Below are 54,251 nucleotides of genomic sequence, written 5' to 3'. Positions count from 1 at the left end.
TCAAAATAGGCGGGGCTGGCGATCATGCGCTTGGTCGTTTCGGTCAGCTTGCGTGCCCGCAGGGTGCTGTCTTCAAGTTCCCCGATCCGCACGGCCATGTCAAAGCCTTCGGAGATCAGTTCGACGTAACGGTTGTTCAGCACCATGTTGACCGTGATGTCCGGAAAATCCTCAAGAAATTCGGACAGGCGCGGCGACAGATGATTGACCCCGAAATCCGTCGCGACTGAGATGCGCAGCAACCCAGAAGGCGCCGATTGCATCGAAGTGACCAACGAATCCGCTTCGCCCGCGTCATTCAGGACACGGCGGGCACGGTCGTAATAGGCAAGGCCGATTTCAGTGGGGGATACGCGGCGCGTTGTGCGGTTCAAAAGGCGCGCGCCAAGGCGGGCCTCCAGCGAAGAAACGTGTTTAGAGACGGCAGATTTCGAAATCCCCATCTTCTTTGCGGCATCGGTAAATCCGCCTTGGTCTACGACCATCGCGAAGGCTTCCATCTCAGTGAGGCGGTCCATGCCCGTCCCTTTCTTGCTTTGTTTGTCGAGGACCAGATATGCGGGCCAATCGGGGCAAGATCAGGGCAGGGATGGGATAATATAAGGGTGATTGCGGGGATCGTTGATGGCATGGAAACGACAGGCGCGCCGATTAGGCGGGGATGTCGACGCTCCAATCGCGGAAGATTTCGGCCTCGCGGGCCAGCGGGGCAGCGTCCTCACCGCCGATCAGCAAAAAGCCGTAGCCGTGGATATTCCAGCGCGCTAAGCCTAATCCCTCTGCCGCGCCCATACTTAGCCCCGCGTCCTCTGGGCCCGCGGGGATGATACACAGGGCGACGGGCGTGCCATCGTCGCGCAGGTACGAAATCTGCACCAATGGTTTGCCGGCAAAGCCCAGAAGCTGCGCGCGTTTGAACGTCAGGCCCGCCGCCTGTGGCAAGTTAATCAGGTCGATGCCGATCCCTTCGGAAACCTCGGCAAGTTGCTGTTCAACCTGCTGCGGCGTGGCGCTGACAGCGGCAAAGGTCGTCGCGGTATAAAGCTTTTGATAGCTGGCCACGTGGCTGACCCAGCCGCGCGTCTCGGGCTGTGGTGTGCCGACGCCCCACAGAACCGCCAGCGCCAGACCGGCGGCCAGACCCGTGCCGAAGGTTGCCGCGCCCCTTGCCCACCGCCGATGCGTGTCACGGAACATCGGGCGCACTGTCGCCGCACCGGGCATCGCGGGGGCCTGTGCCAGAACGCTGTCATAGGCCTGCGCGATGGTGGCAAGCGGCACGTCCAAGCTGGCAAGGCGGGCCTGCAATGCCTCGTCTGTTTCCAAAGCGGTGGAAATTGCGGCCTCCAGCGAGCTGTCGGCCTCGCCATCCAGATAGGCAGTCAGGTCTTCGTCGCTAAAGCTGTGTGCTTGCGTCATCCGTCGCCCTCCGCCGTAGTTTGCATCAGGGCGTTCAGCTTTTTGCGCGCGCCTGCGAGGCGGCTCATCACGGTGCCCACAGGGATCTCCATAATCTCGGCCGCGTCCTTGTAGCGGAACCCCTCGACGTACACGAGGATCACCGCCTGCCGTTGCGCTTCGGGAAGGGCGTTCACTTGGGTTAACACCTGACGGGCCAGAATATTCACCTCGGTAGCGGGGGCGGTGTCGGGCAGGTCCACCTCTTCGACAGGTACCAGCCCGCCGCCTGTACGCACCCGCCGTGCGCGCAATTCGTTCAGCCAGATGCGGTGGCACATGCGGAACATCCAGCGGTCCAGATGCGTCCCGACCTCGAACTTGTCGGCATTGCGCAGAGCCCGGAGGCAGGTCGTCTGGGCCAGATCATCGCCCCAGTCGCGCCGCCCCGTTAGCGCCACGGCATAGCGCCACAGGCGGGGATAGATCGCCGTCATGCCATCGCGCACGCTGTCCTGAGGATTGTTCTGGATCGGTCCGGTCCCGCCGCAGTGGTGATTGCGAAAAAGGTGGCCCAGCGGGCGTGAACAAGCAAACCTTTTGTGAAGGTCGGGGTCAGGCGGTACGGCGTGCGGTTACAGCCACTTCAGCCACCGCATGATCCAGACGGCCAGCGCAACCATAAGAACCATCGAGGAGCACAGGATCGCAAACGCCCATGCAGACTGCGTTCCGGGCATGCCGCCAACGTTGACGCCGAACAGGCCGGTGATGAACCCCAAGGGCAGGAACACTGCCGCCACCAGCGACAGGATATAGCCGTTGCGCGCATGCAGTTTCGCGGTCTCGGCGTTGTGGTGTTCCTGAACGGCCGTCAGACGCCCGATCAAGCTGTCCAGTTCCTCGACCGCGAGCTTGGCAAGGTTGGCCTGCTCACGCAGGCGCGCGCGCTGGCCTTTGGACATCATGTCGGTCTTGGCCTCGACCAGCCCCAGCAGTGCATCGCGTTGCGGCCCAAGATAGCGGCGAAAGCGGATGGCCATACGCCGTTCGCTGGCAAGGTCGGCAGGCAGGATGCCGGTGTCTTCGATCATGTCATCTTCCATGTCGTCGACGCGCAGGCCCATGGCAAAGACAGTGTCGCGCACCCGCCCCATCAGCGCGGCGGTCAGCACGCCGACAAAGGCCATGGGTGTTCGGGGTGCCTGTCCGGCCTCTGCCTCTTCGCGCATAGCATGAAGGGCGAAAATCTTGCGCAGGCGCACGGTCACGATCAGCTTGGGCGTCACCCACATACGCACGGCAACCATCTGGTCCGCTGGGCCGTCCGCGTTCAGGTTTACGCCCCGCAGGTTCAGCATCAGACCATCGTCAAACGCATCACAGCGCGGGCGCGTCTGGGTCGCGGTCAGGGCGGCGGCGGGAATCTCGGGCACATGAGCGGCCAGAAACGCGGGCAGTGTTTCATCCGTCAGATCGAAATGCGCCCAGCGGTAATGCCCTTCGGCCACTGTGGACGAAAGGTCCACAGCAACCGCCGTGCCATCGTGACTGATATCAAAGACGCATAGTGCCATGACAAAACGCTAGCCCCGCGTCCGCGCCGTCGCAAGCCGATTACAGCGTTGCGGCAAGCCGTGTGCCCTGATCAATCGCGCGCTTGGCATCAAGCTCCGCCGCCACATCCGCTCCGCCGATGACGTGATGGGCAATGCCCTCTGCCTCCAGCGCTTCTGCAAGCCCGCGATCCGGCACCTGACCCGCGCACAGGACAATATCGTCCGCCGCGATCAGGGTCGGGTTTTCCCGCGCCTCGCCAAAGGACACATGCAGACCGTCCGCGTCGATCCGCTCGTAATTCACGCCGCCGACGAACTGCACGTCCTTCATGTTCAGCGCGGCGCGGTGAATCCAGCCCGTTGTCTTGCCAAGCCGCCGCCCGTGCTTTTCCGCCTTGCGTTGCAGCAACGTGACCTCGCGGGCAGGGGCGTGGGGTTGCGGTCCTTCGGGGGCCAGACCGCCGCGATGCGCCTCGGGGTCGGTGACGCCCCATTCGGTCATCCATTCGGGCAGGTTCTCGGTCGGGCTTTCGCCTTCTTGGACAAGGTATTCGGACACGTCAAAGCCGATGCCGCCCGCGCCCACCACGGCCACGCGCTTGCCTGCCGTGGCCTTCTTTTTCAGCACGTCGATATAGGAATGCACGTTCGCCCCGTCCTGACCGGGGATTTGCGGATCACGCGGCAGCACGCCCGTGGCGATGATCACATCGTCAAAGTCGCGCAACATCTCGACCGTCGCTTCGGTGTTCAGCCGTACGTCGATGCCCATTTCCGCAACCATGGTGCGGTACCAGTCAACCAGTCCCCAGAACTCTTCCTTGCCTGGTACCTGTTTGGCCATGTTCAACTGCCCGCCGATCTCGTCCGCGCGGTCGATCAGGGTCACGGCATGGCCGCGTTCGCGTGCAGTCATCGCAGCGGCAAGGCCCGCAGGCCCCGCGCCGACCACAGCGATGGATTTGACCTGCGTGGCAGGTTCGACCACCAGTTCGGTTTCATAACACGCCCGCGGGTTCACAAGGCAGGAACTGATTTTGCCGCCGAATGTGTGATCCAGACAGGCCTGATTGCAGGCGATACAGGGCGCGATCTGGTCGGCCTTGCCTGCCTTTGCCTTGGCGACAAAAGCTGCGTCCGCCAGCATGGGGCGCGCCATCGACACCATGTCGGCACAGCCTTGCGCCAGCACGTCTTCGGCCACTTGCGGCGTGTTGATCCGGTTCGAGGTAATGACCGGAATGTTCACATGCCCCATCAGCTTTTGCGTGACCCATGCAAAGGCCGCGCGCGGTACCGAGGTTGCGATGGTGGGAATGCGCGCTTCGTGCCAGCCGATGCCCGTGTTGATAATCGTGGCACCTGCCGCCTCGACCGCCTTGGCCAGTTGCTTGACCTCGTCAAAGGTCGACCCGTTCGGCACAAGGTCGATCATCGACAAACGGTAAATCAGGATAAAGTCGGTGCCGACCGCCTCGCGCACGCGGCGCACCACCTCGACCGGCAGACGCATCCGGTTCTCGTAAGATCCGCCCCAGCGGTCGGTGCGCTTGTTTGTGTGGGTGACAAGGAACTGGTTCAGGAAATACCCTTCGGAGCCCATGATCTCGACCCCGTCATAGCCCGCCTCCTGCGCGCGCTTGGCGCAGGCCACTATGTCGCTGATCTGTTTCTCGATCCCGTCCTCGTCCAGTTCCGCAGGCGGGAACGGAGAGATAGGCGATTTGATGGCCGAGGGCGCAACGCACATCGGCCCGTAAGCATAGCGCCCCGCATGCAGGATCTGCATCGCGATTTTGCCGCCCGCTGCGTGCACGCGTTCGGTCACGACGCGGTGGTTTTCGACATCCTTGTCCGTGGTCATCATTGCCGCACCGGGCAGGACGGACCCTTCGAGGTTTGGCCCGATACCGCCCGTCACCATCAGACCCACCTCGCCCCGTGCCCGTTCGGCGTAGAACTCGGCAACACGGTTCCAGTCCTTGGTCTCTTCAAGGCCGGTATGCATCGACCCCATCAGCACGCGGTTTTTCAGCGTGGTAAACCCGAGGTCCAGCGGTGCAAGAAGATGTGGGTATGCCGTCATTTTGTCCTCCCGAACGGATATCCTATTGGTGTTAAGTATGTCAGGCGCGATGTCACGCGCAACGCGGCGTCATGGGGGCTGGGCATTGGCAACGATCACACGGATGCAAACGGGCGCGGCGGACGCCTTGGGTCAGGTGATGTGGGACGCGATCCATCGCGGGCCCACGGCTTACACACCCGCACAGCGCATCGCTTGGCTGGCACACCCTCCGCAAGGCGGGGCATGGGCCGCGAAACTGGCCGCGCAGCAGGTTTGGGTTGCCCAAGGGGCGAAGGGCCCCGTGGGGTTTATAACGCTGGCGGATAGGGGCTATGTCGATCTGGCGTATGTCGCACCGCAGGCGCAGGGCACCGGCATGTTTTCGGCGCTGCTGACGGCATGGGAACACACGGCGCGCAAAGAGGGCACGCCGCGCCTTTGGACCCATGCCAGTCTGATGGCGCAGCCCGCTTTCGCCGCGCGCGGCTTTCATGTTATCGCCCATGAAACAGTGACACGTTCCGGCCAGCAACTGGCCCGCGCGCAGATGGAGAAGATGCTGACATGACCCCCGAACAGATCGAAAAACTGCCCTATCGGCGCAATGTCGGGGTGATGGTTATAAACGCGGACGGGTATGTCTGGGTGGGCCAGCGCAAGGATCGTTTCAAGGACGCATGGCAGATGCCCCAAGGCGGTATCGACAAGGGCGAAGACCCCCGCGCCGCCGCCCTGCGCGAGTTGGAAGAAGAAACCGGTATTACGGCGGATTTGGTCGAAGTAGTGGCCGAAACCGATGGGTTCATCCCGTACGAGTTGCCCCATGATTTGATCCCGAAACTCTGGAAAGGCAAATATCGCGGGCAAGAGCAGAAGTGGTATCTGCTGCGCTTTCTCGGCGCAGACGCGCAGGTGAATATCGACACTGATGAACCCGAATTTTCCGCATGGCGCTGGATGCCGCCCGCCGATTTGCCGGACGCCATCGTGCCGTTCAAACGCGCCGTCTATCTGGCCGTGCTGGACGCTTTTGCAGTGCACCTGTGACAACGAAGGGGAGCGGTTATTGCATAACAGCGCCGTCCGAACCACGATTGAACAAGGCCCCGACGCCCAGTTCGAACACCGGAGAATGCCATGCGCCTGCTCGCCCTTGCCCTGACCGTCCTGCCCGTGCCCGCCTTGGCGCTGTCCTGCCTGCCGCATGGCGTAACAGAGGCCTATTTCCAAGCGGACGAGGCGACCGAGGCCTATATCCCTGTGCACGGTGACCTTACCTTTGACGAAGCGCAACTGCCGAAGGTCGACTGGGACAAGCAGCAGGACACGCCAGCCGAAACCCTCGTTCCCGCAACCTTCAAAGGTCAGGCGCTCAGCGCGCGCGGCGTCGGTATCCCGTTCGAGGCGGACGTGGTGCTGGAACTGCGCTGCTTTGGCCCGTGGTGCCCGTCGCCCACATCCGGCAATACGCTGGTCTTCCTGCGCCGCACCGCACATAGCTATGTGGCCAGCACAAATGCCTGCGGCGGCTTTGTCTTCTCCAAACCGACCGAGGCGCAACTTGATGCGGTGCAGGACTGTCTGTCGGGACGGGCTTGCGCGCCGCTGTCCCCGCGCTAGGGCAGGATCATCGGCACATGCGGGGCCAGCGCCGGATCATAGCCGTGGGCAATACGCGGATCATCCGCGATCTCCACCTTCTGATGCGTCACGGCAAAGCCTGAGCGGCGGTAAAAACCCATCGCCTGCGGACTGTCGAGCGTGCAGGTGTGCAAATGAAACCGTGTAATGGGCCGCGCAAAAGCGGCCTCAATGGCGCGGTCCATCAAATAGGCCCCCGCACCCGCCCCGATCAACGCCGGTGCCACCCCGAAATAAGCCAGCTCGCATGCATCCTTTTCCCAGAACCCGAGCTCCAGTAAGGCTTCGGGCTGCCCGTCCTTCATCAGCGTGTAGAACTCGAAATCCGGATCGGACAGCACCTGAGCCAGATCCGCGTCAGACATGACCGACCGCCCGAACCACAACCAATCCGCGCCTACACGGTGGAACAGGGCACGATAGTTTGCCACATCCGGCGTAAATCGCACAAATTCCAACCCGTCCGGCAATGGCACGCCGCGAAGACGGGGCGCGGTCATCTCCAGATAGGTTACAACCGTCGCGATCTTGCCCGCGGGCACATCATGCTTCCCGTCGCCCAGCATCATTGTTCCTTAAATATGCACGGCCCCGACCGACCCCACAGGGTCAGGCGTCTGTCATTCCAAACCGGCAGCCGCAAATTGCTGTTTCATGTCGATCAGGGGGCGTGGACCGATATGGCTGATGACCTCGGCGGCGCACAGGTTACCCATGCGTCCACAGGTTGCCAGATCGCGCCCCGTCGCCAGCCCGTAGATGAAACCGGCGGCAAACTGGTCGCCCGCGCCTGTGGCATCAACTGGTGTTACGCGCTCCACCGGAATGTCATGGCGTTCACCACGCCCCATGATGGTCACACCGTCACCGGAACGGGTACAGACCATCAGGTCGATCATACCGGCGGTTTTTGCCATCGCGGCTTCCAGATCGTCAGTCTCGAACAGGGATTTGATCTCGTGTTCGTTGCCGATCACATAGTCCAACTCGTTTTGGATCATATCAAGGAAATCGGCGCGGTGACGGTCCACGCAGAACGGGTCGGAAATCGCGATGCCTGCTTTGCCCCCCGACGCGCGCGTCAGGCGCGAGGCTTGGCGGAACGCCGCTTTGCCCTTGTCCTTGTCAAAAAGATACCCCTCAAGAAAGATCATCTCGGCCGCCGAGGCCACATCGTCCGGTACATCTTCGGGGCCCAGTTCGGTCGAGATACCCAGATAGGTGTTCAACGACCGCTCGCCATCCGGCGTGACAAAGATCATGCAGCGGGACGTGGGCAATTCGCCCCCCGCCACCGGTGCATTCACGAAATCTGTGCCGCTGTCCTGCATCGCCTTGGCATAGAACTGCCCCAATGCGTCGTCATGCACGCGCCCGATAAAGGCGGTAGGCAGGCCCAAGGCACCGACGCCCGCAATCGTGTTCGCCACTGCACCACCCGGTGTTTGCAGGCGGTCATCCATTGCCCCATACAGAACCTCGCCGCGGTCCCGTTCGATCAGTTGCATGATCCCTTTTTCGATCCCCATCAGGTCCAGAAAGGAATCGTCGGCATGGGCGATCACATCGACAACAGCATTGCCGATACCGGCGAGTGAGTATTTGGTCATTCGGTTTTATCCTCGAAAGGGCACAGATCACGGATCAGGCAGGCCCCGCATTTGGGTTTTCGCGCGACACAAGTATAGCGTCCGTGCAGGATCATCCAGTGGTGCGCATGCAATTGGAAATCGGCGGGGATGTGGTCTTCGATGGCGCGCTCGACGGCCTCGACCGTCTTGCCGGGTGCGATGCCCGTGCGGTTACCCAGCCGGAAGATATGCGTGTCGACCGCTTGGGCGGGCTGTTGCCACCACATGTTCAACACAACATTCGCCGTCTTGCGCCCCACCCCGGGCAGGGATTGCAGCGCGGCACGGGAATTGGGGACGACCCCGCCATATTCATCCACCAGAATCTGGCTCATCTTCATGACGTTCTTGGCCTTCTGACGGTACAGGCCGATTGTCTTGATATGCTCGGTCAGGCCCTCAAGGCCCAGATCCAGCATTTTTTGCGGCGTATCGGCCACTTGGAACAGCGCACGCGTCGCCTTGTTCACACCCGCATCCGTGGCCTGCGCCGACAGGGCGACCGCCACCACAAGGGTGTAGACATTGACATGTTCCAACTCGCCCTCGGGCTCGGGTTCAGCGGTCTGGAAACGGGTAAAGATCGCGCGGATCGTGTGGTAATCAAGCTGTTTTGCCATTCCGGTGGTATGGGCAAAATCCAGCGGGCGGGCAAGGACAGACAGGCGCGCGGTCCGATTTTGCCGCACTCGGGTGGCGCGGTTGACGGTCCTTTAATCCTTGCGCCGCTAAGACAAAGCGGACGAGCGGGTTCTAAAGGGCGATCACCGATGCAGGGCCAACTGGAAGGACATGATGAATTTGCGGTGCTGTCTGGCGTGGCCTCTACCGCGATCATCGACACAGAGGACGGGCGCATTCCGCTTGACTGGATTGCCTGTGGCGACCGCGTGCTGACCCGTGATGCGGGATACCAGACGGTGCGATGGGTGGCCCGCACGGTTCTTGATGTGGCGACCTTGCAAAAATACCCCGAGGTCGCGCCGGTGATCGTACACGCCGATACGTTCGGGGACCACGGCCCCGAGGTCGATCTTGTCACCTCGCCATCGCAACTGTTTCCCTGCGCCCGCGCGGACGGGACCGAGGTGTTGATCAGCGCCGATGTGGTGGGTGAGCCGGTTTATCCCTCTCTGCGGCGCCGGGACGAGCGATTTGTGTATATGAATGTCCTGCTGGATACCCACGCCCTTATCCGTGTGGACGGGGTTTGGGTTGGGTCTGTCTATACCGGTGATCTGGAAAGTGATGGCGATGCGGATGGTCCGATGACACCGATCGCCCCGATCCTTGAACGGACTGCCGCCCTTGGCCTGTGGCGGGTGCAATGTCTGCGCCGCCCCGTGCGCCGCGCCTGAACAGCGCCAGGGAGGGATTGCCCGCGGTGGTACGAAACCGCAGCTTTCGGATCGTCTTGGCCCATCTGCGCGGCTAGTGTGGGACCAGTACGCAAGGGACCAACGGCATGAGCGAACCGACAGACGAACAGGGTTATCACTTTAACATCATGCGCCGCGCCATCGACCTGATCGACGGGGCCGAAGACACGCTGAGCCTTGAGGCACTGGCGAGCGAGATGGGGATGAGCCCTGCCCACTTTCAACGCATCTTTTCGCGGTGGGTCGGGGTGTCGCCAAAACGGTTCCAGCAATACCTGACCCTTGGGCATGCCCGAACGTTGCTGGCCGACCGCTTCACCACATTGGAGGCTGCGCATGCCAGTGGCCTCAGCGGGGCAGGGCGGCTGCACGATCTGTTCCTGCGATGGGAGGCGATGAGCCCCGGTGAATACGCCAAGGGCGGAGCGGGCCTGACCATCTATTGGGGCTGGTTTGACAGCCCGTTCGGCCCCGCGCTGGTGATGGGCACGGACAAGGGCATTTGCGGCTTGGGCTTTTCCGCCGAAACAGGCGATGCGTGGGCGATGCAGGATCTGGTGCGCCGCTGGCCCAATGCCGCATTTGCCGAAGATCCCGCCCGCCTGACCCCATGGGTGCGCACAGCCTTTGGCACGCAAGGCGGCGCGGATGATCCCGCCCCGCTGTACCTGATCGGTGCGCCGTTCCAGATCAAGGTGTGGGAGGCGTTGCTGCACGTCCCAAGCGGCTATGTCACCACCTATTCGGAGATCGCGGACAGTATCGGCAACCCGCGTGCGGTGCGCGCTGTGGGCACCGCCGTGGGGCGCAATCCGGTCAGTTGGCTGATCCCGTGCCACCGCGCCGTGCGCAAATCCGGCGGCTTAGGCGGCTATCACTGGGGCTTGCCGGTCAAGCGCGCCTTGCTGGCCTACGAATCCGCACGGATTGAGGCAGAGCCGCCCGCCAGATCGGTCAAAACAGGCTGACCGCACGGGTGCGCGGGTTGTCGCCCAAATTGTTTTTCCTCTTATTTCGGGGAACCCGAGGGCTTATATCTTAGTTCACCTCATATGCACCCTGCCCGAACGGGGTCAATTTTCGAAGGCAGTAGGAATAGAACCATGATGAAACTCCCTCTTTCCATCGCATTGGGCGCGGCCGTCGCGCTGAGCGCTTGTACAGATCCCAACCAGCCCGGTGCGAACCCGAACAACCCCAACCAGAAACGTAACCAAGGTGCGCTGATCGGTGCCGCTTCGGGGGCGGTACTGGGCGCTTTGGTCAAAGATGACCGTGAAGGTATCATCACAGGTGCCGTCGTGGGTGCCGGTATTGGCGCTGGCATCGGCTACAACCTTGATCAGCAAGAGGCCGAACTGCGCCGCGACCTGAACAATGGCGTGACCATCACCAACACTGGTGACCGTCTGATCGTGTCCTTCCCGCAGGCGATCTTGTTTGCGACCGACAGCTTCACCGTCCGTCCCGGTCTGAATGACGACATGGCCGCGCTGACACAAAGCTTGCAGCGTTACCCGCAGTCGACTGTGCAGATCATCGGTCACACCGACTCTGACGGCGACGCGGCTTATAACCAGCAGCTGAGCGAGCGTCGCGCGAGCGCCGTTGCGAACGTGCTGCGGAACCAAGGTGTGCCGTCGAGCCGTGTGCAGGCCTTTGGCCGCGGCGAAAGCCAGCCCATCGCGTCGAACTTCACAGCCGAGGGCAAAGCGCAGAACCGTCGCGTGGATATCGTGATCCTGCCCAACGCCTAAGCGCGCACGCATAAATTAACAGTGAGAGGCCCGCGAGATAATCGCGGGCCTCTTGCTTTGTGGCGGTGGCGGAACATGTTGCGAATGGAAGATGAGGGGAATTGATATGAGTACGCCAACCCTGTTGGGAATATCCGGATCGCTGCGCAAAGAGTCCACGAATACCAAGCTATTGCGCCAAGCCGCGCATCTGTTCGGGGATTGCACCTATGTCGAGGCGGACATTTGCATGCCGCTCTACGACGAGGACATGGAAAAGTCGGACGGCATACCCGCCAGCGTTACAACCCTTGCCCGCCAGATCGACGCGGCCGATGCGGTCATCATTTCGACCCCTGAATATAACAAGGCCCCGTCCGGTGTGCTGAAAAACGCGCTCGACTGGGTCAGTCGCGCCGAAGGCACCCCGTGGGCGGACAAGCCTGTGGCGGTCATGTCCTCGGCTGCGGGGCGGGCAGGGGGCGAGCGGGCGCAAATGATCCTGCGCGCCTGCATGGTGCCGTTCCGCCCGCGTATCCTGCAGGGCCCTGAAATCCACCTTGCGGCCGCGCATAAGGAGTTCGACGAGCACGACCAGTTGACGGGCGAGATTTATATCAAGGAACTGCGCGAGTTGATGAAGCGCCTGCGCGCCGAGATCGGGCGCTAGGCACAGCACTCCTAAAGGGACGCGCCCACCTCGAACCCGTCGGGGATGGTGTCGTGGCCGTCCAGCACAAGGTCGGCCATCACATGCGCCACTTTCGGGGCCATGCCGAACCCGATCTTGAACCCACCATTTGCGATGAAATGCCCCGGCCTGTCAGGCCACGGCCCCAGCATGGGCGCGCGGCTGCGGCTGCGCGGGCGCAACCCTGCCCACCGCGCCAGTACAGGTGCGTCCTGCAAGGCAGGCACGGCGGCGCGGGCGCGGGACAGGATGTCGTCAAGCTGACCATCGGTGTCGGTGGGGGATGCAAACTCACGCTCGGTGGTGGAGCCGATGGCCGTCGTGCCGTCTGCGTGCGGGATAATGTGCAGCGTGTCGACAAACAGTTGCGCGGCGTCGGGTGCGGTATAATCGAGCAACACGGCCTGACCCTTGATGCCCGCCCCGACGAGGCGGGGGTGATGTGCGTTCAACACCTCCAGCCCCGCAACGCCCGTGGCGTGGATAGTGATCGCGGTATCCGGCGCATCCGCCACCACATGCACCCCGCGCGCGGCGAGTGCTGCGACCAGCGCAAGACAGGCCTGACGCGGATGGATGCGACCGCTGAGTGTGTCAAAGATTTCCATACCCGTACCGCTTGGCCCGCACCATTGCGCATCGATGACGGGGCGCACGATCCAGTCTGCCGCGTCGCCCCAAAGCTGTTTGGCGCCGTTTGCGCGGGCATGGGCCAGTGCAAGGGCGGCATCATCTGCAATCGGCTGGATGCGCCCCGTCCGCGCATAGCCAGACCGGCGCCCGCCCACGGCTTCGACCTCGGCCCAGAAACCGCCCGCCATCAGCAGGCTTTCCAGCTGGAACTGTTTTTTCGGGTTCCAGTTTTCGGGCACATGCGGGGCCAGCGCGCCGACGATGCCGCCACTTGCGCCGGATGCGGCGCCATTTGGATCTAGCACTTGCACATCCGCCCCGCGACAGGTCAAAACCCACGCAATCGACAGGCCGAAGATGCCCGCACCGCGCACTGTAATCTTGTCCGTTGCCAAGCCTTCACCCTTCCGCCACTGTCGCGCCGTTGCGGCTATGTCATACAAGGACAGATCATGCAGGACCAGCAGGCAGAACTCGAATGGCGCGATGGGGCTGTGCCCGTGTCGGTGCAATTCGATGACCCGTATTTCAGCCTTGATAACGGGCTGGACGAGACGCGGCATGTGTTTCTAGCTGGCAATGACCTGCCTGCACGGTTTATTGACGGATTCGCGATCGCTGAACTGGGTTTCGGCACGGGGCTGAACTTTCTGACAACATGGGCGGCGTGGCGCAACGCGGGTGTCGCGGGGCGCTTTCATTTTACAAGTTTCGAGGCGTTCCCGATGTCCCGCCCCGATATGGAGGCGGCATTAGCCGCCTTTCCCGAGCTTGCGCCGCTGGCCCAACAGTTGATTGCCGGACTAAGCGCGGACGGACGTGCCACCTTTGACGATGCGACGCTGCACGTCATCGCGGGCGATGCGCGCCAGACCTTGCCGGACTGGAAAGGGCAGGCGGATGCGTGGTTTCTTGACGGGTTCTCTCCGGCCAAGAACCCCGAGTTGTGGGGCGAAGACCTGATGGCCGATGTTGCGCGGCACACCACCGCGACCGGTACCGCCGCGACCTATACCGCCGCTGGCTTCGTGCGCCGCGGTCTGGAGGCGGCGGGTTTCAGCGTCGAGCGCGCGCCGGGGTTTGGGCGCAAACGCCACATGACGCGGGCGCGGATGGTATGAGCGCGGGCGACAACACACGGCTTGGCATTATGCTGATGCTTGCCACATCGGTTGTCTTCGCCGGACAGGACGGGATTTCGCGCCATCTGGCGGGGGAATATAACGTCTACATGGTGGTGATGATCCGGTACTGGTTCTTTGCCGCCTTTGTCATATCGATTGCCAGCCGCAAGGCGGGCGGGATCGTGGCCGCGGCGCGCACCACACGACCCGTAATCCAGATCACACGCGGTGCGCTTCTTGCTGCCGAGATTTGCGTGATGGTCACCGGTTTCACCATTCTGGGGCTGGTGGAAAGCCATGCGGTCTTTGCCGCCTATCCGCTGTTGGTGGCGGCCTTGTCGGGGCCGATCCTTGGTGAACATGTCGGCTGGCGGCGGTGGACGGCGATTGGTGTCGGGTTCATCGGTGTACTGTTTATCCTGAAGCCAAGCGCGGGGGTGTTCAATCCAGCGGCAGTCATTCCGCTGATCGCGGCGATCATGTTCGCAACTTACGGATTGCTAACCCGCTACGTCGCGCGCGATGACACGACCGCGACCAGCTTTTTCTGGACGGGCGTAACGGGCGCCGTGGTCCTGACCAGCGTTGGCCTGTGGTTCTGGGAGCCGATGACCGGCACGGACTGGCTGTGGATGGGCGCGCTTTGCATGAGCGGTTCCTTGGGCCACTGGCTGTTGATCCGGTGCTATGAGGTGGCCGAGGCCAGCGCGGTCCAGCCCTTTGCCTATTTCCAGATGGTCTGTGCCGCCGGTGTCGGCATCCTCGTCTTTGGTGAGGCGTTGCAGATCAACGTCGTCATCGGCGCGGGCATTGTTGTGGCGGCGGGCCTATTCACCCTTTGGCGCGAACGTCAGCAGAGTTGATCCGACTAGTTCCGCGCTGAACGGAACGGGCAGGGGATCCTTGCCCAGACGGGCGCGGTAGATCGGCAGGCTTTCGGTCACGCGCATCACATAGTTCTGCGTTTCGCGGAACGGGATGTGTTCGATCCAGTCGACTATCTCGGTCTCGGTCCCGCCTGTGCGCGGATCGCCATAGAGGTCCATCCAGCGGATTGGTCGGCTGGGACCGGCATTATAAGCGGCGGACATCATCACCACATTGCCATCGAACCGCCCCGCAAGCTGGCTGAGGAAGGTAGCGCCAAGTTCGGCATTATAGACCGGATCGGTGGTCAGCCGCGCCGTTGAGTGATCGGCGCTGCGGTTCAGGCTGGCGGCAACTTCGGCGGCGGTGGCGGGCATGATCTGCATCAGGCCGCGTGCGCCCACGCCGGATTGAACGACCGGATCAAACTCGCTTTCACGACGTGCGATGGCAAGGGACATCTCGGGTGCCATCGGCAGGTCCGCCTGCGCGAGCGGGTGCAATGGGTAATAGGCCGCTGGCAGGGTAATGCCGCGCTGCGCCACGCGCTTGCCGATCATCACCGCAAGATGGGGTTGGCCAAGGTCAATGGCCGCTTGGCCGAGTTGGCCCGCTTGGGTGCGGTCCAGATCCTCAGCCAGATGGGTCCAAAACCGTTCGGCCACCGTCACTTCGCCCGAAGCTTGCAGCAGCAGCCCTGCCTCGAACAGATCGCGTTCGGCAAGGTTTGAGCCACGCCAGTCGGGGAAGACCTCGGCCCCGTCAAGGTCGGGATCGACAGGAAAGCCACCGCGTTCGGCAGCGAGCAATCCGTAAAAAGCGGTCTGGTATTGCGCGCCTTCCTGATAGGCGGCGATGGCGGCGCTTTGATCGCCCAGTGCCTCATTGGCGCGTCCGATCCAGTATCCGGCGCGCGCGCGTGAAATCGGGGATTGGGTTGCATCGCGATGGGCGGTGAAATGGGTCAGTGCGCGTCGTGCGTCGTCCAGTTTACGGAACGCGATATAGCCTGCGAGCCATTCCAGATCGGCGAAATCCGACCCTTCGGTCAGATGGTGTTGCGCGGCCATGGCATAGGCTTCCTTGGCATCGCCATCGCGCATTTCGTCCCGCGCCATGGCACGGCGGCGGTTGCCCCACGCGGCGGGTTGGCCAAGTGCTTTGGCTGATACAGATCGTTCCAGTAACAGCGCCTTTGCATCGCTCCAGCGGCCTTTGCGGACGCGCCATTCGAAACGGTCATGGGCCAGCCCCGCGTCGTCCTGAAGACCCTCGGGCACCGCAGCAAGGCGCGTGTCCACATCGCCCGCGCGCACTTGCAGCGCAATGCGGGCACGGGCGAGGGCAACGTGATCGTCGTCAATCAGGTCGAACATATCGGCCGCATCACCGCGCTGTCCTTGCCACAACATCGCGGAGGTACGTGCGACGTGGTGCGGTTTCAGAAGGTCGCCATAGGACGCCAGAAAGCGTGTCTGCACCTCGTCGGCCATCGGCATGCTGCGCCATGCCAGAACGATGCTTGCCTCGGCCTCGCCCTTGTTTCCGGCGGCAGCGTGCGCGGCGGCATAGTCCAGAACGCCTTGGGCCGTTTGCGGTGGGGATTCGGAATAAAAGGCGCGGATCGTGGCGTGATCCTGTCCCGCCACGGCGCTTTCTGCGCGCTGCCTCAGATAATCCTCGCCCGGCCAGTCGGGGCGGCGGTCTAGGAAATCAACGACATCGTCAAAACTGCCACGGCCCGCGCGCAAACGGTGCCATTCGATGATGTCGGCGGCCACAGGCCCGTCCCGTGCGGCGAGTGTGGCGGCGACATTCCAGTTGCCATTGCGCATCGCATCCATCGCCCAGCCCAACGGGCGGGGGCGCTCTGCCATTGCGGCCACAACGGACAAGAAAAGCACCATGATAGCGCAGGCAAAACGGCTCATCTCTTGCAATTCCTATCGCCTCGGGGCTAGAGCCTTCGAGCATATCTTTGACACGGGGGCATTCAACTCACGTTTCAGGGATCGGCATAATTCATCTCAGGCCACCCGCCTGCCACTCGTGTTAAAGGAGCTTCGACATGTTGAAAGGGTCTATACCTGCCCTCGTCACGCCGTTTCGTAACGGCGCTTTGGATCTGGAGACGCTCAAGAAGCTGGTCGAGTGGCACATAGGCGAAGGGACGCACGGGCTGGCCCCAGTTGGTACTACCGGCGAAAGCCCCACGCTTAGCCATGACGAGCACGAGCAGGTCATCGAGACGGTTGTGAAATCCGTTGCGGGCCGCGTTCCGGTGATCGCGGGCGCAGGGTCCAACAACACGGTCGAGGCGATCCGCCTTGTGCAGTTCGCGGACAAGGTCGGTGCCGATGCGGCGCTGGTGGTGACGCCCTATTACAACAAGCCGACGCAACGCGGACTGATTGCGCACTACACCGCCCTGCATGATTGCGCGGATATTCCGATCATTATCTACAACATCCCCGGACGGTCGGTCATCGACATGACGCCCGAGACGATGGGCGAGCTGTCCAAACTGCCCCGTATTGTGGGCGTCAAGGATGCGACAGGTGATCTTGCGCGGGTCTGTGATACGCGGATCACCTGCGGGCCGGACTTTATCCAGCTGTCGGGCGAGGATGCGACCGCGCACGGGTTCAACGCCCAAGGTGGCAAGGGCGCGATTTCGGTCACCGCCAACGTCGCCCCCAAACTGCTGAGCGATATGCAATCCGCCTGCCTTGCCGGTGACTATGCCAAGGCGCTGGAAATTCAGGACAAGGTGATGCCGCTGCACAAGGCGATCTTTACCGAACCAGGTCTGGTCGGGGTCAAATACGCGATGTCGCGTCTGGGCCTGTGTTCGGACGAGGTGCGCCTGCCGCTGACGGGCCTTGCGGACGACACCAAGGCGCTGGTGGATGCCGCCCTTGAACACGCCGGATTGCTGTAAAAGGTGCTGGCGGGCCTGCGGGTCCGCCTCTTAGCTAGCGTTTGCCGTAGTACAGGCCGACCACATGTTCGGCCTGTGCAAAGAACAGCCAGCGCGCCACCAAGGCGCCCACGATATGGCTGAGGACCGCGACACCTGCCAAAGCGTGCGAGAACGGCACCAGCAGCAGGATGACCGGCAGCACAGCCATCAGAACGATAGCGATCGCACGCAGTTTCATCGCGTGCTTGCGCCCGACCACATAGACAAATTCGCGCAACAGGTAGTTGGTGCCGGTATGGGGCGGCTCGAACGCGCGCACCGCACCGCGTGGTCCCAGCCCTGTTGCCGAGGCGAGTGTGGTGCCCGAATCTGCGAACGCGCCATCACCCTGCATCCACAGTACCACCTGCACCACGCCTGCAACGGCGATCAACGGCATGGCCCATGTGACCTGTCCGGCCAGAAGGGCCCCGCCCGCAATTGCATAGATCAGGAAGGACACCGGCGTGAGCGGCGAGTGCCAGCGCGGGACGGTTTTTAGCTGCGTGTAGATCATAGACGTGGTGAACACGGTTAGCAGCGACAGCGCCGCCCCGATGATCCCCAGAAGGCCCCAGCGGACATTCAGAAAGACCAGCCCAGCCCCATAGATCGCCATGACCGTAAGCGCCGCCACGGCACACCATGCCTCGCGGCTGAGCCATGAGCTGCGCCATTGGGAGAATGCCTTGAGCGCGCGTTCGGGATGCCCGAGGTGGAAGGTCGACGAGATCAACCCGCCGACCGCGCACAGATAGGCGATGGTGAAAAAGGCAAAAGCGGACAGGCCGGTTACAGCTGGAAATCCCAGCCCGAGAAAGGCAAGCAATCCGAAGCCGAGGCCGCTGAACACGGTAAAGAAGATGACGGACGGTGCGGGGTGCATCAGAGCTTCTCCAGCGCTTTGTCGAGCCAGCCGATGAAGCCCTTCGCTTCTTGCGCGACGGGTTCGAGGTAGGGGGCGAGGACGTCAATATCACCGGCGGGCGCGGACAGTGTGTCCTTGGGGCGCGGGGGCAGGTATTTGTTCACGGGTTTGGTGCCCTGTTCCGGCATCAGGTTCATGCCGCCGCGCTCTGCTGTCAGTTTCGACACGTTGCTGTCGGGGTCCGCGAAGTCCCCGAAATGACGCGCGCCGGCGGGGCAGGTGCGTACGCAGGCGGGCTCGCGATCAATCTCGGGCAGGTTTTCGTTATAAATGCGGTCCACGCAAAGGGTGCATTTCTTCATCACCTTTTCCACGGCGTCCATTTCCCGCGCGCCATAGGGACAGGCCCATGCGCACAGGCCACAGCCGATGCAGTCGGTTTCGTTGACCAGAACGATGCCGTCCTCAACCCGTTTGTAACTTGCACCAGTGGGGCAGACGGTCACGCAAGGCGCGTCCTCGCAGTGCAGGCAGGACTTGGGAAAGTGGATCAATTGGGCGGCCGGTTCCGGTTGGTCGATGGAGGGGGCCGGTTGTACCTCGTAACTGTGGACGCGGTTGAGGAAGGTGCCGGAAGGATTGGCCCCATAAGCGTCTGTGTCGGACAGGGCTGCGCCGTAGTTTTCGGTATTCCAGCCTTTGCACGAGATGACGCAGGCATGGCAGCCGACGCAGGTATCAAGATCAATGACGAGGCCGAGTTTTTTCTGCGTGGAGGTGGGAAGAGTTGTCATGTGATATGTCCCGCCTGCTGCGCGGTCTGGACCGGGGGCCAGCCCCCGGACCCCCGGGATTTTTCTGAAACAGAGAAGAGGGCCGCCGTTTGAAAGGGTGGCGCGTTGACGGTGCCGATGGGTTGGGTTTTGGTCTTGTCCCAGTTGGCGATGAACCAGATGAAAAGGCCGACGCCCACGGCGATAAAAAGGAAGATGGCCAGAAGTGTGCGCTGGATCGGGGTCATTTGCCCACCTTCCAGACGAGATCGCCCTGATCGGTGCCGACGGGTGATTTGAGGGGCGGGAAGGTCGGTTTTGCCTCGCTCTGCACCTCGGCTTTTTCGATGCGGACTTTGAGGTCGAACCACGCGGCCTGACCTGTGATCGGGTCGGAATTGGCCCACCGCAGCCCGTCGCCCTTGGGCGGGAGAAGTTCGTGGATCAGGTGGTTGAGCAGGAAGCCCTTGGTCGCCTCGGGCGCGTTTTCATCCAGCGCCCATGCGCCTTTGCGTTTGCCGATGGCGTTCCATGTCCAGACTGTATTTTCGTTCAGGGCGGCCATTTCAAGGACAGGCACCGTGATTTCACCATGGGGCGAGGTGACGGTGGCCCAGTCGCCATCGCTAAGTCCCTTGGCGCGCATCAGCTTGGTCGGCAGGTAGAGCGGGTTGTGCCCGTGCAACTGTCGTAGCCACGCGTTCTGTGATCCCCAAGAGTGGTACATTGCCATGGGCCGCTGCGTTAGCGCGGTGATCGGATATTCGTCCGCCCTGTTATCGGGGGCGGGGTCGTACCAGATGGGCAGCGGATCCATTGTGTGCTTGATCCGTGCGCGCAGGTGGTCGGGCGGTTGGCGTTTCCCGTGTCCTTCGGCGGCGAGTTGGAAACGGCGCATGGGTTCGACATAGAGCGAGAACAGGTAAGGTTGCGGCGCATCATACAGGCCCATGCCCACGGCCCAGTCCTGATAGGCGGCGTTCCAAGGTTTGTAATAGGTGGCCCCTTGGGGGATGTGTTCGACGAAGAACCCGCCGTTGCGGATATAGTTGTCGAGCTGGCTTTCGTTCACATCACCGCGCCCTGATTGCATCCCATTCTTGCCCAGTCGCCAACCCGCCAGCGGCCCAATCCCGGGTTTGCGTTCGTGGTTCACGATATAGTCGGCATAGTCCGCATATTTCTGGCTGCCATCGTCGTTCACAAAGCCCGGAAGCGAGAGCCGCGCCCCCAATTCGCACAGCACGGATTGGAAGCCGCGCACGTCGCGGTCGGGTTCGATCACGGGCCAGCGGATGGCGTCGGCGGCGGCGTCGGCCTCGCAAATCGGACGGTCGAGCAGCGAGATACAGTCGTGGCGTTCCAGATAGGTTGTGTCGGGCAGGATCAGGTCGGCATAGGCGACCATCTCGGAACTATACGCATCCGAATAGATAATGCGCGGGATCACATAGTCGCCGTTTTCGTCCGTGTCGGTCAGCATCTCCATCACGCCGCCCGTGTTCATGGAAGAGTTCCACGACATGTTCGCCATGTACATGAACAGGGTGTCGATCTTGTAGGGGTCGCCCGCATGGGCGTTCGAGATTACCATGTGCATCAGCCCGTGGCTGGACATGGGGTTTTCCCATGTGAACGCCTTGTCGATGCGTGCAGGGCTGCCATCGGGTTTCAGCGCGAGGTCGTCGGGGCCTTGGGTAAAGCCGAGGTGCGGGCCATCCAGTGCGCAGTCGGGTTTAACGCCGCAATGGGGTTTGGGGTGCGCCGTGGCGGGTTTGGGGTAGGGTGGCTTGAACCGGAAGCCGCCGGGAACCTCGACACTGCCCAGCAGGATTTGCAGCACATGCAGCGCGCGGCATGTCTGGAACCCGTTGGCATGGGCGCTGATCCCGCGCATGGCGTGGAAGGACACGGGCCGCCCCTGCATCGTTTTGTGGGTCTCGCCCCTGAAATCGGTCCATTCCTGATCCAGCTCGAACGCCTCGTCAAAGGCGACGCGGGCGATTTCGGCGGCCAGCGTGCGGATGCGCGCCGCCGAGATGCCGACGCGTTCAGCCACGGTTTCGGGCGCGTAGTCGTCGCTGAGATAGCGTTCGGCCATATGCTGCATCACGGTGCGGTGGCTGACGCCCGCACGGCGGTAGGTGGCGGCGAGGTCGGGCTTGACGCCCTTGCGATCAAACGGGGCGAGCTTGCCCGTGGCGCGGTCCATGACCAGTTCCTTGCCCGCCTCGTCGCGCAGCAATAGGCCATAATCGGGTGATTTTTCGTCGCCGTTCACAAGGCAGGGCGCGTTGGTGAATTGGGCCAGATAGGACAGGTCGATGCGGCCCGCCTTCATCAGGCAATGCACCAGCGACAGGATGAACAGCCCGTCCGTACCGGGGGTGATGCCCACCCAATCATCCGCCACCGCGTTATAGCCGGTGCGGATCGGGTTCACGCCGATAACGCGCGCGCCACGGGCCTTGATCTTGCCAATACCCATTTTAATCGGGTTGCTGTCGTGGTCTTCGGCGACGCCGAACAGCATGAACAGTTTGGTATGGTCCCAGTCGGGCTGGCCGAATTCCCAGAATGCGCCACCCATCGTATAGATGCCCGCCGCCGCCATGTTCACCGAGCAGAACCCGCCATGGGCAGCATAGTTCGGCGTGCCGAAGTTCTGCGCCCAGAAGCTGGTAAATGACTGCGACTGGTCACGGCCTGTGAAGAAGGCGAGCTTTTCAGGATTGTCGCGACGGATTGGGGCCAGCCAGCCTGTGGCGATCTCAAGCGCCTCGTCCCAGCTGATTTCCTCGAACGCGCCGGAACCGCGCGGGCCGACCCGTTTTAGCGGGGCGCGCAGGCGCGATGGGGCGTTGACCTGCATGATCCCCGCCGACCCTTTGGCACACAGCACGCCCTTGTTCACCGGATGGTCGCGGTTTCCCTCGATATAGGCAACCTTGCCCGACTTGAGGTGTACGTTGATCCCGCAGCGGCAGGCGCACATGTAGCACGTCGTTTTGCGCACCTCGTCAGAGACGTCCGGTGACAGGTCGAGGGCGGGTTGCTTAGGGGACATGCGGCTGTGATTCCTTCTGGACCAAGGCGATGGCCTGACGGGCGATGTGTTGTTCTTCGGCGGCGGGAACGATGAAGGTCGGCACAGGTCCGGCCCATGAAAGACGTGCGCATATATTGTCGCGGATCGCGTGGGCATGTTCACCAATGCCGCCGGTAAAGGCAATGGCGTCGATGCCCTCCATCGCGGCGATCATGGATCCGGCATGCCGTGCGATCCAATAGCAGAAGTGGTCGATGGCGGCCTTGGCAGAGGGGGCATCGCTGGCTTCAAGGGTGCGCATGTCGGCGCTGAGGCCCGAGATGCCCAGCAGGCCGCTTTGCGTGTTCAGCAACGTATCGGTCGCATCGACCCCGATGCGGCGCACCAGTTCCAGCACAGCCGAGGCGCAGATATCCCCCGTGCGCGTGCCCATGGTGATCCCGCTGAGGGGGGAATAGCCCATCGTCGTTGCAACCGACGCGCCATTCTTGATCGCGCATAGTGACCCGCCATTGCCAAGGTGCAGGGCCAGCAGGCGTGCGGGCAAGGGCGCACCGGTCTGTTCCGGTAGGGCACGCACCAAGGCGGCATAGCTGGTGCCATGAAAGCCATAGCGCAGCAGGCCGTCCGTTTCAGGACGCTCTGGCAGCGCATAACGGCGGGCAACATCCGGTATGGTCGCGTGAAAGGCCGTGTCGAAACAGGCCACCTGTGGCAGGTCGGGCGCAAGGGTCGTGACTGCGTCAATCGCGGCAATGTGGTGCGGGTTGTGAAGGGGGGCGAGCGCGGCGCAATCCGCGATGCCACGACGGACAGCGCCGTCGATAATGGCCGCGTCCGAAAACAGCGCCCCGCCATGTACCACACGGTGACCCACAGCGTGCAGCGCGTCGACTGCGATGCCCGCCGCGACCAGCGCGGAAAACACCGCCTGCAATGCGGCGGCATGGTCGGGCAGGTCGGTGGCAACAGGTTCGCCACCTGCGCTGCGCACCGCACCTGCTGTTCCTGTGGCGATGCCTGTGGCTTCGACCCGCAAGACCTCGTTCAAAGCCGGATCAAACACCGCTGTCTTCAGCGAGGATGAACCGGCATTCAGCACAAGGATCAGGGAGCCGGCCATAGGGTCAGACCTTTTGCGGCACCATGTCAGAGGCAGAGATCCCCGCAACAGACACAGGTTTCTTCATCGCATCGCGGCGGAACGGTTCGCCCAGTTCCTGATTGATCATTGCTTCGATCAGGGTGGTCACGCCGTTTTCCATCTGGTCCTTGATCGCTTGGGCCAGCGCTTCGGTCAGTTCTTCTTGGCTGCGCGCCACAACGCCTTTCAAACCGCAGGCTTTCGCGATGCCCGCGTAAGATACGCTTTCGTTCAACTCGGTCCCTACAAAGTTGTCATCGAACCACAGGGTCGAGTTCCGCTTTTCCGCGCCCCACTGGTAGTTGCGGAACACGACCTGCGTGATCGCGGGCCAGTCGCCACGCCCGATGGCGGTCAGTTCGTTGACGGAGATGCCGAATGCACCGTCACCGGCAAAGCCGACAACCGGCACGTCCGGTTTGCCGATCTTGGCGCCCACGATGGACGGCAGGCCATAGCCGCAGGGACCGAACAGACCGGGCGCCAGATATTTGCGCGACTCATTGAATGACGGATAGGCGTTGCCGATGGCGCAGTTGTTGCCGATGTCGGAACTGATAATCGCCTCGACCGGCAGGGCCGATTGGATGGCCCGCCATGCCATGCGAGGCGACATCCAGTCGGGTTTGTCCGCACGGGCACGGGCGTTCCAGTCGGTGCCTGGATCGTCCTCTTCATCCGTCATTGAGGTCAGTTCCTGTGCCCAAGCGGATTTGGTCTTCGCGATGGTTGCCTTGCGCGCCTCGCGGTCGGTGTCTCCGGCAGAATCGCTTAGGTGTTCGGTGATGCCCTTGGCCACTTTGGCCGCGTCGCCGACAATGCCAACGGTCACTTTTTTGGTCAGGCCGATGCGGTCGGGGTTGATGTCGACCTGAATGATCTTGGCCTTGGTGGGCCAGTATTCCATCCCGTATCCGGGCAGGGTCGAAAACGGGTTCAGCCGTGTGCCGAGGCACAGAACCACATCCGCCTGCGCAATCAACTGCATCGCGGCCTTGGAGCCGTTATAGCCCAGCGGACCCGCGAACAGGGGGTGATTGCCCGGAAAGGCGTCATTGTGTTGGTAGCCGACGCACACAGGGGCATCCAGCGTCTCGGCCAGCACGCGCGAGGCTTCGATCCCGCCCTTGGACAGCACCGCACCCGCACCGTTCAGGATCACGGGGAATTTCGCGTGCGACAGCAGTTCGGCCGCGTTTTGCACCGCCTCTTGTCCGCCTTGGGGCAGTTCAAAATCCACGATCATCGGCAGTTCGATGTCGATCACCTGAGTCCAGAAGTCGCGTGGTACGTTGATCTGCGCAGGGGCCGACGCGCGCTTGGCCTGCATGATCACACGGTTGAGGGTTTCGGCGATACGTGTCGGGTCGCGCACCTCTTCCTGATAGGCGACGCAATCGGTGAACAGGTGCATCTGCTCCATCTCTTGAAAGCCGCCCTGACCGATGGTCTTGTTGGCGGCCTGAGGTGTGACCAGCAGCAATGGCGTGTGGTTCCAGTAGGCGGTTTTCACGGCAGTGACGAAGTTCGTGATGCCGGGGCCGTTCTGGGCGATCATCATGCACATCTTGCCCGTGGCGCGGGTGAACCCGTCAGCCATCATGCCGCCGGAAGTCTCGTGTGCGCAGTCCCAGAATTTGATCCCCGCATCGGGAAAGATGTCCGAGATCGGCATCATGGCCGACCCGATGATCCCGAAGGCGTTGTCGATCCCGTGCATTTGCAGGGTTTTTACGAAGGCTTCCTCGGTGGTCATCTTCATGATGGCGGCTCCCAAATAAAAAGAGGGGCGTCGAATCGCCCCGTAGCTGTTGTGGCCAAGGGTAGTGGTCCGGTGGGGTCGGAGTTAGGGCCAGTTGTCACGCCACTTTATGTCCAGACGAGGCATCGATGGCGCGGGCGATGCGGGCGATGCCTTCGGCGATGCGGTCGGGCTGGATCGAGGAATATCCCAAGCGGTAATATTCCTGCGGCGTGTCCTCGCCCGAGAAGAACGCATTGCCCGGTTCGATCAGCACGCTGTCCTGCTGCAAACGGGTGGCCAGCGCACGGGCATTGAGGCCCGACGGGGCACGCATCCAGAAGGACGAGCCGCCGAACGCCCCCAGACCCGCGATCTCGAGCCCGTGGGTCTGGATCGCGTCCTGCATGGCGGTGCGGCGTGTGTGAAGGGCGGCGCCAGTCTTGCGGATTTGAGCGTCGTAATGGCCCATCGACAAAAAATAGGCGGCGGTGCGCTGGATATGGCCGGGCGGGTGGCGCAGCACGCTGGCGCGCAGGGCGCGGGCCTCGCGCACAAAGGGTTCGGAGCCCACCAGAAACCCCAGCCGCAAACCGGGAAACAGCGACTTGGAAAAGCTGCCCACATAGATCACCCGCCCGTCCGTATCCATGGACTTCATCGCCGGAGAAGGTGGCTCCTGAAAGGACATCTCGAACTCGTAATCATCCTCGACGATCAGCGCATCAAGGTCGCGCGCGCGGTCCAGAAGGGCGCGGCGGCGGTCCATGGGCATGGTCGCGGTGGTCGGGCACTGATGGCTCGGCGTGGTAAAGATCACATCCGCCTCAGGCGGGACGGCATCGGGCGGCAGTCCCTTTTGATCCACCCGCACAGGGGCCATATGGCACCGTGATTGCGTGAGAATTTCGCGCAGCGCGGGATAGCAGGGATCTTCGAACGCGGCGGTCCGGCGCTGGGTCAACAGCACCTGCGCCGCCAGCCAGAGCGCGTTTTGCGCGCCCATGGTGATCAGGATTTGGTCGGCATCGGCGGCAATCCCGCGGCGGGGCAGGGTGTTGCGCTGGATGAACTCGATCAGTTGCGGATCGTCGCGGTCGAAATAGTCCGAGGTCAGCGCCACAAAATCCCGCTGGCCCAACGCCTGCAACGCGCATTGCCGCCAGTTGGCATGGTCAAACAGCTGCGGATCGGTCTGCCCGTAGATGAACGGATAGCGAAAGCGCGTCCAGTCATCGGGCTTGGAAAGGGTCCGCCCGCCCGCAAAACGCTGGCCGATGGCACGGGTCCAGTCCACGGTTTCCGAGGTCTGCGGCTGGGGCTTGTAGACGGGCGGCACCGGCGCGTTTTCCGACACGTAATAGCCCGACCGCCCGCGCGCGGTGAGGTAGTCCGAGGCGACAAGTTCGGTATAGGCAAGCGTCACGGTGATGCGGCTGATGCCCAGATGCGCGGCCATTTTACGCGAGGAGGGCAGCTTTTCCCCCGTCACGAAACGGCCCGACAGGATGCCGTGCGCGATCATCTGCTGCACCTGATTTTGCAAGGTGCCCTTGTAGTTTTCGGACAGGAAAAAGGTTTCGACGGGCAGGGCCATGACTTCAGGTTAAACTGGACCTATCCGAATTTCAATCTGGACTATTATGATCGCGGATACAGGCAGAAAAATCGCCCCCTCCTGCCGCTTTATCGGGCAGGGCGAGGGGCGCCGGGGGCGCGAAATGGGGCAAAAACGGCTGTGCACCATGCGTATGACATCTGTGCACAGGCTGTACGCCGTTCGGTCATATCAGAGCGTTTTAACCGGTGCGGGGCAGCATATCGGGGCATTTCAACCGATCTGAAGGAGCCCCCGATGTCATATGCGACCCGCACAAACCACAAGCAGGACATGATGCACGAACTGGAATGGCTGCAAGAAGAGATCGAGCGGTCATGGCTGGACCGGAGCCTGCCGGACCAATGGACGGGGATGGAATGGGACGCGCCGGTGGACCGCCACAAGACCCGCGTGACCCTGCGCATGGACAGCGACATGCTGCGCTGGTTCCGCAAACTGGGCCCGGGGTATCAGGCGCGGATCAACCGCGTGCTGCGGGTGTACTGGACGGCGCTGCTGTGCGGTCACATCAAGGGCTATCGCGACGACAGGGCAACCCCGCGCTTGCAGGTCGAATTGCAACGGTCGATGGACAAGCTGAAGAGGGGGCGGAACCCGTGGGAGGATACGGCGGAGTATTGAGTTGGGGGTGGGGTGGTGCGTGGGACGGGAAACGGGCATTCGCTGCGTTCATCTCCAAGGTCAGCCATGCCGGACAAAGTGAGCTTTCACTGTGGCAGGACCAACGACTGCTAAAGAGAAACAGCCCAGGTGGTTTTCTCGCTCTGTAACCTCACAGACCAATATCCATGGGCAAGGATTAAGGAATTACCCAACCGTCAGCTTCGCCATGTCCAGTCGGTCAATCAAGAAATCCATAAAGCACCTGACTTTTGGCGTCAGAACATTCGACTTGGGATAGATCAACCAAAGCACTGATTGGTCATTCAAGCGCCAGTCTGGCAGCACGCGAAGCAGACGTCCCGTCTCAAGGTCTTGCGCCACGCTCCAGAGCGAGTTTATTGAGATCCCCATCCCCGCCAGTGTCGCCAGCCGTTGAGATGTTCCATCGTCAAGGATCGTCCGACACATCATTTTTGCGGGATCGACCACAGCCGTTTTGCCATCGACATGCATGATCTGGCGCGGGGCCATGTTCGACCACGATAGGAAGCGGTAGGCGTCGAGAGCATCAGGCGTCAGTGGTTGGCCGAATTCCTCGATGTAGGCAGGCGATGCACATAAAATGCGCGTGTCATCTGCCAGTTTCCGCCCCATAAGACTGCTGTCTTCCAGCGGCGCGTTGCGCAGGGCCAGATCGAAGCTGCCTTCGATGATGTCTTGGCGTGTATCCGAGAGCCTGAGATCCAGTGTAATATCGGGGTAGCGCGATTGAAACTCCGGCAGGATCGGGATGATATGCAGCTGGGCAAAGCTGCTGGGGGCCGCGAACCGCAGTCTGCCGCTTGGGTGCAGGGTGCCCGCGCCCAAAGCGGCACGGCCGGCATCGACTTGGGCCAGAACCTCCCTCGCATAGGGCAAGAACGCCGACCCCTCCTGACTGACCGAGATCTTGCGCGTGGTGCGATGCAATAGCTCTGTGCCCAGTTCCCGCTCAAGCTTCGCAAGGCGATTGCTTGCCATAGCAGGGGCAAGGCCAAGATCGCGGCCAGCTGCGGTGATGTTTAGCCGTTCAGCAGCGGCGACGAAAAGGCGAAGGGCGTCTGTGTCCATACATCCCAATTATATCAATAATAGGAATTCTGAAATAATATTTGCGACGTTTCTATAGAAAATCATGGTGATATATTGCCAGTAACGCAGCATTCTGGAGCATTGAACATGAAATCTATTGGCTACACACAAAACGGTCCTATCGACGGTACAGATGCTTTGAGCCTGTTTGATCGGGATAAGCCGGCCCTCGGCGCACGCGATATTCTGGTCGCGGTTAAGGGCGTCTCGGTCAATCCCGTTGACGTCAAATTGCGCGAGGCGCGTGCCCCCGAGGGCGATCACGGTATTTTGGGATATGACGCGGCAGGCACGGTTGCAGAAATCGGCTCTGACGTCACGGGTTACGCGGTCGGCGACGAGGTGTTCTATGCGGGCGATGTGACCCGTGACGGCACCAATTCGGAATTCCACGCCGTCGACGAACGCATTGTCGGCAAGAAACCGGCGTCTCTCGATTTCGTCGAAAGCGCGGGCCTCCCGCTAACCTCCATCACGGCTTGGGAAATGCTGTTCGACAGTTTTCGTCTGGTTGAAGGCCAAGGCGAAGGCCAGAGCCTCTTGGTTATCGGTGGCGCGGGCGGCGTCGGCTCGATCCTGGTCCAGCTTGCCAAGACGCTTACCAGCCTGACAGTTATCGCGACGGCATCGCGCCCCGAGACCGAAGACTGGGTGCGCAAGATGGGTGCGGATCATGTGGTCAACCACCGCGGCGATCTGGCGGCGCAAATTAAGGATCTGGGCCTCGTGCCAACCTATGTTGCCGCACTGACAGCCACGGATCAGCATTGGCCCGCTATCATTGATTTGATCGCGCCGCGCGGCCACATCGCGCTAATCGACGACCCTGCAAACCTCGATATCTCACCCGCAAAACCAAAGGCTTTGACGATTTCTTGGGAATTCATGTTCACCCGTTCGATGTTCGCCACGGCCGACATCACGGCACAGCGCGATCTGCTGAACCGCGTGTCGCAGATGATTGATGCGGGCACACTTCAATCCACAGTCACCGAACGCGCCGAGGCGCTGACGGTGGACACGCTGACCGAGGCGCACAAGCGTCAGGAAAGCGGCCGCGTGATCGGAAAACAAGTCCTACCCGGGCTGTCTTCGTAACCAAGACCTCAAAAGGAAAACCAAAATGGCTTACTTTTCTGTTCTCGACGTGACACCCACCGACAATGCGTGGATCCCCGATTACCTGCCGACTGCCAATGAGCGCGTCGCAGCGCACGGCGGCAAATACATCGCCTGCACGGCCGGATCAGTGGGCCACCACTACCTAATCGAGAGCAAAGACGATCTTGCCTAAAGCATCCGCGCCGTCCCACCCAAGGGGCGGCGCATTTTGAGGGAGAGCCCCCCATGCGCGACGACACCCAGACCCCATTCGAGCACATCAACCGCGGCTACGATGCGACGTTTCAGAACGGTCGGTTGAGTGTCGGGCTTGTGGTCCCGATCGCGCAATACGCAAGAAGCCCCGTGCCGGATATGGCCGACCATCTGAGCCGTGTTCAGCAGGCCGAAAAGCTTGGCTTCAAAGCCGTCTGGTTACGCGATGTGCCGTTCAACGTTCCCAGCTTTGGCGATGCTGGACAGCTATTTGATCCCTTTGCGTATCTTGGCTATCTCGCCGCGACGACAACCGATATTGCCTTGGGCGTTGCCAGTATCGTCCTGCCACTCCGCCACCCCGTCCATGTGGCCAAGGCTGCGGCAACTGCCGATGTCCTGTCAGGGGGCCGATTGATCCTTGGGGTGGCCTCTGGAGATCGCCCCGAAGAATACCCCGCTATGAACTGCGATTTCGACGCGCGCGGCGACGCTTTCCGCGAAAGCTTTGAGTACATTCGCGCGATGGGCGCGTCCTCGTCGCAGATTGATAGTCGCTTTGGCAAGGTTGACGCCACCATCGACATGCTGCCCAAGCCAGTGGGGACTAAACTTCCCATGTTGATTACGGGATCAAGCCGCCAACCGCCGGACTGGATTGCGCGCCATGGTGACGGCTGGATGACCTATCCCCGCCCCGGTGTGGCGCAAGATCGCGTGTTGCAGGATTGGCGGACACAATTGGCCGACCTTGGACAGGCACCGAAACCAGTGTTGCAACCGCTCTATATTGATCTTGCCGATAATCCTGACGAGCCGCCCAGCCCCATTCACCTCGGGTTCCGGTCAGGGCATCGCACGCTCGTGCAATACCTGCAGCAACTCGAACAGATCGGTGTAAACCATGTGGCACTCAATCTGCGGTTCAGTGCTTCTCCTGTGGAGCAAGCCCTCGAGGCGTTGGCCGAACATGTCCTGCCAGTTTTCAAATAAGGAATAGACGATGACAAACATGATCCTCATAACCGGCGCGACAAATGGCCTTGGCCGCGCCACCGCAATCGCATTGGCGAACAAGGGGCATACGGTTATTGCGCATGGCCGCAATGCTGAGAAGCTTGCAGAGTTGAAAGCTGAAATTGGCGCGAACCTAACTACCGTTCAGGCCGATATGTCGGACCTGTCCCAAGTCGCTCAAATGGCACGCGATCTGGTGCGGGCCGAAAGCCGGATTGATGTGGTGATCAACAATGCAGGTGTTCTCAAAACATCTACGCCGCGTTTGAGCGACGGTATGGATGTCCGGTTTGTCGTGAATACCTATGCGCCTGCGTTGCTCTCGACCCTTCTGTTGCCGGTGGTCCCAAGAGACGGCCGCTTTGTGCATCTATCCTCTGCAGCCCAAGCGCCGATCGATGAGGACGCGATGGCGGGCAAACGACCCCTACAAGACATGGAGGCCTACGCCCAAAGCAAGTTGGCCCTGACGATGTGGAGTCAAGACTTTGCATCCAAACACCCCGACGGGCCGGTTTCGGTTGCGGTCAACCCTGGTTCTCTTCTGGCTACCAAGATGGTGCGCGAGGGGTTCGGCACATCCGGCAATGACCTGAATATTGGGGTCGACATCTTGTGCCGTGCGGCCCTGTCGGATGAGTTCGCACGCGCATCGGGGCAGTATTTCGACAATGATAGCGGGCGTTTTGCAGCCCCACATTCAGATGCCGACAATGTGGGGACGGTTACGCGTGTTGTCGCGATCATCGATGCACAGATTGGCGAGAAACAGAACGGAAGCTGAGTTATTTGCGCCTAACGGCCTAAGCGAGGGGCGGAGGGATGGGGTTTCGGCATTTCCGCTATTCGTGCAACCCGCAGCATTGGTCAAAGTGGGCTCAAAGCCGCCGTTAGCTACGCTCAGCATCAATGTCCGGTTTGGGCCGAACCACCCAGCTCATTGTAACGCAACGGTCGCCGCCCTTTGCCGGAGTTACACAACCCGCCGAACGCAAAAAGGCCTCGGAGCAATCCGAGGCCTTCTGTTGTTTTGTGCCGTTTGGCGCGGGGTTAGCCGAACACGTCTGTGAGGGCTGTGTCCACTGCGCCGATGATGTGGTCGATGTTGTCTTTGGTGGCGATCAGCGCGGGCGAGAAGCAGAGGGAGTTGTTCTTGCCCGGGAGCGAGCGGTTGGTGGCGCCGATGATGACGGCCTGTTTCATGCAGTGGCCCACCACGGCCTGCACCATCTTTTCGGGCGCGGGTTCGCGGGTGGTGCGGTCGCTGACCAGTTCGGCGCCGAGGAACAGCCCCTTGCCCCGCACGTCGCCGATGATCTTGTGCTTGTCCTTGAGGGCGCGCAACTGGTCGAGCATGTAGTCGCCCATGGCCACGGTATTGGCGAGGAGGTCTTCGTCCTCGATGATGCGCATGTTTTCCAGCGCCGCTGCGGGGCCTGCGGTGCAGCCGCCGAAGGTCGAGATGTCGCGGAAGTAGTTGAGGTTGTCCGTTGTGTCGTCCTTGAACATGTCAAAGACGGCATTTGTGGTGACCATGCAGGCGATGGCCGCATAGCCGGAGGCGACGCCCTTGGCCATGGTCACGAAGTCGGGCTGGATGCCGTAGTGCTGGTAGCCGAACCATTCGCCGGTACGACCGACGCCGCAGACGACCTCGTCAATGTGCAGGAGGATGTCGTATTTCTTGCAGATTTCCGCGACGCGGGGCCAGTAGCCATCGGGCGCTTCGATCACGCCGCCGCCAGCGGTGACGGGTTCGAGGCAGAGCGCGCCAACCGTGTCGGGGCCTTCGCGCAGGATCACCGCCTCGATCTGGTCGGCAGCCCATTCGCCGTAGTTCTGTTCGGGCGCGCCGTCCTGTTCGTGCTTGCGGTATTCAAGGCAGTGCGGCACCCGCACGAAGCCGGGGGTGAAGGGGCCGTATTGCGCGTTGCGTTCGTCCTGCCCACCGGCGGACAGGCAGGCAATCGTCGTGCCGTGATAGTCGCGGTCGCGGTAGAGGATCTTGTGCTTTTTGCCGCCGTATTTCTTGTGCGCGATCTGGCGCACCATCTTGAAGGCTTTCTCGTTCGCCTCGGAACCGGAGTTGCAGTAATAGACGCGGTCCATGCCGGGCATCTTGGTCAGCAGCTTTTCAGCGAACATCGCGCCGGGGATCGAGCCGGTGGTGCCGCCGAAGAAGTTCATCTTGACGATGGCGTCGCGCACGGCGTCGCCGATGGTTTCGCGCCCGTAGCCGACATTGACGGTCCAGACACCGCCGGACACGGCGTCGATATGCTTGATGCCTTTCTGGTCCCAGACATGGATGCCCTTGCCTTCGACAATGATCTTGGGGTCGGCCCCGTCAAAGAAGGGCTGATGCTGGATCAGGTGGTGCCACACATGGGCGCGATCGGCTTCGATCACGCGGCTGATATCGTTTTCGTTGAACGTCCCGTCCATTGCCTTTGAACCTTTCGATGAAGTGCGGCGCGTGCTGGAAATGATAACACACCTGACCCGCTGGGCTGTATAATCGCTGAGAATCTGGTCACGACGATAGGGCCAGTTTTCATGCGTCGGTAAAGCCAGAAAGTGCATGATCGGCGTGTTTCCGCAAGGGCATGGGGCCGCAAGGGCCTTGTTTTAAGGCGTCTGGGGCGATTTTCTTTTGGGCAGGGGGCGGATTTGGCGGCTGCGCTTGGCGCGAATTCTCTGATTAAACATTGATCGCGGGGGCCAAATCGGTTCGGATCAGGCCAGCGCCGCACCGATGTGCAGGCGATCAGAGGCGGAACTACCGCCCGACCTAAACCAACAGCGCGGGGTCCGCAGGGCCGTGCGTCCAACGGGAGTATTAGAATGACCTTCAAATCCAAGCTTATGGGTGCTGTTGCGGCCACGGCCATGCTGGCCGGTGCGCAGGGTGCCTTTGCTGCCGGACATGGTGGCGAAATCACGGTGGCCTATTTCCTCGAATGGCCGATGCCGTTCCAGTACGCCAAGGAGACCGGCAAATACGAAGAAGCCATGGGCACCAAGATCAACTGGGTGAGCTTTGACACCGGTACGGCGATGTCTGCGGCGATGGCGTCGGGCGATGTGCAGATCAGCGTGTCCCAAGGGGTGCCGCCTTTTGTTGTCGCGGCATCGGCAGGGCAGGACATCCAGATCGTGGATGTGGCCGTGTCCTATTCCGACAATGATAACTGCGTTGTCGCTTCGGCGCTGGAGATCGACAAAGATTCCGCCGGTGAACTGGTGGGCAAGAAAGTCGCCGTGCCACTGGGTACTGCCGCGCATTACGGTTTCCTGAGCCAGATGGCCCATTTCGGCGTTGATCTGGCAAGTCTTGAAGTGGTCGACATGGCCCCTGCGGAAGGCGCGGCTGCGCTGGCGCAAGGGTCGGTCGATATGGCCTGCGGCTGGGGTGGTGCGCTGCGCCGCATGAAAGAATCCGGCAACGTGCTGCTGACCGGCGCGGAGAAAGAAGCGCTGGGCATTCTGGTCTTTGACGCCACCACCGCGCCTGCGGCCTTTATCGCCGAGGAAGGCGAGTTGCTGACCAAGTTCCTTGCGGTCACAGCCGAAGCCAACGCCATGTGGGCGGACGAGGCGAACCATGCAGAAATGCTGCCTGTGATTGCCAAGGATGCGGGCATGGACGAAGCGGCGACAATGGAAACGCTGGCCACCTTCGTCTTCCCCACCGTGGAAGAGCAGTTGAGCGAAGCGTGGCTTGGCGGTGCGGCCCCTGCCTTTATGAAAGGTGTGGCGGACGTGTTCGTGAACGCGGGCTCGATCGACGCGGCGCTGGACAGCTATGAGGGTGCGGTGAACACGGCGCCTTTGGCTGCGGTGCAATAAGCGAAGACAAAGAGGGTCCGCGCGCCGCGCGTGTGGGCCCTTTTTTCATCTTTTGACGATGGCGGGCGGGGGTGCCTGCCATGCGGCCATGCGGTGCCTTGTGCGGATCACACCGACCAGCGCCAGCCGGTGGCCCAACACAGGCGAGAACATATGTCCGGGCTTTCAATCCAAAGTATTTCCATGCGTTTCGATTTGCCGGATGGCGGGTCGGTTCAGGCGCTTGAGAATGTCTCTATCGATCTGGCGGAAGGCGAGTTGCTGAGTGTTCTTGGCCCGTCAGGCTGCGGCAAGACGACATTGCTGAACATCGTGGCGGGGTTTCTGGCGCCCACAGGGGGCGAGATGACCCTGAACGGCCATGCGATCAACGGGCCGGATGCGGAACGCGGCATGGTGTTCCAGCAGGGGGCGTTATTCGAATGGATGTCGGTGCGCGAGAATGTTGCCTTTGGTCCGTCGATGAAGGGGATGCCCAAGGCCGAAAAGACGCAGGTGGTGAACCATCTGCTGGACGTTGTCGGCTTGCAGGATTTCAAGGAAAAGGCGGTTTATGAACTGTCCGGCGGGATGCAGCAGCGTGTGGCCCTTGCCCGCTGTCTGGCCAATGATCCCGATGTGATTTTGATGGACGAACCGCTGGGCGCGCTGGATGCGCTGACCCGCGAGAAGATGCAGAGCCTTGTGCTGAAGCTGTGGAAGGAGACGGGCAAGACCATCATCCTGATTACGCACTCGGTCGAGGAGGCGCTGTTGCTGGGCGAGCGGTTGATCGTGATGGCCCCGCGTCCGGGTCGCATTCACAAGGAATACCGTTTGCCTTTTGCCGAGATGGGCGTGGATGCCGATCTGCGCGAGGTGAAGAAGCACCCCGAGTTTTCGCAACGGCGCGAGGAGATTCTGGGCATGATCTGGGACATGGAAGAAGAGATTATGGGTCGCTCGGAGGCGAGCGCATGAGGGGGGTATTCGGAGGCTTGGCCGTGCGCGCCGCGCGTAACATCCCAACCACGACACAGGGTCAGGAGGCCGCGACATGATTCCCTTTCTGCTATATGTCGCCATTTTCCTTGGCGCGTTTTTCATTGTGAAGCTGATCGCCTCGAACAAGGCGGTGCGGGATTACGGGTCGCTCAAGACTGTGACCTTTGGCGACGAGAGCGCGGTAAAGCCGAACCGTGCGGCCAGTGTGATTTCGGTTCTGACGGTGTTTTTCATGTGGGGGACGTTCACCGGATCGTCCCTGTTGCCGCAGTTCCTGCACATGCCGGGGCCGTTTTCGGGCGAGGCGAGCTTTGAATACACGGTGCAGGATGCGGACGGGGCCGAGGATACGGGCACGGTCGCGGTGCTGGTCTATGACGGGGCAACCGCCCCTGCCAAGCCCGAGATTGATGCAGGCGAGGGGTTTGCGGTGAACGATTCCGCCACGATCCGCAAATGGGGTTCGGGCGTGATTGCCGTGCAGGGCAACGATCTGGTGAAAAAGCGCGACGGCGCGACCCTGATCGCCATCAACGGCACGCCGGTTGCACCGGGCGATACGGTCGAGGTCGAGGGCGGTGTTGTCACCCTGACCGACAAGGGCACGCCGAACTTCAAGGCCGCGACCGGCTGGCAGATGGCGCCGTTGTACCTGCCTGCGCCCGAGGAAGTCTGGAACCGTACCTTGCGCATCGCGGATGAGGGGTTTCGCAACTTTTCCCTGTGGGAGCACCTTGGCTATTCGCTATTTCGGGTGATCGCGGGCTTTTTCTTTGGTGCGCTGGTGGGGATACCGCTGGGCTATGCGATGGGGCTGAGCAACTGGGCGCGTGGGTGGTTTGATCCGATTGTGGAGTTCATGCGCCCTGTGCCGCCTTTGGCGCTGATCCCGCTGGTCATCATCTGGGCCGGCATTGAAGAGCAGGGCAAGATCATCCTGCTGTTCCTTGCGGCGCTGTGGATCATGGCGATTGCGGCGCGGTCCGGCGTGTCGGGGGTGAAGATTTCCAAGGTGCACGCCGCTTATTCGCTGGGGGCCAGCAAGGCGCAAATCATGCGCCACGTGATCATCCCCAACTCGCTGCCCGAGATTTTCACCGGCGCGCGTGTGGCGATGGGTGTGTGCTGGGGCACGGTGGTGGCTGCCGAACTGGTGGCCGCGTCGCAGGGGGCGGGCATGATGATCATGGTCGCGTCGAAATTCCAGAACACCGATATCGTGATCATGGGCATCATCCTGATCGGCATCATCGGCTTTGGGATCGACATCCTGATGCGCTGGGCCGAAAGCATTCTTGTGCCATGGAAGGGCAAAGGATGACGCGGTTGGCAATTTTCCGAAGTTCAAGAGCGGCACCTTCGGGTGCCGTTTTTTGTGGGGGGGCAGCGTCGCAGACAGAGAGGATCAGCGCGTTTTAGGCGTTGTTTCTAACGTCTGGGAATGTTGGGAAGAAGAAAGAGAATGGTGGAGCATAGCGGGATCGAACCGCTGACCTCCTGCATGCCATGCAGGCGCTCTCCCAGCTGAGCTAATGCCCCAATCTCTTGGGCGGCCGTTGGGCCGTGCGCCGCTGATTAGGCGGTTTGCCGAACGGGATCAAGCGAAAAAGTACCCGTCCGGCGATGGTTTTTAGCTGTCGTCGTCGTTGGTGGTGACGTCAGCGATTTCTTCGAGCGGGACTGTGTCCTCGTCGTCGTCATCATCGTCCAGCAGATCATCGTCCAGATCCACATCGACATCATCGTCATCAACCACTTGGTCGTCATCGTCCACAGCGGTCGCGGCCTTGGCCTTGGCTGTGACGGCGTCTTCGGCGTCGGCGGCGATCATGCGGGTTTTTGAGCTGTCCAACTCGACCTCTTCCCCTGTGTAGGGGCTGACGATGGGCGAGCGGTTCATGTCGTAAAACCGTTTACCCGTGGTTGGGCAGAGGCGTTTGGTGCCCCATTCTTCCTTTGGCATCGGTAATCCTTGTCTGGCTTCTTGGGCGGGGATGCTGGTGCAACCGAGCCCGTCTATATTGCAGCGATTCTGGGCAAGTGCCATAAGGTCAGCGTGGAGTCAAAGCCTTATGGCAAGTTAGGGGTTATGGGATGGGCGAACGTGTCCTGCAAGGGGATCCGGATATCGCATTTACCCTGCGGCGCTCGGCGCGGGCGCGGCGCATGACTTTGCGGGTGTCGCAACTGGACGGGCGGGTGACGCTGACCCTGCCCAGCCGTGCGTCCGAGCGTGAAGCGCTGGCCTTTGTGCAGCAGAAACAGGACTGGATCCACAAGCATCTGTCGCAGTGGCAGGGTGTATATCCCGTGGGGCTGGGTATGGACTTGCCGGTCGAGGGGGTGATGCGTTCCGTTGCGTCCGGCGCGGGGCGGTCGGTGCGGCTGGAGGGGGACGCGCTGCTGGTGCCGGGCGATGCGGAGCGGGTGCCTGCGCGGGTGCTCGGGTTCCTCAAGGCGCGGGCGCGGGACCGGCTGGCGGCGGCCAGCGACCATTTCGCGCAACGTCTGGGGCGTGGCTATGCCAGTATCAGCATTCGGGACACGCGGTCGCGGTGGGGGTCGTGCAGCAGCGCGGGCAAGCTGATGTATTCATGGCGGCTGGTCATGGCGCCGCCTGCGGTGCTGGAATATGTTGCCGCCCACGAGGTCGCGCATCTGGCGCAGATGAACCATTCGCCCGCCTTCTGGGCCGAGGTGGAGCGTATCTACGGCCCCTATAAGCAGGCACGGGACTGGCTGCGCAATGAGGGCAACGAATTGCATCGGTACCGCTTTGGTGATTGACCTGTCGCGCCTGCTGTGATCACAAATCCCTATGGATACAGTTTCCCGCCCCCGCGAGGCGTCTACCGCCGCCCATGACCGCGTTTATCGCCGGTTGCGCACCCGTATCATGCATGGCGACATCCCACCTGGTACGGCGCTGACCCTGCGTGGCATCGGTAAGGAATACGAGGTGTCGATGACGCCCGCGCGCGAATCGGTGCGCCGTCTGGTAGCCGAGGGGGCGCTGACCCTGTCCCAGTCGGGCCGCGTATCCACGCCGGAACTGTCCAACGAACGGATTGAAGAACTCGCCGCCCTGCGCGCGCTGATCGAGGTGGAGCTTGCCACCCGTGCCCTGCCGCGGGCGCATTTGGCGCTGATCGAGCGGTTGCAGACCATCAACGGTGCGGTGGCTGAAGCCGTCGCGCACCGCGATGCGGTCAGCTATATCCGCACCAATCTGGAATTCCACCGCACCCTGTATCTGCGTGCCCAAGCACCTGCGATGCTGGCCATGGCGGAAACCGTCTGGCTCCAGATGGGGCCGACGATGCGCGCCCTTTACGGGCGGTTGCGCCGTACCGAGCCGCCCCATTACCACCGTCTGATCATCGCCGCCCTGCGGGCGGGGGACGAACCGGGGCTGCGGCTGGCGGTGCGGTCGGACGTGACGCAGGGGCTGCGATTGTTAGCGAGTTAACCGCGCTGATTAAGTCTTTGGTAGGGGCGGGCATGCTAGTTCATCCCGACTGCGAGAGGCCGAGTATGCACGTTAACGATTTCAAGATGTACGATCACCTTGATCAACCTGTCTTTGTACTGACGGGGGATGAGAATGATCGCCCGATCTACAGCTATCTCAACGTGTTTGCGCGCAATAAGCTGGGCAAGACGCTGGACCAGATCGTTGGCCTGCCTGCGAACCGGATCTTCTCGGGGCGTGCGGCGGATGCGGTGTACGAGCGGCAGTGCGCGGCCTGGGCTGCCGGAAAAACGGCGCAGTATGACTCGGCCATTCATGTGGGTGACACCCCGTCATGGGTCACCGCCAGCCTCAAGCCCGTGCGGGATGCGGACGGGGTAATGACCCATATGGTCGGTGTGGTTACGGATGTGACCAGCATGCACGACCAGTTGCAGGAACATGCGCTGGCCACTGCTGCGGCGCATGAGGTCGAGAACCTGATTTGCCTTGCCGCCCATGATCTGCGCAGCCCGATCGGCAATCTGAAATCGCTGGCGGTGCTCATGCGCAAGGATTTCATCGACCATGGCGATGGCAAGGCCGAGTTGATTGATCTGGTCGATGTGATCTCGGACAAGGCGCTGTCGGTGGTGGCGGATATCATGGGGCAGGCGATGGGGGTGAACACACCCACGGCGCACCAGAAGTTCGATTTGGGGCTGGCCTGTGACGATATCATGGTACTTCTGGATCCCGCGCGCACGCGGGACGTGACCTTTCCCCGCCGCTGGATCGAGGCGGACAATATCGTGGTGCATGTGATCCTGCGCAACCTGATCGACAATGCGCTGAAACATGCGGGCGTGGCCAAGCCGACCGTGGTTGTTCAGGTGGAGCAGATGAATCCCGAACGGTTGAAATTCATCGTGCGCGATAATGGCAAAGGGTTTGCGCCCGCCGCGGAAGAAGACGGCGCGGGGGAAGTGACGCAGCCGTCGGGCTTTGGCCTTGTCGGGGTGCAACGGCTGGCGCGCGCGCGGGGTGGCGTGATCACGGTGCGCCCGTCAACGGCAGGACAGGGCGCAGTGGTCGAGGCCGAATTGCCGGGCCGGTTTATTGATCCGGTCGCGTGAGGCGGGCAGCGCGGTTGGAGTTATTGCCTGCGGCTGATGGGCGGATGGCCTAAGTGCAAACGCGGACCGATGGGACGGTCCGCGATTTGGATTTCTATGTGATCTGCGAGGGGGCGGTGCGTGGCCTTAGGCGGCCAGACCGGCTTGACCGAGGCCAAGGAATTTTTCGCGACGGTCGGCGATCAGTGCCTTAGGCTTTTTCGACGACAACTCGTCCAGCATGGCCGAGATGGCGGTGCCGACGGAGGCCATTGTCTCTTTCTTGAAACGGTGCGCGCCGCCCAAGGCTTCGGGGATGATACGGTCGATCACGCCGAGTTGCTTGAGGTCTTGCGCGGTCAGACGCAGCGCCTCTGCCGCTTCGCGCATCTTTTCGGCGTCTTTCCACAGGATCGATGCGCAGCCTTCGGGGCTGATCACGGAATAGACGGAGTGTTCGAGCATCGCGACACGGTTGGCGGTGGCAAATGCGACCGCGCCGCCCGATCCGCCTTCGCCGATCACGACAGAGACCAGCGGTACGCCGATTTGCAGGCATTTCTCGGTGGCGCGGGCAATCGCCTCGGACTGGCCGCGTTCTTCGGCCCCTTTGCCCGGATAGGCGCCGGGCGTGTCGACCAGCGTGATAACAGGCAGGTGGAAACGGTGCGCGATGTCCATCAGGCGGATTGCCTTGCGGTAGCCTTCGGGGCGGGCCATTCCGAAATTGCGTTCGATGCGCGACTTGGTATCGTTGCCCTTTTCGTGGCCGATCACCATCACGGGACGGTCTTCGAAACGGGCCAGACCGCCCATGACCGCGTGGTCATCGGCAAAGTTCCGGTCGCCCGCAAGCGGGGTGTAATCGGTGAACAGCGTGTCGATATAGTCGACGCAATGAGGGCGGTCGGGGTGGCGGGCCACCTGACATTTGCGCCATGGCGTCAGGTTCTTGTACAGATCGGTCAGCAGAGTAGCTGCCTTGGCGTCCAGTGCTGCCGCTTCGTCCGCCACATCCATGTCTTCGTTCTGGCGGCCAAGAGCGCGCAGTTCTTCCGCTTTTCCTTCAATTTCTGCCAGCGGTTTTTCGAATTCCAGATATTGCGTCACGTGTGCGCTCCTGCTGCGGTTTTTCCGATATATGGCCCTAGAAAGGGCGTTTTGCAATCATCCCGGCAGGATGACGGGGTAAAGCGAGGCGACCAGCAGCGCGGCCATTGTCCAGTTGAAAATCTGCAAGCGGCGCGGGTTGGTCAGAAGGCGCGCCATTTGCTGGCCCAGAATGGTCCAGCTGCTGACGCTGGGCAGGTTGATCACGCCAAAGACCAACGCAACAAGGCCGATGGCGGGCAGGGTCGTGTCGGGCGTGTAGACGGTGACCGCGGTGAGGGCCATGCTCCACGCCTTGGGGTTGACCCATTGGAAGGCGGCGGCCTGCGTAAAGGTCATCGGCGTACCTTCGCCGTACTGGGTGTCGACGGGCGCGGCGGTGGCGATTTTCCACGCAAGGAACAGCAGATAGGCGACGGACACAACGGTGAGGATGCGGTGGCTGATCGGGTAGGCGTCAAACACCTGCACCAGACCTGCACCCACCAGCAGGACCATGACCATAAAGCCGACCCCGATGCCGAGCATGTGCGGGATGGAGCGCGCAAAACCGAAGTTCGCCCCCGAGGCCATCAGCATGAGGTTGTTCGGCCCGGGCGTGATGGAGCTGACGAAGGCAAAGGCCGCAAGGGCAGGAAGCAGGTCGAAGTTCATGGGAAGTGTCCCTGTTGCAGGCCACCGCTTTAGCCGCGCGGACGGGGGCGCGCAATTCTTTCGGGGATCGGCGGGCTTTTACCAAGGGCTGTGCGGGTATTGGCCGATAGATTTTGTGATGGCTTGGCGGGTCGCTATGATCGCCTGTAAGCCCGTCGGCAACGCAAAGAGGACATGGTTGACGACATGGTTTCAAAGAGGACGTGGACATGAAAACTGTTTTGGCCCTGATCGGGTTCGTTTTGCTGGTGGCCTGCGGGGAACCGACGGTCGCCACCGCGCCGCAAGTGCCGCTGTACCCGAACGAGACGCCGGAATTGCGGCAGTTGATCGAGGCGGCGGCGGCAGAGAACGACGTGCCTGTGGCGCTAGTCCAGCGGGTGGTGATCCGCGAAAGCTCGCATCGTGCCGAGGCGCGCAACGGTCCCTATTACGGGTTGATGCAGATCCTGCCCGCGACCGCCCGCAGCATGGGGTTCCGCGGACGGCCCGAAGAGTTGCTCGATGCGGAAACCAACCTGCGTTACGCGACGCGATATCTGCGCGGGGCGTGGATGGTGTCGGACGGGGATATGGATGCGGCGGTAATGTGGTATGCGCGCGGCTATTACTACGAGGCCAAGCGGCGCGGACTGGTGGCTGAGACGGGGGTTGACGGGCGCAAGGTCTGGCCCGCGTGACGGCGCGGACGCTGTTTGGCATGTGCCAAATGCGCCCCGCCCGCCGTCCCTTACCCTCGTACCTTGGAATCAGGCCTTTGCGATCATCTCGGACTGTTTGACGATCACTTCGGCCTGTTTGATCGATGCGATATCGACCAGCCGCCCCTTGTAGACGGTGGCGCCTTCGCCTTTGGCCTTGGCTTCTTCCATCGCGGCCAGAATTTCGAGGGCTTCGGCCACGGCGGCGTCGGAGGGGGTGAACACTTCGTTTGCGACGGCGATCTGTTTGGGGTGGATCGCCCATTTGCCCACCATGCCCAGCGTGGCCGAGCGGCGCGCCTGTGCGCGGAAGCCTTCGTCATCCGAGAAGTCGCCGAACGGGCCGTCCACGGGCAGCACGCCATGGGTGCGGCAGGCGGCGACGATGGCGGCCTGCGCCCAGTGCCATGGATCGGACCAGTGTTTCTGGCCTGCGTGCAGCATGTAGTAATCTTCCTGTGTGCCGCCGATTCCGGTGGTTTGCATGCCCATGGAGGCGGCAAAGTCGGCGGCGCCGAGGCTCATCGCGACAAGGCGCGGGGAGGCGGCGGCGATTTCTTCCACATGGGCGATGCCTGCGGCAGATTCGATGATCACTTCGAAGTTGATGCGTTTGCTGCGCCCCTTGGCGGTTTCGATGGCGCTGACCAGCGCGTCGACCGCGTAGACATCCGCGCCGGTGCCGACCTTGGGAATCATGATCTGGTCGAGCCGTTCTGACCCCTGTTCCAGCAGTTCCACCACGTCGCGATACCAATAGGGCGTGTCCAGCCCGTTGATCCGCACCGACAGGGTCTTGTTGCCCCAGTCGATGTCGTGGGTGGCGTGGATAATATTTGCGCGCGCGCTGTCCTTGTCCGACGGGGCGACCGAATCCTCAAGATCGAGGTTGATGACGTCGGCGGCGGAGGCGGCCATCTTTTCGAACAGGGCGGGGCGCGATCCGGGGCCGAAGAGTTGGCAGCGGTTGGGGCGGGCAGGGGGAGTCGGTTGCAGGCGGAAGGACATTTTGGCGGGCCTCAATGTAAGAATATTGCGTTTGCGTTTGTCGATTGGTTATTAAATTACCACGCGCCGCGCAACCCGTGTTTTGCACGCGCAGCATTTTCCGGGCCGTGAGCAGTTTGTCAGCGTGCGCTGTCGGGGTGGGTGAAAAATCTGCGCCTTTTCCGACTTTTATGCCGGATTTTGGATGCGTTTACGGGGCGGGTACGGCAGTCTGCCCGCGAAGTCTTCAGGAGAGAGCGCGATGATTCAGACACCTTACCTTTTGTTCCTTGGTGATGCCCCCGACCAACTGGCGGCGAAAGTGGCGCAAGGCATCAAGGACTGGCGTCCGGAGAATGCTGTGGGGCAGTTCCGGCTTGAGGGCTGTGGCGCGGATATGGGCCTGACGGACATGACCCTTGAAGAAGGTTTGGCGGCGGGGGCCAAGACGCTGGTGATCGGCGTGGCCAATCGTGGTGGCGTGATCTCGGCCGAGTGGAAGGCGGTTTTGGTGCGTGCCTTGCAGATGGGATATGATCTGGCGGCGGGCCTGCACAACCTGCTTCGCAACGAGGACGAGTTGCAGGCCGCGGCCAAGGTGAACGGGCAGACCATGCATGATGTGCGGGTGCCCTCGGTCGCCTATCCGATTGCCAACGGGGTCAAGCGCAGCGGTAAACGTGTGCTGGCCATCGGCACGGATTGTTCCTGTGGCAAGATGTATACGGCCATGTCGATGGATGCCGAAATGCAGGCACGCGGCATGAAATCCGATTTCCGTGCGACGGGGCAGACCGGTATCCTGATCACGGGCAAAGGTGTGCCGCTGGATGCGGTTATTGCCGATTTCATGGCCGGTGCGGTTGAATACCTGACCCCTGATAATGATGACGATCACTGGGACCATATCGAGGGGCAGGGGAGCCTGTTCCACGTGTCCTATTCCGGCGTGACGCTGGCGTTGATCCATGGTGGCCAACCGGATGCGCTGGTGCTGTGTCACGAGCCGACCCGCACCCATATGCGCGGGTTGCCGCATTTCCCGCTGCCGTCGCTGGAAGACTTGCGCGACACCGCCCTGCCGCTTGCGCGATTGGCCAACCCTGCGGCGCAGGTCGCGGGCGTGTCGGTTAACACCAAGGCGCTGGACGAGGCCGAAGCGAAGGCCTGTTTGCAGGAGATCGAAGACCGGATGAACCTGCCCGCGACCGACCCTTACCGCTTTGGCGCGGGCAAGCTGGTGGATGCGCTGGTTGGCCTGTGACGGCGCGGGTGGAGAGCGGCCCTCCGGGGGGGATTTTTCAGAACAGAGAAGGGGACGTGCATGCGCATTGAGGTGACGCGGGATGTGTTCCGTCTGGCGCAGGTGTTTACCATTTCGCGCGGGTCGCGGACCGAGGCGCAGGTGTTGACGGTGCGGGTGAATGACGGGGCGCATCAGGGCTGGGGCGAATGTGTGCCCTATGCCCGCTATGGCGAGACGCTGGAGTCGGTGACGGCGCAGATTGAAGCTTTGCCCGATGGTGTGACGCGGGAGCGGTTGCCGGATTTGCTGCCTGCGGGGGCGGCGCGCAATGCGGTGGATTGTGCGCTGTGGGATCTGGAGGCCAAGCGCGCGGGCAAGCGCGTGTGGGAGCTGGCCGGATTGGCCGCGCCCGTGCCGATGGTGACGGCCTATACCCTGTCGCTGGACACGCCGGAGGCGATGCGGGCGCAGGCGGAAAAGAACGCGGATCGCCCGTTGCTCAAGATTAAACTGGGCACGCCGGATGACATGCCGCGTCTTGAGGCGGTGCGTGCCGGTGCGCCGAAGGCCAGCATCATCATCGACGCCAATGAGGGCTGGAGCGCCGAGGTCTATGCCGACCTTGCGCCGCATCTGGTGCGGCTGGGTGTGGAGCTGGTGGAGCAGCCCCTGCCTGCGGGGCAGGACGAGGCGTTGATCGGGATGGAGCGGCCTGTGCCGGTTTGTGCCGATGAATCCTGCCACGACCGTGCCAGTCTGGCGGCCCTCGGGGGCAAATATGACATGGTGAACATCAAGCTGGACAAGACAGGCGGGCTGACCGAGGCGCTGGCACTGCGCGATGCGGCCCGCGTGGCGGGGTTCGATGTGATGGTGGGCTGTATGGTCGGTTCATCGCTGGCCATGGCACCGGCAACGCTGGTGGCACAGGGGGCATCGGTGGTCGATCTGGACGGGCCGCTGTTGCTGGCCGAGGATCGGGATGCGCCGCTGGTGTTCGACCCATCGGGCGTGCATCCGCCGCTTGCATCGCTGTGGGGTTAGGCAGCCGCCCGTCTTCCGGTCGTTTTCGGGGCGTGGCGGGGCAAAAATGGCTTGGGATTTTGGGCGAAACGCGACATATCCCCCACTGAACGCCGCGTGGGGGCAATGCCCTTTTGGCGTGGCCGGATAACAGGGGCGCTGTTGTGCCCATTCAGAAAAGGAAGACCGAGATGCGCACCGTATATGTGAACGGCGAGTACCTGCCCGAGACCGAAGCCAAAGTGTCGATTTTTGACCGCGGGTTCCTGATGGCGGATGGTGTGTACGAGGTGACATCGGTTCTGGATGGCAAGTTGGTTGATTATGAGGGGCACGCGGTGCGTTTGCAGCGGTCGCTTGATGCGCTGGACATGCCCAACCCGATCTCGAAAGAAGACCTGCTAGAAGTGCATCGTGAACTGGTGCGGCTGAACGGGATCGAGGAAGGGTTGATCTACCTTCAGGTGACGCGCGGGGCGGCTGCGGATCGCGATTTTATCTTCCCCGACCCCGCAGAGACGCCATGCACCGTGGTTCTGTTTACCCAAAACAAGCCGGGACTGGCGGACAATCCGGCGGCGCAGCGCGGCATGAAAGTGATTAGCATTGAAGACATCCGCTGGGGCCGTCGCGACATCAAGACGGTGCAGTTGCTGTACCCGTCGATGGGCAAGATGATGGCCAAGAAGGCCGGTGTTGATGACGCGTGGATGGTGCAGGACGGGTTCGTGACCGAAGGCACGTCGAACAATGCCTATATCGTGAAGGGCAACAAGATCATCACGCGCGAAACCTCGAACGACATCCTGCACGGGATCACCCGTGCGGCAGTGCTCCGCTTTGCGCGTGAGGCGCAGATGGAGATCGAGGAGCGCAACTTTACCATCGAAGAGGCGCGGGATGCGGATGAGGCGTTCATCACCTCGGCCAGCACTTTCGTGATGCCGGTGGTAGAGATCGACGGCACCAAGCTGGGCGATGGCACGCCGGGCAAGGTCGCGCCACGTTTGCGCGAAATCTATGTGGACGAGAGCCGCAAGGCGTCGATCTGAATAAGGCGACGGGCCGCGCGGGTGACGCGCGGCCCGAGTGCGACCGTCAGGATTTGTCGGTCACGTTTTCCTTGAACGCGGTTTTGAACGCATCCTGTTGCGCGCCGGAGGCGTCGGTCTGGTAGGTCGCTTTCCACGCGTCCATCGTCATCCCGTAGAAGGTTTCGCGCGCTTCGTCCTTGGTCATTTCGATGCCCTTTTCGGCGGCGGCTTCCTGATACCAGCGGCTGAGGCAGTTCCGGCAGAACCCTGCAAGGTTCATCATGTCGATGTTCTGCACATCGGTGCGGTCCTGCATCAGATGCTGGCGCAGGCGTCGGAAAGCGGCGGCTTCGAGTTCGATCTGGGTTTGTGCGTCCATGGGATGTGGTCCTTGATTGAGGGGGGCGGACTGGGGCGCTGCCCCAGACCCCGCAGTATTTCGTGCCAAAAGAAGGGTCTGTCAGAGGTTGGCGCTTTGGCGTGCCACTTCAAGATGGGGGGCGAGGCGCTGTGCCCAGTTTTCCTGACCTTTGGCAGTGTCGATCAGGTCTTGGCGGATTTCAAGAATGACATTTGGCCGCCCCGTACTGTGGGCGTGTTGGGTCAGCGCATCGCCAGGGAAGAAGCCCGGATAGGGGGCGTTGTCGCCCACGGGGCTGGCAAGGTCGGCTTGCAGGGTGGCGATCAGCGGGTCGGCGATGCGGCGGTCCTGGGCCGAGAGCACGCCGATTTCCCACGGGCGTTTCGGGCGGCCCACGAGTTGGGGCGTGAAGCTGTGGATCGACAGGAAGGTGACCTCTCGCCCCGCGGCGTGCTGTGCAATCGCGTCGTGATAGGGTTGGTAGAGCCGTGCGATGCGGTCGGCACGTGTGGCGGCATCAAGGGTGCGGTTCGCCGCGATGATTGTACCGTCATAAAGCTGGGGGATTAGCGTCGGGTCGTCCGCGCCGCGATTCGGGTCGATCACGAGGCGCGAGAAATTCGAGCAGATCACCGGCGCATCCAGCGCCTTGCCCAAGGCGAGTGCGGTGCCCATCGCGCCGATGTCATAGGCGATGTGGCGCTGCATCTCTGCTTCGGGCAGGCCGAGGCTGCCACCGGAGATAAAAGGGGGCACAAAATTGGTCGCGTGATCGCAGGTGATGATCCAGCGCCCGCCGCGTTCGGGTCCGTGGACGGAAAAGGGAGAATATGTCATATAAACTTTACCACGTTTCCCGCATAGTTAGGCCAGTTGCCTCGGGATGTGAATTGCGCGATAACCGCGCCGTTAGCGGTAGCAAAAAAAGGCCCTCACCATGAAACGCATGCGTAACGTCAAAATCGTCGCCACTTTGGGGCCTGCTTCCGAAGATTACGACATGATCCGTGCCCTGCACGAAGCCGGTGCGGATGTTTTCCGCCTGAACATGTCCCATGGCAGCCATGACGAGATTGCCAAGAAACACGCGATTATCCGTCAGGTGGAAAAGGACACAGGGTCGAGCATTGCGATTCTGGCTGACCTTCAGGGCCCCAAGCTGCGCGTCGGTGTGTTTGCCGGTGACAGCGAGATGCTGGTCGAGGGCGCGAAATTCCGGTTGGACCTTGATCCGACCGATGGCGACAGCAGTCGTGTCTGCCTGCCGCACCCCGAAATTTTTGCGGCTCTTGAGCCGAACAAGTCGCTGTTGGTCAATGACGGCAAGATCCGTCTGAAGGTCGAGGAATGCGGCAAGGACTTTGCCAATTGTGTTGTGGTCGCGGGGGGCGTGATCTCCAACCGCAAGGGCGTCAACGTGCCGGATGTGGAACTGCCGCTGGCCGCCCTGTCCGACAAGGACCGTGCCGATCTTGAATTTACGGCCAATCTGGGCGTCGACTGGATGGCACTGTCGTTTGTGCAGCGTCCGGCGGATGTGGAAGAGGCACGCGCGCTTGTGAAAGGCCGTGCGGCGATCCTGTCCAAGATCGAAAAGCCCAATGCAGTTGAACGCTTTGACGCAATTCTGGCAGCGAGCGACGGCATTATGGTCGCCCGTGGTGATCTGGGCGTTGAACTGCCTGTGCAGGCGGTGCCGCCGATCCAGAAGCGTCTTGTGCGCAAGTGCCGCCATGCCGCCAAGCCTGTGATCGTGGCGACGCAGATGTTGGAAAGCATGATCGAAAGCCCGATGCCGACCCGCGCCGAGGTCAGCGATGTGGCCACCGCGATCTATGAGGGTGCGGATGCTGTGATGCTGAGCGCGGAAAGTGCCGCGGGCAGCTATCCGGTTGAGGCTGTGACCACTATGGACCGCGTTGCCGCCGAAGTGGAAAAAGACCCGACATATACCCAGATCATGGAAGCCAGCCGCAGCGCCAGCCGCACCACCGTGGCCGATGGCATCGTCGCCGCCGCGCGCGAGATTGCGGAAACCACGAACATCAAAGCGATCTGCTGTTTCACACAAAGCGGCACGACGGCCCTTCTGGTGGCGCGTGAACGGCCCCGTGTGCCGATCATCGCGCTGACGCCGCTGGTCGGAACCGCGCGACGCCTCGCGCTTAGCTGGGGCTGCAACTGTGTCATCACCGGCACGATGGAGCGGTTCAAGGGCGCGGTTGTGGGCGCTGCCAAGGCTGCGCTGGCCGAAGGGTTCGCCACCTCGGAAGATCAGATCGTTGTGACTGCCGGTGTGCCCTTCAACGTGACAGGCACCACCAACATCCTGCGCGTTGCGCCCTGTGATGAACGTTTGATTTTTTCGACCGATCCGGAGTAACCTTGCCTAATATTTGTTAAGGTTGGGTAATGGATCCAGATACGTTCTTAGTACTTGGCATTGTTATTGCAGGGTTTTCTATCCCTTCAATTTTTTCTGCACTCTCTGATGGGCGGGCGCCGCGTGCTTCTGCCCTGACGATCCTCATCGCGGGGGGCTTGATCCTGTATGCGATCAAGAGCCATCCTGGCGGTTATTCCATGGAAGAAGTGCCGGACGTGTTTGTGCGCGTCCTTGCGCGTTATGTGCCGTAGGATTTGATCCAGTCGGGCGCTGCTATGTGTGATGGCGCGCCCGTTGCGCATAAAAAACGCGGACTTTGACGCGTTATCCTGCAAATTCGGCTTGCCTTTGGCGGCGACCCATCCTATTTCGCGGCTTCGCTTTGTGCGTCCGGCCAATGTGGCATGCCGAGTCGTGCGATCACCGAACTCAGAACTATGGAGACGGAAATGCCCAAGATGAAGACCAAGTCGAGCGCCAAAAAGCGCTTTAAAGTGACTGCGACCGGTAAGGTCCTTGCAGGTCAGGCCGGCAAACGCCACGGCATGATCAAACGCACCCGCAAATTCATTCGTGACGCCCGTGGCACCACGACACTGTCGGCCCCCGACGCCAAAATCGTCAAGGGCTTCATGCCCTACGACCGCTGATAGGAGGCTAGTCATATGTCCCGTACCAAAGGTGGAACAGTCGCCCACGCCCGTCACAAGAAAGTAATCAAAGCAGCCAAAGGTTATTATGGCCGCCGCAAGAATACTTTCAAAGTTGCCCGTCAGGCCGTCGATAAGGCGAACCAGTACGCAACCCGTGACCGTCATAACCGCAAGCGCAACTTCCGCGCGCTGTGGATCCAACGCATCAACGCCGCCGTACGCGCCCATGACGAAGCGCTGACATACAGCCGCTTCATCAACGGTCTGACACTGGCAGGCATCGAAGTGGACCGTAAGGTTCTGGCCGATCTGGCCGTGAACGAGCCCGAAGCGTTCACTGCGATTGTCGAGCAGGCGAAGGCACAGCTGGCCTAAGCGTCACTGACCAAGAATTTGAAGGCCTCGCGCGGGAAACCGTGCGGGGCCTTTTTCGTTTCTACGATGGTCTAGGGGCCAATGGTGGCAGGCCCCGCCCGTGACAGCGGGGCCATGCGCAATGGCGTAAGACGGCGCACGATGTGCCGCCCGACAAGGGGACCGGTGTCGCCCTTGTCAGTTGCCGGTTGCCTGACCAACCGGCGGCGCTGCACGGGGTGCAAGCGCGAATTGGACCCGACGGTTTTCCGCCTCGCCCGAGATTGTGCCCGACAGGTTAATGGGTCGTGTCGCTCCGAAGCCGCGCGGTTGTAATGCGGCGACGTCAAAGCCTTCTTGTTGCAGTTTGTCGATGACGGATTGTGCGCGGAACCAACTGAGTTCCATGTTCAGCCTGTCACTCCCTTTGCGGTCCGAATGGCCTTCGACGATGACCTTGACCTCGTCACAGGTGGCCACGGCGGTTGCGATGGCGCGGGCGCGGATCATGTCGGCGGCGACGGGTTTGTCGCTGGCCGTGGCAAAGCGCACAGTCGAGATTTTCACAAGCGTATCAAGGTGATCAATGCATCCCGGCACGCGGTAGCGGTGTTCGGGCCGCAGGCGGGGCGCGGCGCTGGCCGCAACCTGTGTGACTTCCGGCGCAGCGGGTTGAGGTTGCAGGATATCAAGCTCGGCGCGGGTCACGGCCTCTGCCTCTTCGGGCAGGGCGGGTTCATCAAACTGGGTCGCGCTCAGCACGCTATGTGCCTGCGGTACGGCAGGGCGCATGATCAACAGCGTGCTCAGCACCAAGATCCCTGCAAACATTGTCAGAAACACCGCGCCGCTTGTGACCAGCATCCACAGTGGCAAGGGGGCGCGCTTCGGGGGCGCGAAGTCCGCCTGTCGCGGCGCCTGTCCCGCAGGCGAATTCAGCGTTAATTTCGCCACTATGCAGTCCCCCCAGACCAGCCAATCCCCACCAGCAGCCGACACAACTGTATAATGTACGATCCCGCATATATGGCAGGTGCGGGACTTGTGCGTGCTACTGGTTGTGTGAACTGAAACACATTGCGAATCATTTCTCAAGCGTGACGGACAAGGGTGATTCGTTTTTTGCCCGAATCGCCACAATTTCCGGAAAGTGGGGGCGAATCGCGCGAAAGTTGCCCGATGACTTGCACTGGCATGGCCGACAGACTACTCCGCGCAAGAGCCTGAGCGGAGCCGAAACCATGGATGATCTCAAAGCAAAGTACCTGACCCAAATCGCCGATGCCGGTGATGAGGCCGCGTTGGAGGCGATCCGCCTCGCAGCCGTGGGCAAAAAGGGCGAAGTCGCGCTGAAGATGCGCGAGCTGGGGCGCATGACCCCCGAGGAACGTCAGGTGGCCGGTCCCGCGCTCAACGCGCTCAAGGACGAGATCAACAGCGCGCTCGCCGCCAAAAAGGCTGCCCTTGGTGATGCCGCTCTGGATGCGCGCCTGCGCACCGAATGGTTGGACGTGACCCTGCCGACCCGCGCACAGCGCAGCGGCACCTTGCACCCGATCAGTCAGGTCAGCGAAGAAGTCACCGCCATCTTTGCCGAAATGGGCTTTTCCGTTGCCGAAGGGCCGCGCATCGACACCGACTGGTACAACTTCGACGCGCTGAACATCCCCGGCCACCACCCTGCGCGGGCCGAGATGGACACATTCTATATGCACCGCGCCGAGGGCGATAACCGTCCGCCCCATGTGCTGCGCACGCACACCTCGCCGGTGCAGATCCGGTCGATGGAAAAAACCGGCGCACCGACGCGCATCATCTGTCCGGGCGGTGTGTACCGCGCCGATTATGACCAGACCCACACCCCGATGTTCCATCAGGTCGAAGGGCTAGCGATCGACAAGGACATCAGCATGGCCAACCTCAAATGGGTGTTGGAAGAGTTCGTCAAATCCTATTTCGAAGTGGACGGCGTCGATCTGCGCTTCCGCGCCTCGCACTTCCCCTTCACCGAACCTTCGGCCGAGGTCGACATCCGCTGCTCGTGGGAAGGCGGCACGCTGAAAGTCGGCGAAGGCGACGACTGGCTCGAAATTCTGGGCAGCGGCATGGTCCACCCCAAGGTGCTGCAAGCAGGCGGCATCGATCCCGAAGAATGGCAGGGCTTTGCCTTCGGCATGGGGATCGACCGGATCGCGATGCTCAAATACGGCATCCCCGACCTGCGCGCATTCTTTGACAGCGATCTGCGCTGGCTGCGCCATTACGGCTTCTCGGCGCTGGACATGCCCGCCCTGCACAGCGGGCTCAGCCGCTAAGGCGTCCCCCTTCTCTGTTCCAAAAATCCCCCCCGGAGGGTCGGCTCGCCACGACGTCGCCCTTCCGGTGCGGCGCGCAACGCGGGCCATGGCACCGATTTTTGAAGTGACAGGGCGTGCCGCCTGCGTAGGCTCGGGCCCATGAGATCCTTCTTGACCCTCTCGGCGCTGATCTGTGCCCTTGCCGGTGCGGCCCAAGCGCAAGCCGATCCGGCCTGCCATCTGGACGTGCCCTGCATGATTGGCACGCGGTCCTATCACGTGAAAGAGCCGGATGGCTGGGACGGGTCCAGCCCGTTACCGGTGCTGATCCACTTTCACGGCTGGCAGCGCACAGGGGCGCTGCCCGTACAGCACGCCCGCATCTCCGGTGCGACCCGCCGCCGCGGCGTTTTGCTTGTCGCGCCGAACGGGCTGAACCGGACGTGGGATATGTGGTCGCCTGAAACGGCGGATGTCGCATTCGCCGCCGATGTGCTTGCGGATGTCGCCGCGCGCTATCCGGTGGATCAGCGGAACATATTCCTGTCCGGCTATTCCTACGGGTCGATCATGGCGTGGCGTGTCGCCTGTGATCGTGGCGTGACCATGAATATCCGCGCCCTGTTTGCCATCTCCGGCACGCTTGATCCCGCGCAACACTGTGCAGAACAGCCTCACGAGGTGCGCCATGTCCACGGGCTCAGCGATACGGTGCTGGCGTTCCCGTTCGGGGCGGGGCGCGATACTGGCCATGCGGTGCAATTGTGGCGGACGCAAATGGGCTGTCATGGCGATAGTACCGTGACAGGCACGTGGTCGGCAGTGTCCTTCCTGACCTTCACGCGCCGCCAGTGGGACTGCGATACCGGCGCGGTGATCCTCGATACCCATCCGGGTGGGCACTTCATTCCCCACGGCTGGATCGCGCGGCAACTCGACGAGGTGCTGCGCCTGCCCCCTTCCTACCCCTGAAACGGCGCGCCAAAGCCGCGCCGCGCTTGCACCTTGGTGCGATCTTTGCCATTGCAGGACGACCGCGTATCCAAGGGCCTTTGACATGAAATTCACGCTTTCCTGGCTGAAAGAACACCTC

Annotated in this window: 58 protein-coding genes and 1 tRNA gene (2 of these 59 only partly in view); 32 read left to right on the top strand and 27 right to left on the bottom strand. The window is 61.8% G+C overall.

Annotated elements, in window-relative coordinates:
• The 5 genes from AC6GQJ_RS08880 to AC6GQJ_RS08860 form a co-directional block, all read right to left on the bottom strand.
• Positions 1-518, bottom strand: the 5' portion of a protein-coding gene (locus AC6GQJ_RS08880) for a LysR family transcriptional regulator (protein WP_500767520.1). The gene continues 388 nt to the left of window position 1, outside the view; the window shows 518 of its 906 coding nt (coding positions 1-518); it begins with the start codon at positions 516-518; the stop codon falls past the left edge of the window.
• A 133-nt stretch (positions 519-651) separates the two neighbouring features.
• Complete coding sequence (locus AC6GQJ_RS08875; RefSeq protein ID WP_500767519.1) at positions 652-1,419, bottom strand: anti-sigma factor family protein; 768 nt, start codon at positions 1,417-1,419, stop codon at positions 652-654.
• The gene (locus tag AC6GQJ_RS08870; protein ID WP_500767518.1) at positions 1,416-1,907 is read right to left on the bottom strand and encodes an RNA polymerase sigma factor; all 492 of its coding nucleotides are present in this window, start codon (positions 1,905-1,907) and stop codon (positions 1,416-1,418) included. Before AC6GQJ_RS08870 ends, AC6GQJ_RS08875 begins: the two co-directional genes overlap by 4 nt.
• A gap of 126 nt (positions 1,908-2,033) precedes the next feature.
• Entirely contained in the window at positions 2,034-2,975 is a 942-nt protein-coding gene (locus AC6GQJ_RS08865; RefSeq protein ID WP_500767517.1) for a CorA family divalent cation transporter, read from the bottom strand.
• Positions 2,976-3,015: 40 nt separating this feature from the next.
• Positions 3,016-5,043, bottom strand: a complete 2,028-nt coding sequence (locus tag AC6GQJ_RS08860) for an NADPH-dependent 2,4-dienoyl-CoA reductase (protein ID WP_500767516.1) — start codon at positions 5,041-5,043, stop codon at positions 3,016-3,018.
• Positions 5,044-5,128: 85 nt separating this feature from the next.
• Between AC6GQJ_RS08860 and AC6GQJ_RS08855 the strand changes: the two genes are divergently transcribed.
• The 3 genes from AC6GQJ_RS08855 (at position 5,129) to AC6GQJ_RS08845 (ending at position 6,645) form a co-directional block, all read left to right on the top strand.
• Positions 5,129-5,593: a GNAT family N-acetyltransferase gene (locus AC6GQJ_RS08855; RefSeq protein WP_500767515.1), complete on the top strand. Its 465-nt coding sequence runs from the start codon at positions 5,129-5,131 to the stop codon at positions 5,591-5,593.
• Positions 5,590-6,072 (top strand): RNA pyrophosphohydrolase, encoded by a 483-nt coding sequence (locus AC6GQJ_RS08850; protein ID WP_500767514.1) that lies wholly within the window; start codon positions 5,590-5,592, stop codon positions 6,070-6,072. Before AC6GQJ_RS08855 ends, AC6GQJ_RS08850 begins: the two co-directional genes overlap by 4 nt.
• Before the next feature lie 90 nt (positions 6,073-6,162).
• Positions 6,163-6,645: a hypothetical protein gene (locus tag AC6GQJ_RS08845; RefSeq protein ID WP_500767513.1), complete on the top strand. Its 483-nt coding sequence runs from the start codon at positions 6,163-6,165 to the stop codon at positions 6,643-6,645.
• Here AC6GQJ_RS08845 and AC6GQJ_RS08840 read toward each other — a convergent pair.
• The 3 genes from AC6GQJ_RS08840 to nth are packed head-to-tail and all read right to left on the bottom strand — an operon-like array spanning position 6,642 to position 8,917.
• A complete protein-coding gene (locus AC6GQJ_RS08840) occupies positions 6,642-7,232 on the bottom strand; it encodes a GNAT family N-acetyltransferase (protein WP_500767512.1) in 591 nt (196 codons plus the stop codon). The two genes, AC6GQJ_RS08845 and AC6GQJ_RS08840, sit on opposite strands and share 4 nt — an antisense overlap.
• A gap of 54 nt (positions 7,233-7,286) precedes the next feature.
• The gene (locus tag AC6GQJ_RS08835) at positions 7,287-8,276 is read right to left on the bottom strand and encodes an adenosine kinase (protein WP_500767511.1); all 990 of its coding nucleotides are present in this window, start codon (positions 8,274-8,276) and stop codon (positions 7,287-7,289) included.
• Complete coding sequence (gene nth / locus AC6GQJ_RS08830) at positions 8,273-8,917, bottom strand: endonuclease III (RefSeq protein ID WP_500773861.1); 645 nt, start codon at positions 8,915-8,917, stop codon at positions 8,273-8,275. The genes AC6GQJ_RS08835 and nth overlap by 4 nt, the downstream gene beginning before the upstream one ends.
• 150 nt (positions 8,918-9,067) lie before the next feature.
• Here nth and AC6GQJ_RS08825 point away from each other — a divergent pair, with 150 nt between their 5' ends.
• The 4 genes from AC6GQJ_RS08825 to AC6GQJ_RS08810 all read left to right on the top strand — a co-directional run bounded on the left by AC6GQJ_RS08825 (position 9,068) and on the right by AC6GQJ_RS08810 (position 12,082).
• A complete protein-coding gene (locus AC6GQJ_RS08825; RefSeq protein WP_500767510.1) occupies positions 9,068-9,655 on the top strand; it encodes a Hint domain-containing protein in 588 nt (195 codons plus the stop codon).
• A gap of 107 nt (positions 9,656-9,762) precedes the next feature.
• Complete coding sequence (locus AC6GQJ_RS08820) at positions 9,763-10,644, top strand: methylated-DNA--[protein]-cysteine S-methyltransferase (RefSeq protein ID WP_500767509.1); 882 nt, start codon at positions 9,763-9,765, stop codon at positions 10,642-10,644.
• Positions 10,645-10,782: 138 nt separating this feature from the next.
• Positions 10,783-11,433: a YiaD family glycine zipper/OmpA-like lipoprotein gene (locus AC6GQJ_RS08815; RefSeq protein ID WP_500773859.1), complete on the top strand. Its 651-nt coding sequence runs from the start codon at positions 10,783-10,785 to the stop codon at positions 11,431-11,433.
• Between the two features lie 106 nt (positions 11,434-11,539).
• The gene (locus AC6GQJ_RS08810; RefSeq protein WP_500767508.1) at positions 11,540-12,082 is read left to right on the top strand and encodes an NADPH-dependent FMN reductase; all 543 of its coding nucleotides are present in this window, start codon (positions 11,540-11,542) and stop codon (positions 12,080-12,082) included.
• 11 nt (positions 12,083-12,093) lie between these two features.
• Here AC6GQJ_RS08810 and AC6GQJ_RS08805 read toward each other — a convergent pair whose 3' ends face one another.
• Entirely contained in the window at positions 12,094-13,131 is a 1,038-nt protein-coding gene (locus tag AC6GQJ_RS08805) for an NAD(P)/FAD-dependent oxidoreductase (RefSeq protein ID WP_500767507.1), read from the bottom strand.
• 57 nt (positions 13,132-13,188) lie between these two features.
• Here AC6GQJ_RS08805 and mnmC2 point away from each other — a divergent pair, with 57 nt between their 5' ends.
• Positions 13,189-13,857, top strand: a complete 669-nt coding sequence (gene mnmC2 / locus AC6GQJ_RS08800; RefSeq protein WP_500767506.1) for a tRNA (5-methylaminomethyl-2-thiouridine)(34)-methyltransferase MnmC2 — start codon at positions 13,189-13,191, stop codon at positions 13,855-13,857.
• Entirely contained in the window at positions 13,854-14,723 is an 870-nt protein-coding gene (locus AC6GQJ_RS08795) for a DMT family transporter (RefSeq protein WP_500767505.1), read from the top strand. Before mnmC2 ends, AC6GQJ_RS08795 begins: the two co-directional genes overlap by 4 nt.
• On the opposite strand, the gene AC6GQJ_RS08790 is transcribed toward AC6GQJ_RS08795, so the two are convergent.
• The gene (locus tag AC6GQJ_RS08790; protein ID WP_500767504.1) at positions 14,688-16,658 is read right to left on the bottom strand and encodes a lytic transglycosylase domain-containing protein; all 1,971 of its coding nucleotides are present in this window, start codon (positions 16,656-16,658) and stop codon (positions 14,688-14,690) included. The two genes, AC6GQJ_RS08795 and AC6GQJ_RS08790, sit on opposite strands and share 36 nt — an antisense overlap.
• A gap of 137 nt (positions 16,659-16,795) precedes the next feature.
• On the opposite strand from AC6GQJ_RS08790, the gene dapA reads away from it, so the two are divergent.
• Positions 16,796-17,668 (top strand): 4-hydroxy-tetrahydrodipicolinate synthase, encoded by an 873-nt coding sequence (gene dapA / locus AC6GQJ_RS08785; protein WP_500767503.1) that lies wholly within the window; start codon positions 16,796-16,798, stop codon positions 17,666-17,668.
• A 34-nt stretch (positions 17,669-17,702) separates the two neighbouring features.
• Here the strand turns inward: dapA and AC6GQJ_RS08780 are convergent, their stop codons facing one another.
• The 7 genes from AC6GQJ_RS08780 to pdxR form a co-directional block, all read right to left on the bottom strand.
• Entirely contained in the window at positions 17,703-18,575 is an 873-nt protein-coding gene (locus AC6GQJ_RS08780; RefSeq protein ID WP_500767502.1) for a dimethyl sulfoxide reductase anchor subunit family protein, read from the bottom strand.
• Positions 18,575-19,351 (bottom strand): 4Fe-4S dicluster domain-containing protein, encoded by a 777-nt coding sequence (locus AC6GQJ_RS08775; protein WP_500767501.1) that lies wholly within the window; start codon positions 19,349-19,351, stop codon positions 18,575-18,577. The genes AC6GQJ_RS08780 and AC6GQJ_RS08775 overlap by 1 nt, the downstream gene beginning before the upstream one ends.
• The gene (locus AC6GQJ_RS08770; protein WP_500767500.1) at positions 19,348-19,578 is read right to left on the bottom strand and encodes a hypothetical protein; all 231 of its coding nucleotides are present in this window, start codon (positions 19,576-19,578) and stop codon (positions 19,348-19,350) included. Before AC6GQJ_RS08770 ends, AC6GQJ_RS08775 begins: the two co-directional genes overlap by 4 nt.
• Entirely contained in the window at positions 19,575-22,397 is a 2,823-nt protein-coding gene (locus tag AC6GQJ_RS08765; protein ID WP_500767499.1) for a molybdopterin oxidoreductase family protein, read from the bottom strand. The genes AC6GQJ_RS08770 and AC6GQJ_RS08765 overlap by 4 nt, the downstream gene beginning before the upstream one ends.
• On the bottom strand, positions 22,387-23,502 hold the full coding sequence (locus tag AC6GQJ_RS08760) for an acetate/propionate family kinase (RefSeq protein WP_500767498.1): 1,116 nt from the start codon (positions 23,500-23,502) through the stop codon (positions 22,387-22,389). The genes AC6GQJ_RS08765 and AC6GQJ_RS08760 overlap by 11 nt, the downstream gene beginning before the upstream one ends.
• A 4-nt stretch (positions 23,503-23,506) precedes the next feature.
• Positions 23,507-25,285 (bottom strand): sulfoacetaldehyde acetyltransferase, encoded by a 1,779-nt coding sequence (gene xsc / locus AC6GQJ_RS08755; RefSeq protein WP_500767497.1) that lies wholly within the window; start codon positions 25,283-25,285, stop codon positions 23,507-23,509.
• Between the two features lie 97 nt (positions 25,286-25,382).
• Positions 25,383-26,861: a MocR-like pyridoxine biosynthesis transcription factor PdxR gene (gene pdxR, locus AC6GQJ_RS08750; protein ID WP_500767496.1), complete on the bottom strand. Its 1,479-nt coding sequence runs from the start codon at positions 26,859-26,861 to the stop codon at positions 25,383-25,385.
• Between the two features lie 258 nt (positions 26,862-27,119).
• Between pdxR and AC6GQJ_RS08745 the strand changes: the two genes are divergently transcribed.
• Entirely contained in the window at positions 27,120-27,506 is a 387-nt protein-coding gene (locus tag AC6GQJ_RS08745) for a BrnA antitoxin family protein (protein ID WP_500767495.1), read from the top strand.
• Between the two features lie 186 nt (positions 27,507-27,692).
• On the opposite strand, the gene AC6GQJ_RS08740 is transcribed toward AC6GQJ_RS08745, so the two are convergent.
• Positions 27,693-28,598, bottom strand: coding sequence for a LysR family transcriptional regulator (locus AC6GQJ_RS08740; protein ID WP_500767494.1), 906 nt, complete (start codon positions 28,596-28,598; stop codon positions 27,693-27,695).
• 108 nt (positions 28,599-28,706) lie between these two features.
• Between AC6GQJ_RS08740 and AC6GQJ_RS08735 the strand changes: the two genes are divergently transcribed.
• Genes AC6GQJ_RS08735 through AC6GQJ_RS08720 form a run of 4 tightly spaced genes read left to right on the top strand, consistent with a single transcriptional unit; the run spans position 28,707 to position 31,737 of the window.
• Positions 28,707-29,717, top strand: coding sequence for a zinc-binding alcohol dehydrogenase family protein (locus tag AC6GQJ_RS08735; RefSeq protein WP_500773775.1), 1,011 nt, complete (start codon positions 28,707-28,709; stop codon positions 29,715-29,717).
• Positions 29,718-29,742: 25 nt separating this feature from the next.
• On the top strand, positions 29,743-29,913 hold the full coding sequence (locus AC6GQJ_RS08730; RefSeq protein ID WP_500773773.1) for a DUF1330 domain-containing protein: 171 nt from the start codon (positions 29,743-29,745) through the stop codon (positions 29,911-29,913).
• A gap of 53 nt (positions 29,914-29,966) precedes the next feature.
• The gene (locus AC6GQJ_RS08725) at positions 29,967-30,929 is read left to right on the top strand and encodes an LLM class oxidoreductase (protein WP_500773771.1); all 963 of its coding nucleotides are present in this window, start codon (positions 29,967-29,969) and stop codon (positions 30,927-30,929) included.
• A gap of 10 nt (positions 30,930-30,939) precedes the next feature.
• Positions 30,940-31,737, top strand: coding sequence for an SDR family NAD(P)-dependent oxidoreductase (locus tag AC6GQJ_RS08720; protein WP_500773769.1), 798 nt, complete (start codon positions 30,940-30,942; stop codon positions 31,735-31,737).
• Positions 31,738-32,003: 266 nt separating this feature from the next.
• Here the strand turns inward: AC6GQJ_RS08720 and AC6GQJ_RS08715 are convergent, their stop codons facing one another.
• Positions 32,004-33,398 (bottom strand): aminotransferase family protein, encoded by a 1,395-nt coding sequence (locus tag AC6GQJ_RS08715; protein WP_500773767.1) that lies wholly within the window; start codon positions 33,396-33,398, stop codon positions 32,004-32,006.
• A 399-nt stretch (positions 33,399-33,797) separates the two neighbouring features.
• On the opposite strand from AC6GQJ_RS08715, the gene AC6GQJ_RS08710 reads away from it, so the two are divergent.
• From AC6GQJ_RS08710 to AC6GQJ_RS08700, 3 genes are all read left to right on the top strand, one after another.
• Positions 33,798-34,802, top strand: coding sequence for a taurine ABC transporter substrate-binding protein (locus AC6GQJ_RS08710; RefSeq protein ID WP_500773765.1), 1,005 nt, complete (start codon positions 33,798-33,800; stop codon positions 34,800-34,802).
• A 153-nt stretch (positions 34,803-34,955) separates the two neighbouring features.
• A complete protein-coding gene (locus AC6GQJ_RS08705; RefSeq protein ID WP_500773763.1) occupies positions 34,956-35,762 on the top strand; it encodes a taurine ABC transporter ATP-binding protein in 807 nt (268 codons plus the stop codon).
• Positions 35,763-35,838: 76 nt separating this feature from the next.
• Positions 35,839-37,107 carry an ABC transporter permease subunit gene (locus AC6GQJ_RS08700; protein ID WP_500773761.1) on the top strand — a complete coding sequence of 423 codons (1,269 nt, stop codon included), beginning with the start codon at positions 35,839-35,841 and terminating at the stop codon, positions 37,105-37,107.
• Between the two features lie 142 nt (positions 37,108-37,249).
• Here the strand turns inward: AC6GQJ_RS08700 and AC6GQJ_RS08695 are convergent.
• Both AC6GQJ_RS08695 and AC6GQJ_RS08690 read right to left on the bottom strand, forming a co-directional pair.
• A tRNA-Ala gene (locus AC6GQJ_RS08695) sits at positions 37,250-37,325 on the bottom strand.
• 91 nt (positions 37,326-37,416) lie between these two features.
• Entirely contained in the window at positions 37,417-37,749 is a 333-nt protein-coding gene (locus AC6GQJ_RS08690) for a TIGR02300 family protein (RefSeq protein ID WP_500773759.1), read from the bottom strand.
• Between the two features lie 131 nt (positions 37,750-37,880).
• On the opposite strand from AC6GQJ_RS08690, the gene AC6GQJ_RS08685 reads away from it, so the two are divergent.
• From AC6GQJ_RS08685 to AC6GQJ_RS08675, 3 genes are all read left to right on the top strand, one after another.
• Positions 37,881-38,573: a M48 family metallopeptidase gene (locus tag AC6GQJ_RS08685; RefSeq protein WP_500773757.1), complete on the top strand. Its 693-nt coding sequence runs from the start codon at positions 37,881-37,883 to the stop codon at positions 38,571-38,573.
• Positions 38,574-38,604: 31 nt separating this feature from the next.
• Positions 38,605-39,255, top strand: a complete 651-nt coding sequence (locus AC6GQJ_RS08680; RefSeq protein ID WP_500773755.1) for a GntR family transcriptional regulator — start codon at positions 38,605-38,607, stop codon at positions 39,253-39,255.
• A 65-nt stretch (positions 39,256-39,320) separates the two neighbouring features.
• A complete protein-coding gene (locus tag AC6GQJ_RS08675) occupies positions 39,321-40,373 on the top strand; it encodes a PAS domain-containing sensor histidine kinase (RefSeq protein WP_500773753.1) in 1,053 nt (350 codons plus the stop codon).
• A 126-nt stretch (positions 40,374-40,499) separates the two neighbouring features.
• Here AC6GQJ_RS08675 and AC6GQJ_RS08670 read toward each other — a convergent pair whose 3' ends face one another.
• Positions 40,500-41,462 carry an acetyl-CoA carboxylase carboxyltransferase subunit alpha gene (locus tag AC6GQJ_RS08670; protein ID WP_500773751.1) on the bottom strand — a complete coding sequence of 321 codons (963 nt, stop codon included), beginning with the start codon at positions 41,460-41,462 and terminating at the stop codon, positions 40,500-40,502.
• A gap of 57 nt (positions 41,463-41,519) precedes the next feature.
• Positions 41,520-42,116: a LysE family translocator gene (locus AC6GQJ_RS08665; protein ID WP_500773749.1), complete on the bottom strand. Its 597-nt coding sequence runs from the start codon at positions 42,114-42,116 to the stop codon at positions 41,520-41,522.
• Between the two features lie 209 nt (positions 42,117-42,325).
• Between AC6GQJ_RS08665 and AC6GQJ_RS08660 the strand changes: the two genes are divergently transcribed.
• The gene (locus tag AC6GQJ_RS08660; RefSeq protein ID WP_500773747.1) at positions 42,326-42,796 is read left to right on the top strand and encodes a transglycosylase SLT domain-containing protein; all 471 of its coding nucleotides are present in this window, start codon (positions 42,326-42,328) and stop codon (positions 42,794-42,796) included.
• Between the two features lie 69 nt (positions 42,797-42,865).
• On the opposite strand, the gene AC6GQJ_RS08655 is transcribed toward AC6GQJ_RS08660, so the two are convergent.
• The gene (locus AC6GQJ_RS08655; protein ID WP_500773745.1) at positions 42,866-43,825 is read right to left on the bottom strand and encodes an L-malyl-CoA/beta-methylmalyl-CoA lyase; all 960 of its coding nucleotides are present in this window, start codon (positions 43,823-43,825) and stop codon (positions 42,866-42,868) included.
• Between the two features lie 241 nt (positions 43,826-44,066).
• Between AC6GQJ_RS08655 and dgcN the strand changes: the two genes are divergently transcribed.
• From dgcN to AC6GQJ_RS08640, 3 genes are all read left to right on the top strand, one after another.
• Entirely contained in the window at positions 44,067-45,068 is a 1,002-nt protein-coding gene (gene dgcN, locus AC6GQJ_RS08650) for an N-acetyltransferase DgcN (RefSeq protein ID WP_500773743.1), read from the top strand.
• Between the two features lie 60 nt (positions 45,069-45,128).
• On the top strand, positions 45,129-46,094 hold the full coding sequence (gene dgcA / locus AC6GQJ_RS08645; protein WP_500773742.1) for an N-acetyl-D-Glu racemase DgcA: 966 nt from the start codon (positions 45,129-45,131) through the stop codon (positions 46,092-46,094).
• 170 nt (positions 46,095-46,264) lie between these two features.
• Positions 46,265-47,125, top strand: coding sequence for a D-amino-acid transaminase (locus tag AC6GQJ_RS08640; RefSeq protein WP_500773741.1), 861 nt, complete (start codon positions 46,265-46,267; stop codon positions 47,123-47,125).
• Between the two features lie 46 nt (positions 47,126-47,171).
• Here AC6GQJ_RS08640 and AC6GQJ_RS08635 read toward each other — a convergent pair whose 3' ends face one another.
• Both AC6GQJ_RS08635 and AC6GQJ_RS08630 read right to left on the bottom strand, forming a co-directional pair.
• Positions 47,172-47,486: a DUF1244 domain-containing protein gene (locus AC6GQJ_RS08635; RefSeq protein WP_500773739.1), complete on the bottom strand. Its 315-nt coding sequence runs from the start codon at positions 47,484-47,486 to the stop codon at positions 47,172-47,174.
• Between the two features lie 81 nt (positions 47,487-47,567).
• On the bottom strand, positions 47,568-48,305 hold the full coding sequence (locus AC6GQJ_RS08630) for an N-formylglutamate amidohydrolase (protein ID WP_500773737.1): 738 nt from the start codon (positions 48,303-48,305) through the stop codon (positions 47,568-47,570).
• Between the two features lie 100 nt (positions 48,306-48,405).
• Between AC6GQJ_RS08630 and pyk the strand changes: the two genes are divergently transcribed.
• The 4 genes from pyk to rplT all read left to right on the top strand — a co-directional run bounded on the left by pyk (position 48,406) and on the right by rplT (position 50,882).
• Positions 48,406-49,851: a pyruvate kinase gene (gene pyk, locus AC6GQJ_RS08625; RefSeq protein WP_500773735.1), complete on the top strand. Its 1,446-nt coding sequence runs from the start codon at positions 48,406-48,408 to the stop codon at positions 49,849-49,851.
• 29 nt (positions 49,852-49,880) lie between these two features.
• Positions 49,881-50,105 carry a hypothetical protein gene (locus AC6GQJ_RS08620; RefSeq protein ID WP_500773733.1) on the top strand — a complete coding sequence of 75 codons (225 nt, stop codon included), beginning with the start codon at positions 49,881-49,883 and terminating at the stop codon, positions 50,103-50,105.
• Positions 50,106-50,303: 198 nt separating this feature from the next.
• A complete protein-coding gene (gene rpmI / locus AC6GQJ_RS08615; protein ID WP_014873788.1) occupies positions 50,304-50,504 on the top strand; it encodes a 50S ribosomal protein L35 in 201 nt (66 codons plus the stop codon).
• Positions 50,505-50,519: 15 nt separating this feature from the next.
• Entirely contained in the window at positions 50,520-50,882 is a 363-nt protein-coding gene (rplT, locus tag AC6GQJ_RS08610; RefSeq protein WP_500773728.1) for a 50S ribosomal protein L20, read from the top strand.
• A 177-nt stretch (positions 50,883-51,059) separates the two neighbouring features.
• On the opposite strand, the gene AC6GQJ_RS08605 is transcribed toward rplT, so the two are convergent.
• Positions 51,060-51,815, bottom strand: coding sequence for an OmpA family protein (locus tag AC6GQJ_RS08605; RefSeq protein WP_500773726.1), 756 nt, complete (start codon positions 51,813-51,815; stop codon positions 51,060-51,062).
• A gap of 287 nt (positions 51,816-52,102) precedes the next feature.
• On the opposite strand from AC6GQJ_RS08605, the gene pheS reads away from it, so the two are divergent.
• The 3 genes from pheS to pheT form a co-directional block, all read left to right on the top strand.
• On the top strand, positions 52,103-53,176 hold the full coding sequence (pheS, locus tag AC6GQJ_RS08600; protein ID WP_500773724.1) for a phenylalanine--tRNA ligase subunit alpha: 1,074 nt from the start codon (positions 52,103-52,105) through the stop codon (positions 53,174-53,176).
• 141 nt (positions 53,177-53,317) lie between these two features.
• Complete coding sequence (locus tag AC6GQJ_RS08595; protein ID WP_500773722.1) at positions 53,318-54,130, top strand: CE1 family esterase; 813 nt, start codon at positions 53,318-53,320, stop codon at positions 54,128-54,130.
• Positions 54,131-54,215: 85 nt separating this feature from the next.
• A protein-coding gene (gene pheT, locus AC6GQJ_RS08590) for a phenylalanine--tRNA ligase subunit beta (protein ID WP_500773720.1) crosses the window boundary here: on the top strand, positions 54,216-54,251 show its start. The gene runs 2,364 nt beyond the window's last position; the window shows 36 of its 2,400 coding nt (coding positions 1-36); it begins with the start codon at positions 54,216-54,218; the stop codon falls past the right edge of the window.

The organism is Tateyamaria sp. 7Alg 36, assembly GCF_059882455.1.
The sequence above is the reverse complement of the archived record's forward strand: the minus strand, read 5'-3'. Positions and strand labels throughout refer to the sequence as shown.

Bases quoted from the DNA above. Each gene is read 5' to 3' on its own strand.
- AC6GQJ_RS08715 (WP_500773767.1), bottom strand. From the start codon at position 33,398: ATGGACGGGACGTTCAACGAAAACGATATCAGCCGCGTGATCGAAGCC.
- AC6GQJ_RS08825 (WP_500767510.1), top strand. From the start codon at position 9,068: ATGCAGGGCCAACTGGAAGGACATGATGAATTTGCGGTGCTGTCTGGC.
- AC6GQJ_RS08780 (WP_500767502.1), bottom strand. From the start codon at position 18,575: ATGCACCCCGCACCGTCCGTCATCTTCTTTACCGTGTTCAGCGGCCTC.
- AC6GQJ_RS08730 (WP_500773773.1), top strand. From the start codon at position 29,743: ATGGCTTACTTTTCTGTTCTCGACGTGACACCCACCGACAATGCGTGG.
- AC6GQJ_RS08640 (WP_500773741.1), top strand. From the start codon at position 46,265: ATGCGCACCGTATATGTGAACGGCGAGTACCTGCCCGAGACCGAAGCC.
- AC6GQJ_RS08810 (WP_500767508.1), top strand. From the start codon at position 11,540: ATGAGTACGCCAACCCTGTTGGGAATATCCGGATCGCTGCGCAAAGAG.
- AC6GQJ_RS08665 (WP_500773749.1), bottom strand. From the start codon at position 42,116: ATGAACTTCGACCTGCTTCCTGCCCTTGCGGCCTTTGCCTTCGTCAGC.
- dgcN (WP_500773743.1), top strand. From the start codon at position 44,067: ATGATTCAGACACCTTACCTTTTGTTCCTTGGTGATGCCCCCGACCAA.
- AC6GQJ_RS08595 (WP_500773722.1), top strand. From the start codon at position 53,318: ATGAGATCCTTCTTGACCCTCTCGGCGCTGATCTGTGCCCTTGCCGGT.
- AC6GQJ_RS08680 (WP_500773755.1), top strand. From the start codon at position 38,605: ATGGATACAGTTTCCCGCCCCCGCGAGGCGTCTACCGCCGCCCATGAC.
- xsc (WP_500767497.1), bottom strand. From the start codon at position 25,285: ATGAAGATGACCACCGAGGAAGCCTTCGTAAAAACCCTGCAAATGCAC.
- AC6GQJ_RS08740 (WP_500767494.1), bottom strand. From the start codon at position 28,598: ATGGACACAGACGCCCTTCGCCTTTTCGTCGCCGCTGCTGAACGGCTA.
- AC6GQJ_RS08835 (WP_500767511.1), bottom strand. From the start codon at position 8,276: ATGACCAAATACTCACTCGCCGGTATCGGCAATGCTGTTGTCGATGTG.
- AC6GQJ_RS08725 (WP_500773771.1), top strand. From the start codon at position 29,967: ATGCGCGACGACACCCAGACCCCATTCGAGCACATCAACCGCGGCTAC.
- AC6GQJ_RS08860 (WP_500767516.1), bottom strand. From the start codon at position 5,043: ATGACGGCATACCCACATCTTCTTGCACCGCTGGACCTCGGGTTTACC.
- nth (WP_500773861.1), bottom strand. From the start codon at position 8,917: ATGGCAAAACAGCTTGATTACCACACGATCCGCGCGATCTTTACCCGT.
- AC6GQJ_RS08875 (WP_500767519.1), bottom strand. From the start codon at position 1,419: ATGACGCAAGCACACAGCTTTAGCGACGAAGACCTGACTGCCTATCTG.
- AC6GQJ_RS08765 (WP_500767499.1), bottom strand. From the start codon at position 22,397: ATGTCCCCTAAGCAACCCGCCCTCGACCTGTCACCGGACGTCTCTGAC.
- AC6GQJ_RS08845 (WP_500767513.1), top strand. From the start codon at position 6,163: ATGCGCCTGCTCGCCCTTGCCCTGACCGTCCTGCCCGTGCCCGCCTTG.
- AC6GQJ_RS08675 (WP_500773753.1), top strand. From the start codon at position 39,321: ATGCACGTTAACGATTTCAAGATGTACGATCACCTTGATCAACCTGTC.
- rplT (WP_500773728.1), top strand. From the start codon at position 50,520: ATGTCCCGTACCAAAGGTGGAACAGTCGCCCACGCCCGTCACAAGAAA.
- AC6GQJ_RS08685 (WP_500773757.1), top strand. From the start codon at position 37,881: ATGGGCGAACGTGTCCTGCAAGGGGATCCGGATATCGCATTTACCCTG.
- dgcA (WP_500773742.1), top strand. From the start codon at position 45,129: ATGCGCATTGAGGTGACGCGGGATGTGTTCCGTCTGGCGCAGGTGTTT.
- AC6GQJ_RS08705 (WP_500773763.1), top strand. From the start codon at position 34,956: ATGTCCGGGCTTTCAATCCAAAGTATTTCCATGCGTTTCGATTTGCCG.
- AC6GQJ_RS08710 (WP_500773765.1), top strand. From the start codon at position 33,798: ATGACCTTCAAATCCAAGCTTATGGGTGCTGTTGCGGCCACGGCCATG.
- AC6GQJ_RS08735 (WP_500773775.1), top strand. From the start codon at position 28,707: ATGAAATCTATTGGCTACACACAAAACGGTCCTATCGACGGTACAGAT.
- AC6GQJ_RS08690 (WP_500773759.1), bottom strand. From the start codon at position 37,749: ATGCCAAAGGAAGAATGGGGCACCAAACGCCTCTGCCCAACCACGGGT.
- AC6GQJ_RS08635 (WP_500773739.1), bottom strand. From the start codon at position 47,486: ATGGACGCACAAACCCAGATCGAACTCGAAGCCGCCGCTTTCCGACGC.
- AC6GQJ_RS08700 (WP_500773761.1), top strand. From the start codon at position 35,839: ATGATTCCCTTTCTGCTATATGTCGCCATTTTCCTTGGCGCGTTTTTC.
- AC6GQJ_RS08775 (WP_500767501.1), bottom strand. From the start codon at position 19,351: ATGACAACTCTTCCCACCTCCACGCAGAAAAAACTCGGCCTCGTCATT.
- AC6GQJ_RS08795 (WP_500767505.1), top strand. From the start codon at position 13,854: ATGAGCGCGGGCGACAACACACGGCTTGGCATTATGCTGATGCTTGCC.
- AC6GQJ_RS08630 (WP_500773737.1), bottom strand. From the start codon at position 48,305: ATGACATATTCTCCCTTTTCCGTCCACGGACCCGAACGCGGCGGGCGC.
- mnmC2 (WP_500767506.1), top strand. From the start codon at position 13,189: ATGCAGGACCAGCAGGCAGAACTCGAATGGCGCGATGGGGCTGTGCCC.
- pdxR (WP_500767496.1), bottom strand. From the start codon at position 26,861: ATGGCCCTGCCCGTCGAAACCTTTTTCCTGTCCGAAAACTACAAGGGC.
- AC6GQJ_RS08815 (WP_500773859.1), top strand. From the start codon at position 10,783: ATGAAACTCCCTCTTTCCATCGCATTGGGCGCGGCCGTCGCGCTGAGC.
- AC6GQJ_RS08745 (WP_500767495.1), top strand. From the start codon at position 27,120: ATGTCATATGCGACCCGCACAAACCACAAGCAGGACATGATGCACGAA.
- AC6GQJ_RS08770 (WP_500767500.1), bottom strand. From the start codon at position 19,578: ATGACCCCGATCCAGCGCACACTTCTGGCCATCTTCCTTTTTATCGCC.
- AC6GQJ_RS08760 (WP_500767498.1), bottom strand. From the start codon at position 23,502: ATGGCCGGCTCCCTGATCCTTGTGCTGAATGCCGGTTCATCCTCGCTG.
- AC6GQJ_RS08620 (WP_500773733.1), top strand. From the start codon at position 49,881: ATGGATCCAGATACGTTCTTAGTACTTGGCATTGTTATTGCAGGGTTT.
- pheS (WP_500773724.1), top strand. From the start codon at position 52,103: ATGGATGATCTCAAAGCAAAGTACCTGACCCAAATCGCCGATGCCGGT.
- AC6GQJ_RS08820 (WP_500767509.1), top strand. From the start codon at position 9,763: ATGAGCGAACCGACAGACGAACAGGGTTATCACTTTAACATCATGCGC.
- dapA (WP_500767503.1), top strand. From the start codon at position 16,796: ATGTTGAAAGGGTCTATACCTGCCCTCGTCACGCCGTTTCGTAACGGC.
- AC6GQJ_RS08840 (WP_500767512.1), bottom strand. From the start codon at position 7,232: ATGCTGGGCGACGGGAAGCATGATGTGCCCGCGGGCAAGATCGCGACG.
- AC6GQJ_RS08865 (WP_500767517.1), bottom strand. From the start codon at position 2,975: ATGGCACTATGCGTCTTTGATATCAGTCACGATGGCACGGCGGTTGCT.
- AC6GQJ_RS08720 (WP_500773769.1), top strand. From the start codon at position 30,940: ATGACAAACATGATCCTCATAACCGGCGCGACAAATGGCCTTGGCCGC.
- AC6GQJ_RS08660 (WP_500773747.1), top strand. From the start codon at position 42,326: ATGAAAACTGTTTTGGCCCTGATCGGGTTCGTTTTGCTGGTGGCCTGC.
- pyk (WP_500773735.1), top strand. From the start codon at position 48,406: ATGAAACGCATGCGTAACGTCAAAATCGTCGCCACTTTGGGGCCTGCT.
- AC6GQJ_RS08850 (WP_500767514.1), top strand. From the start codon at position 5,590: ATGACCCCCGAACAGATCGAAAAACTGCCCTATCGGCGCAATGTCGGG.
- AC6GQJ_RS08790 (WP_500767504.1), bottom strand. From the start codon at position 16,658: ATGAGCCGTTTTGCCTGCGCTATCATGGTGCTTTTCTTGTCCGTTGTG.
- rpmI (WP_014873788.1), top strand. From the start codon at position 50,304: ATGCCCAAGATGAAGACCAAGTCGAGCGCCAAAAAGCGCTTTAAAGTG.
- AC6GQJ_RS08655 (WP_500773745.1), bottom strand. From the start codon at position 43,825: ATGTCCTTCCGCCTGCAACCGACTCCCCCTGCCCGCCCCAACCGCTGC.